This is a genomic window from Streptomyces sp. NPDC055103, from assembly GCF_053607625.1.
On the sequence record NZ_JBSGTX010000023.1, the window covers coordinates 56,781 to 107,786 of the forward strand.

General features: G+C 71.0%; 43 protein-coding genes (1 of these 43 cut by a window edge). 24 read left to right on the forward strand and 19 right to left on the reverse strand.

Annotated features, from left to right (window positions below; all coding sequences use genetic code 11):
- The 4 genes from ACWFR1_RS16925 to speB form a co-directional block, all read right to left on the reverse strand.
- Nucleotides 1-3,358: the 5' portion of an ABC transporter ATP-binding protein gene (locus tag ACWFR1_RS16925; protein WP_453551769.1), read on the reverse strand. 347 nt of this gene lie to the left of the window's left edge; only the first 3,358 of its 3,705 coding nucleotides appear in the window; it begins with the start codon at nt 3,356-3,358; its stop codon lies beyond the left edge, outside the window.
- A 152-nt stretch (nt 3,359-3,510) separates the two neighbouring features.
- Nucleotides 3,511-3,816, reverse strand: coding sequence for a lysine transporter LysE (locus tag ACWFR1_RS16930; RefSeq protein WP_453551658.1), 306 nt, complete (start codon nt 3,814-3,816; stop codon nt 3,511-3,513).
- Between the two features lie 105 nt (nt 3,817-3,921).
- On the reverse strand, nt 3,922-5,604 hold the full coding sequence (locus tag ACWFR1_RS16935; protein WP_453551660.1) for a thiamine pyrophosphate-binding protein: 1,683 nt from the start codon (nt 5,602-5,604) through the stop codon (nt 3,922-3,924).
- A gap of 99 nt (nt 5,605-5,703) precedes the next feature.
- The gene (gene speB / locus ACWFR1_RS16940) at nt 5,704-6,681 is read right to left on the reverse strand and encodes an agmatinase (RefSeq protein ID WP_453551663.1); all 978 of its coding nucleotides are present in this window, start codon (nt 6,679-6,681) and stop codon (nt 5,704-5,706) included.
- 118 nt (nt 6,682-6,799) lie between these two features.
- On the opposite strand from speB, the gene ACWFR1_RS16945 reads away from it, so the two are divergent.
- On the forward strand, nt 6,800-8,263 hold the full coding sequence (locus ACWFR1_RS16945; protein WP_453551665.1) for a PucR family transcriptional regulator: 1,464 nt from the start codon (nt 6,800-6,802) through the stop codon (nt 8,261-8,263).
- A gap of 18 nt (nt 8,264-8,281) precedes the next feature.
- On the opposite strand, the gene ACWFR1_RS16950 is transcribed toward ACWFR1_RS16945, so the two are convergent.
- The 4 genes from ACWFR1_RS16950 to ACWFR1_RS16965 all read right to left on the reverse strand — a co-directional run bounded on the left by ACWFR1_RS16950 (nt 8,282) and on the right by ACWFR1_RS16965 (nt 13,433).
- Nucleotides 8,282-9,064, reverse strand: coding sequence for a M48 family metallopeptidase (locus ACWFR1_RS16950; RefSeq protein WP_453551668.1), 783 nt, complete (start codon nt 9,062-9,064; stop codon nt 8,282-8,284).
- Nucleotides 9,065-9,069: 5 nt separating this feature from the next.
- Nucleotides 9,070-12,621, reverse strand: a complete 3,552-nt coding sequence (locus tag ACWFR1_RS16955; protein ID WP_453551671.1) for a type I restriction endonuclease subunit R — start codon at nt 12,619-12,621, stop codon at nt 9,070-9,072.
- Nucleotides 12,622-12,774: 153 nt separating this feature from the next.
- Complete coding sequence (locus tag ACWFR1_RS16960; protein WP_453551674.1) at nt 12,775-13,131, reverse strand: hypothetical protein; 357 nt, start codon at nt 13,129-13,131, stop codon at nt 12,775-12,777.
- A complete protein-coding gene (locus ACWFR1_RS16965) occupies nt 13,128-13,433 on the reverse strand; it encodes a hypothetical protein (RefSeq protein ID WP_453551676.1) in 306 nt (101 codons plus the stop codon). The genes ACWFR1_RS16960 and ACWFR1_RS16965 overlap by 4 nt, the downstream gene beginning before the upstream one ends.
- 184 nt (nt 13,434-13,617) lie before the next feature.
- On the opposite strand from ACWFR1_RS16965, the gene ACWFR1_RS16970 reads away from it, so the two are divergent.
- Nucleotides 13,618-14,412 (forward strand): helix-turn-helix domain-containing protein, encoded by a 795-nt coding sequence (locus tag ACWFR1_RS16970; protein ID WP_453551679.1) that lies wholly within the window; start codon nt 13,618-13,620, stop codon nt 14,410-14,412.
- Complete coding sequence (locus tag ACWFR1_RS16975; protein WP_453551682.1) at nt 14,405-14,626, forward strand: DUF397 domain-containing protein; 222 nt, start codon at nt 14,405-14,407, stop codon at nt 14,624-14,626. Before ACWFR1_RS16970 ends, ACWFR1_RS16975 begins: the two co-directional genes overlap by 8 nt.
- A 59-nt stretch (nt 14,627-14,685) precedes the next feature.
- On the opposite strand, the gene ACWFR1_RS16980 is transcribed toward ACWFR1_RS16975, so the two are convergent.
- The 5 genes from ACWFR1_RS16980 to ACWFR1_RS17000 all read right to left on the reverse strand — a co-directional run bounded on the left by ACWFR1_RS16980 (nt 14,686) and on the right by ACWFR1_RS17000 (nt 21,295).
- The gene (locus ACWFR1_RS16980) at nt 14,686-15,915 is read right to left on the reverse strand and encodes a restriction endonuclease subunit S (protein WP_453551685.1); all 1,230 of its coding nucleotides are present in this window, start codon (nt 15,913-15,915) and stop codon (nt 14,686-14,688) included.
- Entirely contained in the window at nt 15,905-18,499 is a 2,595-nt protein-coding gene (locus ACWFR1_RS16985) for an N-6 DNA methylase (RefSeq protein ID WP_453551687.1), read from the reverse strand. The genes ACWFR1_RS16980 and ACWFR1_RS16985 overlap by 11 nt, the downstream gene beginning before the upstream one ends.
- A gap of 93 nt (nt 18,500-18,592) precedes the next feature.
- Nucleotides 18,593-19,267, reverse strand: a complete 675-nt coding sequence (locus ACWFR1_RS16990; RefSeq protein ID WP_453551690.1) for an RloB family protein — start codon at nt 19,265-19,267, stop codon at nt 18,593-18,595.
- Nucleotides 19,267-20,538, reverse strand: coding sequence for an AAA family ATPase (locus ACWFR1_RS16995; protein ID WP_453551693.1), 1,272 nt, complete (start codon nt 20,536-20,538; stop codon nt 19,267-19,269). Before ACWFR1_RS16995 ends, ACWFR1_RS16990 begins: the two co-directional genes overlap by 1 nt.
- A 148-nt stretch (nt 20,539-20,686) precedes the next feature.
- Nucleotides 20,687-21,295, reverse strand: coding sequence for a hypothetical protein (locus tag ACWFR1_RS17000; RefSeq protein WP_453551696.1), 609 nt, complete (start codon nt 21,293-21,295; stop codon nt 20,687-20,689).
- 164 nt (nt 21,296-21,459) lie between these two features.
- Here ACWFR1_RS17000 and ACWFR1_RS17005 point away from each other — a divergent pair, with 164 nt between their 5' ends.
- The 4 genes from ACWFR1_RS17005 (at nt 21,460) to ACWFR1_RS17020 (ending at nt 25,806) form a co-directional block, all read left to right on the forward strand.
- A complete protein-coding gene (locus ACWFR1_RS17005) occupies nt 21,460-22,644 on the forward strand; it encodes a helix-turn-helix domain-containing protein (protein ID WP_453551698.1) in 1,185 nt (394 codons plus the stop codon).
- A gap of 80 nt (nt 22,645-22,724) precedes the next feature.
- Nucleotides 22,725-23,882 carry an acyl-CoA dehydrogenase family protein gene (locus ACWFR1_RS17010; protein ID WP_453551700.1) on the forward strand — a complete coding sequence of 386 codons (1,158 nt, stop codon included), beginning with the start codon at nt 22,725-22,727 and terminating at the stop codon, nt 23,880-23,882.
- Nucleotides 23,883-23,887: 5 nt separating this feature from the next.
- Entirely contained in the window at nt 23,888-24,787 is a 900-nt protein-coding gene (gene tesB, locus ACWFR1_RS17015; protein ID WP_453551703.1) for an acyl-CoA thioesterase II, read from the forward strand.
- Nucleotides 24,788-24,810: 23 nt separating this feature from the next.
- Nucleotides 24,811-25,806 carry a cation diffusion facilitator family transporter gene (locus ACWFR1_RS17020; protein WP_453551706.1) on the forward strand — a complete coding sequence of 332 codons (996 nt, stop codon included), beginning with the start codon at nt 24,811-24,813 and terminating at the stop codon, nt 25,804-25,806.
- On the opposite strand, the gene ACWFR1_RS17025 is transcribed toward ACWFR1_RS17020, so the two are convergent.
- A complete protein-coding gene (locus ACWFR1_RS17025; protein WP_453551709.1) occupies nt 25,792-26,565 on the reverse strand; it encodes a phosphatase in 774 nt (257 codons plus the stop codon). The two genes, ACWFR1_RS17020 and ACWFR1_RS17025, sit on opposite strands and share 15 nt — an antisense overlap.
- Before the next feature lie 162 nt (nt 26,566-26,727).
- Nucleotides 26,728-27,315 carry an SACE_7040 family transcriptional regulator gene (locus tag ACWFR1_RS17030; RefSeq protein WP_453551712.1) on the reverse strand — a complete coding sequence of 196 codons (588 nt, stop codon included), beginning with the start codon at nt 27,313-27,315 and terminating at the stop codon, nt 26,728-26,730.
- Nucleotides 27,316-27,402: 87 nt separating this feature from the next.
- On the opposite strand from ACWFR1_RS17030, the gene ACWFR1_RS17035 reads away from it, so the two are divergent.
- From ACWFR1_RS17035 to ACWFR1_RS17095, 13 genes are all read left to right on the forward strand, one after another.
- Entirely contained in the window at nt 27,403-29,010 is a 1,608-nt protein-coding gene (locus ACWFR1_RS17035) for a carboxyl transferase domain-containing protein (protein WP_453551714.1), read from the forward strand.
- 14 nt (nt 29,011-29,024) lie between these two features.
- Nucleotides 29,025-30,959 carry an acetyl/propionyl/methylcrotonyl-CoA carboxylase subunit alpha gene (locus ACWFR1_RS17040; protein WP_453551717.1) on the forward strand — a complete coding sequence of 645 codons (1,935 nt, stop codon included), beginning with the start codon at nt 29,025-29,027 and terminating at the stop codon, nt 30,957-30,959.
- Nucleotides 30,956-31,885, forward strand: coding sequence for a hydroxymethylglutaryl-CoA lyase (locus ACWFR1_RS17045; protein ID WP_453551720.1), 930 nt, complete (start codon nt 30,956-30,958; stop codon nt 31,883-31,885). Before ACWFR1_RS17040 ends, ACWFR1_RS17045 begins: the two co-directional genes overlap by 4 nt.
- An 8-nt stretch (nt 31,886-31,893) precedes the next feature.
- Nucleotides 31,894-33,054, forward strand: a complete 1,161-nt coding sequence (locus tag ACWFR1_RS17050) for an acyl-CoA dehydrogenase family protein (protein WP_453551722.1) — start codon at nt 31,894-31,896, stop codon at nt 33,052-33,054.
- 213 nt (nt 33,055-33,267) lie between these two features.
- Nucleotides 33,268-34,326 (forward strand): ABC transporter substrate-binding protein, encoded by a 1,059-nt coding sequence (locus ACWFR1_RS17055; RefSeq protein WP_453551725.1) that lies wholly within the window; start codon nt 33,268-33,270, stop codon nt 34,324-34,326.
- A 3-nt stretch (nt 34,327-34,329) separates the two neighbouring features.
- The gene (locus ACWFR1_RS17060) at nt 34,330-35,181 is read left to right on the forward strand and encodes a siderophore-interacting protein (protein ID WP_453551728.1); all 852 of its coding nucleotides are present in this window, start codon (nt 34,330-34,332) and stop codon (nt 35,179-35,181) included.
- A 134-nt stretch (nt 35,182-35,315) separates the two neighbouring features.
- A complete protein-coding gene (locus tag ACWFR1_RS17065) occupies nt 35,316-36,794 on the forward strand; it encodes a pyridoxal phosphate-dependent decarboxylase family protein (protein WP_453551730.1) in 1,479 nt (492 codons plus the stop codon).
- The gene (locus ACWFR1_RS17070; RefSeq protein ID WP_453551732.1) at nt 36,781-38,055 is read left to right on the forward strand and encodes a lysine N(6)-hydroxylase/L-ornithine N(5)-oxygenase family protein; all 1,275 of its coding nucleotides are present in this window, start codon (nt 36,781-36,783) and stop codon (nt 38,053-38,055) included. The genes ACWFR1_RS17065 and ACWFR1_RS17070 overlap by 14 nt, the downstream gene beginning before the upstream one ends.
- Nucleotides 38,052-38,582, forward strand: coding sequence for a GNAT family N-acetyltransferase (locus tag ACWFR1_RS17075; protein ID WP_453551735.1), 531 nt, complete (start codon nt 38,052-38,054; stop codon nt 38,580-38,582). The genes ACWFR1_RS17070 and ACWFR1_RS17075 overlap by 4 nt, the downstream gene beginning before the upstream one ends.
- Nucleotides 38,579-40,369: an IucA/IucC family protein gene (locus tag ACWFR1_RS17080; protein WP_453551737.1), complete on the forward strand. Its 1,791-nt coding sequence runs from the start codon at nt 38,579-38,581 to the stop codon at nt 40,367-40,369. Before ACWFR1_RS17075 ends, ACWFR1_RS17080 begins: the two co-directional genes overlap by 4 nt.
- 134 nt (nt 40,370-40,503) lie before the next feature.
- Complete coding sequence (locus tag ACWFR1_RS17085; RefSeq protein WP_453551739.1) at nt 40,504-41,067, forward strand: GNAT family N-acetyltransferase; 564 nt, start codon at nt 40,504-40,506, stop codon at nt 41,065-41,067.
- An 83-nt stretch (nt 41,068-41,150) separates the two neighbouring features.
- On the forward strand, nt 41,151-41,630 hold the full coding sequence (locus ACWFR1_RS17090) for a hypothetical protein (protein ID WP_453551741.1): 480 nt from the start codon (nt 41,151-41,153) through the stop codon (nt 41,628-41,630).
- A gap of 154 nt (nt 41,631-41,784) precedes the next feature.
- On the forward strand, nt 41,785-42,105 hold the full coding sequence (locus ACWFR1_RS17095; protein WP_453551744.1) for a hypothetical protein: 321 nt from the start codon (nt 41,785-41,787) through the stop codon (nt 42,103-42,105).
- 241 nt (nt 42,106-42,346) lie between these two features.
- Here the strand turns inward: ACWFR1_RS17095 and ACWFR1_RS17100 are convergent, their stop codons facing one another.
- Both ACWFR1_RS17100 and ACWFR1_RS17105 read right to left on the reverse strand, forming a co-directional pair.
- A complete protein-coding gene (locus ACWFR1_RS17100; protein WP_453551747.1) occupies nt 42,347-42,910 on the reverse strand; it encodes a Uma2 family endonuclease in 564 nt (187 codons plus the stop codon).
- 235 nt (nt 42,911-43,145) lie between these two features.
- Nucleotides 43,146-44,780, reverse strand: a complete 1,635-nt coding sequence (locus ACWFR1_RS17105) for a beta-N-acetylhexosaminidase (RefSeq protein ID WP_453551749.1) — start codon at nt 44,778-44,780, stop codon at nt 43,146-43,148.
- 192 nt (nt 44,781-44,972) lie between these two features.
- Between ACWFR1_RS17105 and ACWFR1_RS17110 the strand changes: the two genes are divergently transcribed.
- Nucleotides 44,973-45,248, forward strand: coding sequence for a hypothetical protein (locus ACWFR1_RS17110; RefSeq protein WP_318209943.1), 276 nt, complete (start codon nt 44,973-44,975; stop codon nt 45,246-45,248).
- A gap of 62 nt (nt 45,249-45,310) precedes the next feature.
- The gene (glmS, locus tag ACWFR1_RS17115) at nt 45,311-47,128 is read left to right on the forward strand and encodes a glutamine--fructose-6-phosphate transaminase (isomerizing) (RefSeq protein WP_453551752.1); all 1,818 of its coding nucleotides are present in this window, start codon (nt 45,311-45,313) and stop codon (nt 47,126-47,128) included.
- Between the two features lie 129 nt (nt 47,129-47,257).
- On the opposite strand, the gene ACWFR1_RS17120 is transcribed toward glmS, so the two are convergent.
- Both ACWFR1_RS17120 and ACWFR1_RS17125 read right to left on the reverse strand, forming a co-directional pair.
- The gene (locus ACWFR1_RS17120) at nt 47,258-47,824 is read right to left on the reverse strand and encodes a GPR1/FUN34/YaaH family transporter (RefSeq protein WP_453551754.1); all 567 of its coding nucleotides are present in this window, start codon (nt 47,822-47,824) and stop codon (nt 47,258-47,260) included.
- 164 nt (nt 47,825-47,988) lie between these two features.
- A complete protein-coding gene (locus ACWFR1_RS17125) occupies nt 47,989-48,510 on the reverse strand; it encodes a universal stress protein (RefSeq protein WP_352017441.1) in 522 nt (173 codons plus the stop codon).
- A gap of 343 nt (nt 48,511-48,853) precedes the next feature.
- Here ACWFR1_RS17125 and ACWFR1_RS17130 point away from each other — a divergent pair, with 343 nt between their 5' ends.
- Nucleotides 48,854-49,255: a hypothetical protein gene (locus tag ACWFR1_RS17130; RefSeq protein ID WP_453551758.1), complete on the forward strand. Its 402-nt coding sequence runs from the start codon at nt 48,854-48,856 to the stop codon at nt 49,253-49,255.
- A 409-nt stretch (nt 49,256-49,664) separates the two neighbouring features.
- A complete protein-coding gene (locus tag ACWFR1_RS17135) occupies nt 49,665-50,834 on the forward strand; it encodes a helix-turn-helix domain-containing protein (protein ID WP_453551761.1) in 1,170 nt (389 codons plus the stop codon).
- The last annotated feature ends 172 nt before the right edge of the window (nt 50,835-51,006 follow it).

Genomic DNA, 51,006 nt, shown 5'->3' on the forward strand with positions numbered 1-51,006 from the left:
CGGCGACCTCGTGGAGGTAGCCGCCGTCGAGCGTGGCGATCATGTCGTGCGCGCCGACCGCGCGGGCCGCCGCCTCGACCTCCGCGTCGGTCGCCTCGGGGCGGCCGTAGGCGATGGCGTCGCGGACGGTCCCGGCGAAGAGGTACGCCTCCTGGGGGACGACCCCGAGGCGGTGGCGGTACGCGGTGAGGTCCAGGTCCCGCAGGTCGGTGCCGTCGGCGGTGACCCGGCCGCCCGTCGGGTCGTAGAACCGCGCGACCAGCTTGACGAGGGTCGACTTGCCCGCGCCGGTCTCGCCGACGAAGGCCACGGTTTGCCCGGCGGGAATCCGCAGGTCGATGCCGGTGAGAGCGGCCTCCTTCGTGTCGTACGCGAACGACACGTCCTCGAAGGCGATCTCGCCGCGCAGCGAGGTCACGTCCTGGGGCGCCTCGGCGGCGGTCGTCGACGTCGGCTCCTGGAGCAGCTCCTGCATCCGCTTCAGCGAGACCGCGGCCTGCTGGTAGCCGTCGAAGACCTGCGAGAGCTGCTGCACGGGGGCGAAGAACAGGTCGATGTAGAGGAGGTAGGCGACGAGCGCGCCGGTGGTGAGGGTGCCGGCCTCGATGCGGTTCGCGCCGACGATCATGACGGCTGCGGCGGCCACCGAGGACAGCAGGGTGACGAAGGGGAAGTAGATCGAGATCAGCCACTGGCCGCGGACGCGTGCCTCGCGGTACTCGGTGCTGCGGGTGGCGAAGCGGTCCGCGCCGGAACGCTCGCGGCGGAAGGCCTGCACGATCCGCAGCCCGGAGACCGACTCCTGGAGGTCGGCGTTGACGACGCTGATCCGCTCGCGCGCCAGCTCGTACGCCTTCACGCTCGACCGGCGGAAGAAGTACGTGGCGACGGCGAGGACGGGCAGTGTCGCGAAGACGACCAGGGCGAGCTGGAGGTCGAGCACGAGCAGCGCGACCATGATCCCGAAGAAGGTGACGACGGAGACGAAGGCGGTGACCAGACCCGTCTGCAGGAAGGTGGACAGGGCATCCACGTCCGTCGTCATCCGGGTCATGATCCGGCCGGTGAGCTCGCGCTCGTAGTAGTCCAGGCCGAGCCGCTGGAGCTGGGCGAAGATCTTCAGGCGCAGGGCGTAGAGGACCCGCTCGCCGGTGCGGCCCGTCATGCGGATCTCGGCGGTCTGGGCGATCCACTGCACGAGGACGGTGACCAGGGCGAGCGCGGAGGCCGCCCAGACGGCGCCGATCGCGAGCCGGTTCACGCCGTCGTCGATGCCGTGCCGGATCAGGACCGGGAGCAGCAGGCCGGCGCCCGCGTCGAGCGCGACCAGGCCGAGGCTGATGAGCAGCGGGACGCCGAAGCCGCGGAGCAGGCGGCGCAGCCCGTACGTGTCCTCGGGCGAGACCGCGCGGGCCTCGTCGATCCCGGGGGTGTCGGTGGCGGGCGGCAGGGCCTCGACGGCGGCGAGCAGTTCGGGGGTGGCGCCGGGCGCGGGGCTCTCCTCGGCGGCGCTGTCGTCCCGTACCCAGAGGGCGGGGGTGATGCCCCGCTCGGCGTCGAACTCGGCGTCGAGCTCGGCCCGCAGCGTGGCGTCCTCGGGGATCTCGACCGGGGTCACGTGGCCGGGTGAGACGGCGCCCAGCTCGTCGGGGTCGGTGAGGAGGCGGCGGTAGAGCGCGGAGCGCTCCTCCAGCTCCTCGTGGGTGCCGATGTCGGAGAGCCGTCCGTCGTCGAGGACGGCGATGCGGTCGGCGAGGCCGAGGGTGGAGCGGCGGTGGGCGATGAGGAGGGTCGTACGGCCCTCCATGACCGACTTCAGGGCCTCGTGGATCTCGTGCTCGACCTTGGCGTCGACGGCGGAGGTGGCGTCGTCGAGGAGGAGGAGCCGGGGGTCGGTGAGGATCGCGCGGGCGAGCGCGACGCGCTGGCGCTGGCCGCCGGAGAGGGTGAGGCCGTGCTCGCCGACCTTGGTGTCGTACCCCTCGGGCAGTTCGGCGATGAACCGGTCGGCCTGGGCGGCGCGGGCGGCGGTCTCGATCTGCTCCTGGGTGGCGTCGGGGACGCCGTACGCGATGTTGGCGCGGACCGTGTCGGAGAAGAGGAACGAGTCCTCGGGGACGAGCCCGATCGCGGCGCGCAGGGAGTCGAGGGTGAGCTCGCGGACGTCGTGGCCGCCGACGAGGACGGCGCCGTGGCTGACGTCGTAGAAGCGCGGGAGGAGGAGCGAGACGGTGGACTTGCCGGAGCCGGAGGCGCCGACGACGGCGACGGTCTCGCCGGAGCGGATGTCCAGGGAGAAGCCGTCGAGGACGGGCCGCCCGTCCTGGTAGGAGAAGCTCACGTCGTCGAACTCGACCGTCGCGGGCGCGTCGGCCGGGAGTTCCTTCGTCCCGTCCTGGATCACCGGGTCGGTGTCGACGAGGTCGAGGACCCGCTCGACGCCCGCGCGGGCCTGCTGGCCGACGGTGAGGACCATGGCGAGCATCCGGACCGGGCCGACGAGGGAGGCCAGGTAGGCGGAGAAGGCGACGAAGGTGCCGAGGGTGATCTGGCCCTTGTAGGCGAGCCAGCCGCCGAGCGCGAGGACGGCGACCTGCCCGAGGGCGGGCACGGCCTGGAGGGCGGGGGTGTACTTCGAGTTCAGCCGGATCGTCCGCAGCCGGCCGGCGAAGAGCTTGCGCCCGGCCTCGCGGATCTTGCCGGTCTCCTGGCCCTCCTGGCCGAAGCCCTTGACGACCCGGACGCCGGTCACGGCCCCGTCGACGACCCCGGCGACCTCCGCGGCCTGCTGCTGCGCGTGCCAGGTGGCGGGGTGGAGGCGGGTGCGGCTGCGCTTGGCGATGAACCAGAGGGCGGGGGCGACGGCGAGCGCGACGAGGGTGAGGGGGAGGGAGAGCCAGGCCATGACGGCCAGCGAGATGACGAAGAGCAGGATGTTCCCGATCGTCATCGGGAGCATGAAGAGAAGGCCCTGGATGAGCTGGAGGTCGCTCGTCGCCCGCCCCACGACCTGCCCGGTGGACAGCTCGTCCTGCCGTCGCCCGTCGAGCCGGGTGATGGTGCCGAACATGTCGGTACGGAGGTCGTGCTGCACGTCGAGGGCGAGGCGGCCGCCGTAGTAGCGGCGGACGTAGGTGAGGACGTAGACGAGGACGGCGGCGCCGATGAGGAGCCCGGTCCAGACGCCGAGGTCACGGGTCTTCGTCCCGATGACGTCGTCGATGATCACCTTGGTGACGAGCGGTACGAGGGCGAGGACGGCCATGCCCAGGAGCGAGGACCCGAGCGCGAGGACCACGTTGGCCTTGTAGTGCCACGCGTATCCGGTCAGCCTGCGCGCCCAGCCCTGCCGGCGGATCTCGGCCTGCCGCCGCGCCTCCGTCCGCTGCCGCTCGCCCGTCTGTTTCTGCCCGACCGCCGCCACGAGTGGCCTCCCGTCCGTCCTGCTCTACCGGAAGGCCCAACACGTCTGGGCTGCGATTTCATCCCGCCTCAGCAATTCCGGGTCCGTCAGCAGGAGCAGCCGCTCGCGAAGTACGCGAACAGCGCGACGCAGCCGAAGGCACCGACGGCGAACGCCGCCAGCCGCCCTCTACGGCGCCGTGCCGGCCCGCGGAACGTCTCCCAGGCGCCGTACCCGGCGAGCAGGGCGAGGGTCCCGGCGGCCCCGCCGGTCAGGGGCGGGCTGACGCTCCAGCCCCAGACGGCGAGCGCCACGAGACCGATGAGGAGCAGGCAGGCCGTGATCTCCAGGACCGCCTCGCCCACGAACTCGCCGACCGTCTCCTTCAGGAACTCCTTGACGCGCCCTGCCACCGTTCCCCCTCGTGGATCCCTCGTGGAACGCCATCGGCCCCGCACCGGCCCCCGGTCAGGAGGACTCGTCCGGGGCCGGAAGAGTTGCGCCGGGCCGGGGGCGGCTCACAGGTGCGTCGGCTCGAACATCCTCAGGAGCGCCGGGAGGACCACCACCGACGGGCCGGGGGTGGCGAGGGCCTTCGCGAGGTCGGCGGCGAGGGTCTCCGGGCTCGTCGTCGTCGCCGGGACGCCGAAGGACTCGGCGAGGGCGACGAAGTCCGGGCGGGTGAGTTCGGTGCCGGTGGTCTCGCCGAAGGCGTCCGTCATGTACTCGCGGAGGATGCCGTAACCGCCGTCGTCGACGATCAGCCAGGTCACGTCGAGGCCGTACTGCTTCGCCGTCGCCAGCTCCGCGATCGAGTACATCGCGCCGCCGTCGCCGGAGACCGCCAGCACCGGCTGCGAGGGGTCCGCGACGGCCGCGCCGAGGGCGGCGGGGAAGGCGTAGCCGAGGCCGCCGGCACCCTGCGCGGAGTGCATGGTGTTCGGGTGCCGGGCGTCGAAGGCCGACCACGCCCAGTACGCGAGGATCGTCATGTCCCAGAAGCTCGGGGACCGGGCCGGCAGCGCCTCCCGTACGGCCGCGACGGTCCGCTGCTCCAGGCCCAGGTCCTGCGCGGCGATCCGCTCCCGCACCTTGGCCAGGACGGCCGCGACCCGCTCGGGGGCGGTCGGGTCCGTGCGCTCACCGGCCGTCTCCAGGAGCGCCTGGAGGGCGAGCCGGGCGTCCGCGTGGATGCCGAGCGCCGGGTGGTTGGACTCCAGCTTGCCCGCGTCGGCCTCGATCTGGATCACCCGGCCGCGCGGGGCGAAGGTGTGGTAGTTCGAGGACAGTTCGCCGAGGCCCGAGCCGACGACGAGGAGGACGTCGGCGTCCTCCAGGAAGTCGGTGGTGTGCCGGTCCTCCAGCCAGGACTGGAGCGAGAGCGGGTGGGTCCAGGGGAAGGCGCCCTTGCCGCCGAAGGTGGTGACGACGGGCGCGTCGATCCGCTCGGCGAGCGCGAGGAGCTTGCCGGAGGCGTCGGAGCGTACGACTCCGCCGCCGGCGATGATCACGGGCCGGGCGGCCTTCGTCAGCAGGTCGGCCGCGACCGCCGTCAGCTCGGGACGCGGGGCGATGTCCTCGGGCGTCGCGTCCATCGCGGTGACCACGGGCAGCATCGTCTCCGCGAGGAGCACGTCCTGCGGGATCTCGATCCAGACGGGCCCGTGCGGGGCGGTGAGCGCCGACTCCCAGGCCGCCGCGATCGCGGACGGGATCTGGGACTGCGTACGGACCGTGTGGACGGACTTCACGACGTCACGGAAGGAGGCCTGCTGGTCGCGCAGCTCGTGGAGGTAGCCGTGCCGGCCGCCGCCGAGCCCGGCGACGGGGATCTGGCTGCCGATCGCGAGGACCGGCGCGGAGGCCGCCGCCGCCTCCTGGAGCGCGGCGAGCGACATGAGCGCGCCGGGTCCGGTGGAGAGCAGCAGCGGGGCCGCCTCGCCGGTGATCCGGCCGTACGCGTCGGCGGCGAAGCCCGCGTTGTTCTCGACGCGGAGGCCGACGTACCGGAGGGAGGAGCGGCGCAGCGCGTCGAACATGCCGAGCGCGTGCTGGCCGGGGAGGCCGAAGACCGTGGTCGCGCCGAGGCCGGCGAGGGTCTCGACGACGAGGTCGCCGCCGTTGCGCCCGGCGGGCGGGTTCAGGGCGGCCTCGGTCTGCGCGGCGGTGGGGCGCAGGACCACGTCGTGGTCGTGGGTCATGGACGGTTCCCTCGGGGCGTGGCGTGGTCGGTGCGGTGCGGCCCGGCGGCCGGGTGCGGCGCGCCGCTCGCGACGAGCGTGCCACACCCGGCGGAACGCCTACTGCGCGGTGCGGCTCGCCGCGATCTGGCGGGACATGATCGTCGTGAGCTCGTACGCCGTGTGGGAGGCGGCAACCGCGGTGATCTCGGCGTGGTCGTAGGCCGGGGCGACCTCGACGACGTCGGCGGAGACCAGGTTGCAGGAGGAGAGGCCGCGGAGGATCTCCAGGAGCTCGCGGGAGGTCATGCCGCCGGCCTCGGGGGTGCCGGTGCCGGGCGCGTGGGCCGGGTCGAGGCAGTCGATGTCGATGGAGATGTACAGCGGGCGGTCGCCGATGCGCTGGCGGAGCTGGTCGGCGACCTCGTCGGCGCCGCGGCGGTAGATGTCGGCCGAGGTGACGATGCCGAAGCCCATCTTCTCGTCGTCGGTGAGGTCCTGCTTGCCGTAGAGCGGGCCGCGGGTACCGACGTGGGAGAGCGCCTCGGTGTCGAGGATGCCCTCCTCGACGGCCCGGCGGAACGGCGTGCCGTGGGTGTACTCGGCGCCGAAGTACGTGTCCCAGGTGTCGAGGTGCGCGTCGAAGTGGAGCAGGGCGACGGGGCCGTGCTTCTTGGCGACGGAGCGCAGCAGCGGCAGCGCGATGGTGTGGTCGCCGCCGAGGGTCATCATGCGGGCGCCGGAGCCGAGGAGGTCGTCCGCCGCGGCCTCGATGGTCTCGACGGCCTCGTTGATGTTGAACGGGTTGGCGGCGATGTCACCGGCGTCCGCGACCTGCGCGAGGGCGAACGGAGAGGCGTCCTGCGCCGGGTTGTAGGGGCGCAGGAGGCGCGAGGCCTCGCGGATGGCGTTGCCGCCGAAGCGGGCGCCGGGGCGGTAGGAGACGCCGCTGTCGAAGGGGACGCCGACCACGGCGATGTCGGTGGTGCCGACCTCGTCGAGCCGCGGCAGCCGGGCGAACGTCGCGGGACCGGCGTACCGCGGGGTGCGGGACGAGTCGATCGGGCCGCGCGGGGTGTTCTGGTCGCTGCTGCTCATGGTCGGGTCCTCCTGGGGGGCGAGGGGATGGTTCTCTGGCACGACGGTAGGCGGCGGGAAAGCGGTGCAGAAGTGTATGTTTCCTCCACTGTACGAGCCGATGCTGTACGAAGGATCCATGACGACGCTCCCGACGCACCCTTCGGACGCGGAGGGCCTCTCCACTCCCCCCGCGCCGCCCGTCGCCCTGGCCGCGCTGCTCGCCCGCCGGGACCTCGGGCTCCGGCTGCTCGCGGGGCCCGGGGACGTACCGCTGCACTGGGTGCACACCTCGGAGATGGCCGACCCGTATCCGTACCTCCTCGGCGGTGAGCTGCTGATGACGGCGGGCGTGCAGCTCTCCGATCCGGCGCGCTACGTCGAGCGGGTCGTGGAGGCGGGTGCGGCGGCGCTCGCCTTCGGGGTGACGCCGGTGTACGACACGGTTCCGGCGGAGCTCGTCGAGGCGTGCGCCCGGCACGGCCTGCCGCTGGTCGAGGTGCCGCCGAGAACACCGTTCACGGCGGTCGCGCGGGCGGTGTGGCGGCTCATGGCGGAGGCGCGGCTGCGCGAGCTGCGCCGGGTGACGGAGGCCCAGCAGTCCCTGGCCGCGGCGGCGGCCCGCCCGGCCCCGGTCCCGGCGGTGCTCGGCGCGCTGGCCTCGCGGCTCGCGGGGCGCGCGGTGCTCTTCGGCGCGGACGGTACGGAGTCGTTGGCGGCCGGCCGGGACGTACCGGCGGAGGCGGCCGGGGCGCTGCGCGAGCTCATGGGGGTGCTCGGGCCGCGACCGGGCGGCCCCTCGTCGGCGAGCGGGGACGGTGGGGGGCTGCGGCTCGCCGCGTACGCGCTGGGCGGCGGGGACGGTCTGACGCTCGGGGTGGCGACGGAGCGGCGCGGCCCGGGTGACCACACGATCGCCGGGGTCGCCGTCGTCCTGCTCTCGCTCCTGACGGCCCCGCACCGGGGCGCGGACGTGACGGTACGGGACGGGGCCCTGGTCCGGCTGCTGCTCGGCGGCACCCCGGCGGAGGCGGCGGACGCCCTGGGCCCGGGCCCGTGGACGGTGGTGCACGGAAGCGGCGGCGACGGGACGCCGTTCGCGGCGGCGTCGCTGGCGGCGGAGTTGGGGACGCCCCTGGTGGACGGGGGCGGTGGTGCGGGCGCGCCCGGAGTGGTACGCCTCCTGCTCCCCTCCGCCGCCCCGGTCACCCCCCAGGGAGGCTGGACGCTCGGGGTGAGCGCGCCCGCCGGGGCGGGCGAGCTCACCGCCGCCGACGCACAGGCGGCCCGGGCGCTGCGCCGGGCGGAGGCCACCCGGGCGCCCCTGGTCCGGCACCGGCCCGACGGTTTCGCGGGGCTCGTGGACCCGGCCGAGGCGGCGGCCCACGCCGGGGCCCTGCTGGCCCCCCTGACGGACCCCCTCAGGGAGACCCTGCGCAGCTGGCTGTCGCTCCACGGCAGCTGGGACCGGACGGCGGTGGCCCTGGACATCCACCGCAACACCGTCCGGCAGCGGATCGCCCGCTGCGCGACGCTCCTCGACCTGGACCTGGACGACCCGGACGTACGGATGGAACTGTGGTTCGCCCTGCGCTCGGCCTGAGGCCGGCCCGGTCGGCAGCTATGCGATCTCGCCCATCCACATACGCCGCCCCAGCTCGTCCAGCTCTGTCCGACGCTCCTCGTACTCGGGCAGCGCCGTCCCCAGCAACCGCCAGAAGTCCGCGCGGTGCCCCGGCACACGAACATGGGCGAGCTCATGGGCGACGACGTAGTCGACCAGATGCATCGGCAGCTGAAAGAGCGGCCATCCGAGGCTCATCAGACCGGGGCCTCGATCGTCGTCGCCGGGCCGGTATCTTCCCCAGCGTCGGCCGAGGTCACAGACGTCGAGTACCGGCTCCGCGACCGCCATCCGGGCGGCCCATGGCTGGAGCCGCCCAGCGGTCCAGTTCTGCCCGGCCCGGCAGTACCACTCGACGAGCGCTGCCCTCGCCAGGTCCGGGTGCTCAGCCTGCTCACGGCGCATCACCAGGCGTCCGGCGATGAGTCGCACCCTGCCGTCGGCAGGTCCGTCTGCCGTGATCGCGAGCCGGTACGTCCGCCCCAGGTAACGGAAGACCTCTCCGTCCACCAACCGCTTCGCGGGATTCAGGGGGCGAGTGCGCTCGCGCACCGCCAGCTTCGTCACCACCCAGGACCGGTGTGCGCGGACGAAGTCCTCCGCTTCCACCGCCGGACGTCCCTCGGGCGCGTGCAGGGTCAGCCCGGCATCGGGCTCCACCGTCAGCGCGAACCGCTTGCGGCGGCCACTGACCCGGACGCGCAGCGACAACCCGTCGACGGTGAGGAGACTCCCCTCGGCAAGAGCGGGGAGGAGTCGGTCGTCGGCAAGAGCGGTCACCCGGCCTATTCTCCCCGCTGCCTGGCCAGAAACTGCCGCTTGTTCTCCGCCGCGAACGAGGCGAGTCGCTGAGCGATGCCGTTCAGCGGAGCCCAGTCCGTGACGTCGGTCGGCAGCAGCCCCGGAACCAACTGACCGTGGATGATCTTCGCCAGCTCGTCCAGGTCCTGGCTCTGCCCCTGGAACGCCGCCTTGCCCATGGTCCGAGCGGCCGCGTCACAGACCGCGCCGACCAGCGGCCGGGTGTCCGGGACCCGTCGGACGACTCCCGGGCTCTCCTCCACGAGCTGATCCAGCAGGCGGTACACCTTCTGCTCCAGCGGACTGAGCCCCGCCAGCGCCGGGTCCTCCTCGTCCTCCCGCCGGGCCTGCTCGATCAGCGGGCCGAACTCCTGGATCTGCTCGTCGAAGCGTCCTGGCAGATCCCGCAGGATCTCCTCCAGCCGTTCCGAGAGCCGTGTGTACTTCTCCGGGTCCTCCCGCTTGACCCGCTCCTCCAGGTGGAAGCGCAGCGCGTGTCCCATCTCCGCTGCCGCCTCGCGCGGCGGCATGGTGCGCACCGCGTCGTCGAAGACGGGCGAGGCGAGCGAGACGGGCGCGATGACCTGCTCGATCTCCGGGCCCTCCAGGTGGTCGGCGATCATCGCCCGGACCTTGCGGCCGTAGCGGCGCAGCGTGAACGTACCGCCCGGCGCGTCCCGGTAGAGCCTGCGGACGCGCTTCTGGAGCATGCCCCACCGCCGGGCGTCCGCCACGAAGCGCAGGCCCTCCTCGTGCGGCAGCACCCGCTCCAGTACCCCGAGGAACTCGTGCAGCACGTCGTCGTACCCGAACCGCGCCGCCTCGGACTCGAAGCGCTGCGCGGCCGCACCCAGCTTGGCCGGGTCGGTCAGGTCCGCGTCGTCGACGCCGTGCGTGCTCAGGAAGTCGCGCACCGCCCTCGCCGCCGGCGCGAGGCCCTCGATCTCGTCCGACAGACTGAGCATGGTGTCGTCGACATCGGCCTGCTGGTACTCGGCCAGCGCTCCGGTCAGGTGCTCGAAGACGCCGTAGTAGTCGACGACGTACCCGATGTCTTTGCCCTCCATCGGCCGGTTGACCCGGGCGACGGCCTGGAGCAGCTCGGCGTCACGGATCGGCCGGTCCAGGTAGAGCGCCTGCTCGCGTGGTGCGTCGAAGCCCGTGAGCAGCATGGACTTCACGATGAGGAAGGCGACCGGGCTGTCAGGGTGCACCGGATCGGGCGCGGCACCCGGCCGGGTCTCCGGTTGTCCGGACTCCTCCTGCGACCAGGGGTGGTCACCGACCCCGGCGCCCGCCCCTGTCGTCTCCTGCGACGGCAGGTCGAAGGGCGTGGTGCTGACCCAGTCGGGCTCGGGCGGCAGCTGGGGGAACGCCTGGTGGAAGCGCTTGATGTACGCCTTCTGGCGCTCCTTGTCCGTCCAGTGCAGCCACTGACGGCGCTTCCGCTCCTCGCCCGGGGAGATCACCGGCACGAAGTCGAGACGGCGCAGCAGGGAACGGTACTGGTGGGCCTGGTAGAGGTAGCGCAGCCGACGGGGCAGCTCCTCCAGCGGAATCCCCGCCACCGACTCCGGGTCGAATGCGGCGAGTTCGATCATCAGGAGGTCGCGCGCCCGTCGCAGCGCGTGGTGATACTCGACGGCTGCCTTCCGGCTGACGGCCGCGACCTGAGCCTTGAAGCCACCGCCCGGCAGCACCCAGGTCACCCAGTGCTCCAGCATGTCCTCGGCCTTCGCCCGGATCATGGGCTGGGATTCGGCGACGTCCCGTTCGGTGGGCCAGCGCCGAAGCAAGGCCTTGCGCTCGTCGTCCGTGCGCCCCCGGATCAGGTCGGCGAAGTTCCGGTCGAGGCCGTCCTTGTCGAAGACCTTGCCCTCGCCGGTACGGCCTTCGTAGCGGATGCGTACGACGACGCCGTCGCGCTCGGCCTCCGCCATGCGGTACGTGTCGAGGAATCCGCCGAAGATCCGGCGGGTGTCCTCGACCCGGCCGGTCATGATCGGCGTGCCGGTAAAGCCGATCTTGGCGGCGTTGGGGATGGCCCTGCGCAGGGCGGCGTGCAACACGCTCGTGTGCGAGCGGTGGGCCTCGTCGACCAGGACCAGGATGTCGGAGGACGTGTTGCACTCCGGGAAATCGGGCTCGGGTGGCGGAACGTCGGCCCGGCGCTCCTTCCGGGCCCGCTCGGCGTCCTCGTACTCCCCTGCCAGGTCCCGGCCGTCCCCGTCCCCGTCTCCGCCGTCGCCTCCGGTCCCCGTGGCGAAGGCGCCCCCGGTCCCGTACTTCTGGATCATCGCGAAGACGACCCGGCGCCCGCCGTCGCGGAGCAGCCCCTCCATCTGGGTCCTGGTCTCGGCCGTCTCGACGTCCGACTCGCTGAGCTTCAGCGTCTTGGAGAGCTGGTCCTGCAACTGAGTGCGGTCGGTGACGACGACGATCGTGAACTCGCTGAGCCGGTGGTGCAGATGCATCCGGCGCACGAGGAACGTCATGGTCAGGCTCTTGCCGGAGCCCTGCGTGTGCCAGATGATCCCGCCGCGCTCGTCTTCGAGGACGAGCCCGCCACGGGTCCGGCCGTCGACCAGCTTGCGTACGGCCTTCTCGGCGGCCCGGTACTGCTGATGGCGCGCGGCGGCCTTGACCGTACGGGTGCCTCCCGATTCCGTCTCGACGGGGAGCGGGATGACGTAGTGGCGTACGAAGGTGAGCAGCGCGGCGGGACGCAGGACGACGCCGACGAGCTTGTGCCGCTCGTTGAGCTTGGTGACGTCGTCCGGCAGGTCCGCGAGGAGCGTGGCCGGGGCCTCCGGCTCGACGCTCCGCCAGGGATGGAAATGGTCGGGCGTGGAGGTGACCGTCCCGAGATACGCGGTCTCGGCGGTCGCGGCGACCAGCAGCTGCACGGTACGGAACAGCTCCGGCACTCCGGCGGGCAGCGGTAGATCGGAACCGTCACGCTCGTCGTCGGCGATGGGGTCACCGGCGTAGTGCCGCAGATCGAGCACGGCGCTGCGGACGGGGTCGGCGAGGTCGGGGCTCTTGCACTCGACGGCGACGAGCGGGATGCCGTTCACGAAGAGGACGACGTCGAGTATCGACACGTCCCCGGAACGGTTCTTCACGCGGAGCTGGTCGACGACCGTGAACTCGTTGAGCCCGACCCGCTCCTCGTGCCACTCGATGTACTGCACGGTGGCGGAGGCCCCGCCGTGAGCGGCGGAGGGGCCGGTGAGGAAGTGCCCGCTGAGCAGCAGATCGGTGGCGTCGAAGTTGGCCTGCGCGACGCCCTTCCCGAGGGAGACGGAGGCCAGCGCGGTGACGGACCGCGACACGTCGGTGCCGTCCATCCACGACTCGCCGTCGTCGGCCCGGACGTTGATCCGCCGCAGGGCGGCGCCGAGCCGATCGACGAGCAGCGGGGTACCGGCGTCCAGCGTGCCGACCGTCGTCCCCGGGACGTGCGTCCATCCCATCGCCTCAAGCTGCGCGACGATCGGCCGCTCCACCTCGTCCCGCTCGACCTGCACCACCATGCCCGCCCCCGCGCCTTCCGCCCGCCGTCACCCAGGTCCCGCTCAGTTGATCCATTCTGCGCCCTGAGCGGGCCGGGTGGGAGAGTTCAAGCCGCGCGGGCAGGTGACGTACCGGGGCATGTCGGGGTACGTCACCGGGGGTGGCGGGGTCGGTCAGACGTCGAGCGGGCCGGTGTCGCCCTCCTCCTCTTCGGACGCCTCGCCCTCCTGATCCTCAAGTACGGGTACGGGGAGCCGGGCGCCCCGGCTCCTCGCGATGCGGTGCACATCCCGCAGAGCCTCGGCCATGCGGGCCACGACGAACCGGAGCTGCTCGGGGGTGACCTGGCGGTCGTCGACCATGTCGGCCGCGTGGCCGAGGAGCTCGGCGGCCATGCCGAGCTGGACGCTCTCGATGTTGTCGGCGACCCGGGAGAGGTGGCCCGTGCCGTCGCCGATGAGGTAACAGGGCTTGCCCTCGGGGCTGGACCAGGGGAGCAGTCGCCCGTTGTGGATCGTCCGGTTGGTCACGCGACGACCTCCACACCGTGGATCAGGCGCGGCCCGATGTCGATGCCGTGCACGGCGAGCCAGAGGGCGCGCCGGCGCGCTCGCTGACGGCGGGCCCGCTCACGCTGCTCGTGGGCGAGGAGGTAGGGGCGGACGATAGGGCTGTCCTCGCCTCGGAGGACGGGCTCGGGCGGGCGGCCGGGGACGGGCGGTACGGCGATGGGCGGCGCGGCGGGCGGCGCCTCCGGGGGCCGGTGCCACTCCGGCGCGGGCCACAGGAGCCGCAACAACGACTCGAAGATGCGGGCGATACAGTGCGACACGTCGTCAACTCCGCTGGGTTGATGGCCACGCCCCCGGGCCGTTCACTGCGGCTGCGGGGGTCTTTCGTGCGTGGCCGGCGAATAGGCATCGCTGTGTAGCGATCCCCTCACAGAGTGAGACGGGTCGGGCTAGGCTCGCCAGGGGGTAGAGGGTGACGAAGCGTTTGTCACATGGGAGTTGACCATGAGCAACATCTATGGGGTCTGGTTGAAGGAACAACGGCTGGCGGCCGGACTCACGCAACAGGAACTGGCCGACATGGCGGTCATGACCCGTTCGCACATCGCGCACATCGAGGCGGGCCGCCGCATCCCGTCGAGGGAGGACGCGCGCCGCCTGGACAGGGCCCTGGGCACGGGAAACGTCCTGAGCAGCTTCCTGCCGGACGACGGCGCGGCGGTCGCCGACTACTTCGAAGCGGCCCGGCTCCTCGAACAGCAGGCGGTGATGATCCAGGAGTTCGCGCTCTCCCTCGTGCCAGGCGTCCTCCAGACAGAGGGGTACGCCCGTGCGGTTCTGCGGCCCGGGTTCCCTCCCAGGAGTGAACAGGAAGGTGACAGGCTCCTTGTCACACGGCTGGAACGAGGAAAGATCCTTACCGATCCGGCGATCCCGCTATTCTGCGCGCTCCTGGACGAGGCGGTGCTGCGCCGTCACGTGGGGAGCCCCGAGGTCATGGCCGAGCAACTGACCCACATCGTCCGCTTGGCAGAGCGGGACCGCATCCGCGTGCATGTCCTGCCCTTCGGAGTCGGCTACCACCCGCTGCTCCAGGGCATGTTGTCGCTCATGATGTTCGACGACCAGCCTCCGATCGCCTACGGTGAGGGCGTACTCATGGGCAGGCTGCACGACTCCCCTGCCCTCGTTGAGACACTGCAACGCACATACACTCTCGCCCTGGGCGACGCGCTTTCCCGCAAGGAATCGGTCGCTCTCTTGAGAGCGACGGCAAAGGACTACGGGAACCATGGCTGAGCGGATCATCCCGAACGCAGCAGCATTGACCGGCTGGCGCAAGTCGTCCTACAGCAGCGGCGACGGCGGCAGCTGCGTCGAGGTACTGGACGGCCACCCGTCAGGCGTGCCCGTTCGCGACTCCAAGGTCCCATGCGGCCCTGCGCTGGTCTTCCCGGCGGCCGACTGGTCGTCGTTCGTCACAGCCGTCAAGGACGGCGAGCTTCCCGCCTGAACTCGCAAGGACTCCCGCCCCTGTCGTGCAGCAGGGTCTCGGCGCTTCTCCATGACTGATCAGGTCTTGCCCGACAGCAGGTCGTCCACAAGCCCCTGCCTGAGGCCGCGCAGCTTGGCCAGCTCTGCTTGTTGGAAAATGACCTGCCTCGACGGAGCTGCAGCAAGCGCGACAATCCCCCCCTGCTCCTCACGCGATGGAACGGGGATCCGAAAGCCCTGCACATCCGACTTCGTGATGTTGGGGTCCTTCCGTGTACTGGCCGCGAACTGCCGCCACCTGTGGCGACCATGCTGCAACGCCAGCAAGAGGTACTCGGGATCCATATCGCCATTCACTACGAGGACGGAGATTGCTTGGTTCACAGCAGCCGGGACCTGAAGCATCGCTGTCCGGCCGATCTGCTCCCATCCGCCATACATGGCTACCAGCACTGATCCTGCGGGAAAAATTCGCATCCGAAGCTCATCCACGGCCGCTGCGGTCAGTGATTCGTCCGTAGCTGAGATTAGACCTTCGTTGAGGTCGAGGGTCTTCACCCAGGGGGTGCCGGTACTGGCGAAGTATCTGACGGCTGCCGCTCTCGGCGGAGTCGTACCTGAGCCAATGTGACAGAGTGCGCCAAGGGCCGCCGTGGGCCATTCCCCCCGAGACGCAGACGGCCCCTGACTGGCCGACATCCCATTCCTGCGGAACGCGTCGTACAGAAGGCCGTCTCTCAACTTCTGCAACTTGGCGATCGACGCCTCGATGACGCGCTCCTGCGCCTTCACGGCGTCGACCGTTTCCACAACCCGATACTGCTCGGCCAGCGGGTGAGTAGGAATCGGCATCGACTTCAATTGTGACGAACTAATCGACGCCAGGTTCGTCGTCTGCTTGGCAACGCGCAGGAAATACGACTTACCTTCGCCGGAAGCCATGTAGAGCGCCAGGAACTCCGGGAGAAGCTTCGAGCGGTCACACCGCACCTTAAAGATGTGGTTCTGGTGGAGGCAGGGGTCTACCCGGCCATCCCACACCGCGCCTCGGCCAAGCTTGTCCAGGTCGCCCCCCTCGGTGAGGAGGACATCTCCACGCGCCAGCCGGAATCGCTCAATGGCGCCTACTGCCACCCGGACGGTCTTCACGTCCTCCGTATCGATGTATCCGTCCTGGACATTGGCTACTCGCAGATAGGGCAGCTCGACAGAACCGCCCGGCGCTCCTCCACCAAGGGCTACGCCCCCTGACACTTCTGCAAGCCTCTCAAGGGGAAGAAATCCGGGACCGATTACGTCAGCCGACATAACCAAGCTCCTTCAGGAACCCGTCCAGCGTCGACGCCGCCCGCTCCCGCTCCGCCCGGATCTCCCGCAGCGACACCGCGTACTTGTCCGCCCACACCCCAACCGCGTCGATCAACTCCCGCCGCCGACGCACCACATGCCCGTCCAGCTTCCCCGCCAGATCGTCCCGCAGCAGCTCCAGCACCACCCGGCGCTCCCCCTCCGCGTCCAGCGCGGCCCGCGCCCGGAAGAGCCTCGGCGGTTCCTCGCCCAGCTTGGGCGGGTCGCTCGGCCACGGGGACCAGAACTCCGCCTCAAGCCGCTTGATCAGGGCGCCGGCCTTCGCCCGCTCCTTCTTCACGTGGGCGAGCTCCGCCAGCTGTTCCACGCTCAGCGCGACGGTCTCGCGTGTGACGGCGTCCTCGTCACCTTCCGGCTCGCCGTCCTCCGACGGCTCCGGCTCGGCGTTGAGTTCCTTCCAGCGCGCGTCCAGTTCCGCCTTGCGCGCGTCCGCCGCCGCGAGCTCCTCCAGGAAGTCCGGGGCGATCGCCGCGACCACCTTGTGGTCGTACGCCTGGCGCCGCTCGGCGGCCGTGCGCTTACGCAGCTTCCTCGTCTTCGGGTCCTGTTCGGGTGCGAGCAGGGTGTCGACGTTCTCCACCCAGCCGTCCAGGACGCCCGCGAACCCGTTCTCCGACAGGGCCAGCAGGTCGTACTTGGCCTCGTACCACCACCCCGCCACCGCGCCCGCGAGCGCGTACCGGTCGAGCAGTCCGACCCCGCCCAGCCGCTCCACGAACGACTCGATCAACGAGCCCCGCACCGCCATCAGCGCGGCCTTGCGCTCCGAGGACGTCAGGTCGGCCAGACGCTCGGGGGTCGCCGTCACCGCCTCCAGGTGCCGGGCCTCCTCGTCCCACCACTTGGCGAAGGCGGTCCGCAGCTCGTCCTCGCGCGGGCGGGCCAGTTCCGCGAGCCGGGCCGCGTCCGGGCGGTGCCCTTCCGGCAGGAAGTCCATGTACGCCGGGTCGACCGGGTCCCGCTCGGCGAAGAGGTCGGCCGGAACCACCTCGTACGCCTCCAGCAGGTCCTGCTTCGCCTCGATCTCCGCACGCGGCACCCCGCCCACCAGATGCGCCCGCACGTCCTGGGGCTCCGGCGGCGGCGTGTTGTCCACGTAGCGGCGGATGTTGAGGTTGTCGTCGTTGTCGCGCAGCTCCTCGCGGGTCACGACACGCGAGAAGCCGGGCACCTCCGCGTACGCGTGGAAGGTGGAGGTGATCTTCTCCGCGTGCTCGGGCAGGAGCACGTTCTGGGCCGACTCCTTGCGGTACTCGCGGTCCGCGTTGATGAACAGCACCTTGCCCGCCCGCGCCGGGTCCTTCTTCCCCGGCGGGCGCAGCAGCAGGATGCAGGCCGGGATGCCCGTGCCGTAGAAGAGGTTCGGGGCGAGTCCGATGACGGCCTCGATCGTGTCGTCGTCCAGCAGCTTCGTACGGATCTCCTGCTCGCCGCCCCCGCGGAACAGCACGCCATGCGGCATGACCGTGATGACCATGCCACCGCGCCCCTCCCGCTTCGTCTCCCACAGCATGTGCTGGAGGAACATCAGGTCGGCCTTGCCGCGCTCGCTGGTCGCCCCGTACGTCGTGCGCTGCGCGCCGTACAGGAGGTCGCTGAGGGTGTAGTCCATGGAGAACGGCGGGTTGCTGAGGACGCCGTCGAAGCGGTCCGCGTCGGTGCTCGGTACGTGTGCCGGCTCCGCCAGGGTGTCGCCAGTGCGCAGGTCGAAGCGGCGCACGCCGTGCAGCACCATGTTCATCGTGGACATGATCCAGGAGCCGCTGTTGGCGTCCTGGCCGGCGAAGAACATGTCCGTGGTGTCTCCGCCGTGCTCCTCCACGTACTCCTTGGCGTGGATCAGCATGCCGCCCGAGCCGACGCACGGGTCGTAGATCCGCATGCCCTGCCGGGGGCCGAGCAGCTCGACCATCATGCGGACGACCGCGCGCGGGGTGTAGAACTCGCCGCCCTTGCGGCCCGCCGAGTCGGCGAACTCCTTGATCAGGTACTCGTAGGCGGCGCCGATCAGGTCGGGGAACTCGAAGTCGTCCGTCCGCAGGCGGATGCGTCCGAAGTGCGCGATGAGCAGCTTCAGCCGCTGGTCGGCGAGCTTGGCCGCGCCCGCTGCCGCACCGGATCCGCCGATGCGGTTGAAGTCGAGGTGGTCGAAGAGTCCCTTGAGCTTGCTGTTCTGGCCTTCGAGCGCCTGGAGCGCGGGCCGCAGCCGGTCCTCGTTGATGTTGTGCGTGGCCGAGGAGATCTGTGCCCAGCGGGCGACCTTCGGGACGTACAGCACGTCACGGTCGCCGTAGGCGGACTCCTGCTCCAGGTAGCTCTCCAGCAGCTCGCCCGTGAGTCCCATGCTCTTCGCCGCGTGCTCCCGGATGTGCTCCCGGGCGGCCTCGAACTCGTCGTTGGCCCGCTTCAGGAAGAGCAGGCCGAAGATGTAGTCCTTGTACTCGGAGGCGTCCATCGTGCCGCGGAGGATGTCCGCGGCGGCGAAAAGATGCCGCTCCAACTGCGCGAGCGTGAGCTTGGCCACGAGTTCGACTCCCTACGTCCCCGGTGTGACGTAGGAACCCTACGGCGGCGGCGGGCTCCCCGCGAAAACGGACGCCCGGCCCACTCGCTCGCGTCAGTACGAGGTGATTCCGAGCCCGTCCTCGACGAAGGCGAAGACGTCGGTGTACGGATCGCGCTTGACCAGCGGTACGTGGTCACCGTGCGTCGCGTTCATCTTCAGCGCGCGCTTCTTGGCCTCCGCGAAGCTGCCCCGCGCGATCTGCTCCGGCAGCACGCTCTTGATGTTCGCCGCGTCCTTGGCGAACGGCAGCCGTGCCGTCGCCTGTCCGCAGACTCCGCCGAACGTGCCGCTCACCGCCTTGTGGTGCAGCAGCCGCCACACCTCGAAGCACGGGTGCGAGAAGGCGACGCGTACGTCCCCGTCACGGGCCTGCTTCAGCGCCGCGTCGATCGATTCGTGCTCGTCGCGGTCGAACAGGCACCAGACCTGCGGCCAGAACTCCTGCTTCAGACCGTTGCGCTTCGCGTCCCGTGCTTCGTCCCGCATCAGCTGCACAGCAGCCTCTACCAGCTTGATCGGCTTGCGCTGGGAACCCGGCGCGGAGGAGTTCGCGATCCGTACTTCCACCGCTACGGACGGATCGGCGTAGATGCCCCGCTCGCGGATGATCTGGATGTAGTCGGGCTCCGTGACCCGGCCCTCGGTGAAGACGTGGACGACCCGGCGGCGGCGCCCACGCTGCTGCTTCGCGGGACCCAGCGAGTCCTTCCCCCTCGTACGTGCCATCAGCTCAGCTCCGCCCCGTCCCCACGATCCTGCTCACGTTCTTTCCCTGTGGCAGCCAGCAGCCGCCTCGCGATCTGGCCCTCCAGGAGATCGGGGACCGCACCGAAGGCTCCGGCCAGATAGGACTTCATCAGGTCCTCGTCCTTGCCCGGGGAGGCGGCGGTGAGCGGGTAGAGGTCGGTGGCCCCGTCCTCGTCCTTCTCCGTCAGCCACACCTGGGCGGGCTCCAGCAGGCGTCCGCCGCTCGGTGTGCTGAGCACCGACGGGTCGTGCGAGGTGAAGACGAGCTGCGCGCCCCTCGGATTGGCGTCCGGGTCGTGGAAGAGCCGGACCACTTCGGCGGCGAAGCGGGGGTGCAGGCTGGAGTCCAGTTCGTCGACGAGCAGGACCGCGCCTTCGTCGAGGGCAAGAAGCAGGGGGCCGAGCAGGGCGAACCACGAGCGGGTACCGAACGACTCGTCGTGCCAGTCGAAGGACACCTCACCCGAGGCCGACCGGTGGGTGAGTTTCACCGTGGAGGGGCCCCGCCCCTCCTGGACGACTTCCGCGCCGGTGATGCCGAGGTCCGCGACCCGCAGCAGTTCGTTGATGCGCCGTGCGCGCTGCCCCGAGAGCTCCCGCGTGGTGAACGCCTCGCGCTGCGTCCGCTCGTCCTCCGGGTTGATGAGCCAGAGGTTGCGGCGGAACCAGTGGAAGAGCGGAGAGAGCTGCGGATGGTTGTCCGTGCCGGCCGTGGACAGGAGCAGGGCGTTGGGCCGGGTACGCCGTACGAGCTGGGCCCGGTCCTTGACCCGGGCGCCGGGCCATTCGTACACCTCGCTGCGTGAGGCGTCGCGGTCGAGCCAGACCTGGCGGTGGCCGCGGGGGTAGCTGTGCAGCCATTCCGCCTCGACGCGCTCCGGGCCGAGCTCGAACCCGTACGTCCAGCGCACACCGTCGATCACCAGGTCCGCTTCGAAGAAGCTCGGCTCACGCTCCTCCTTGCCGCCGCCCAGCTCGAAGGGGCGTCGCGGAATGCCGTCGTACGACGCCCAGCGCGCGTAGGAGTTGAGGACGGCGGTCCGCATGTCGGTCATGGCGGCCAGGACGTTCGACTTGCCCGACGCGTTGGCGCCGAAGACGCCGATGAGGGGCAGAACCCCGAGCGCTCCGCTGCCGGCGAGATGCAGCGACCGAGCGGCGGCACTCGGCTCCCCCTCGGACACGACGAAGGACAGTTCCTGCTCATCGCGCAGTGACCGGACGTTCGCGGTACGAAACCTCAGCAGCATGCTGCCCCCTCTCCGCGGCCAGCGTAATGGTCATCAATGACAGCGGCTCGCTCCAGGGCCCGCGATCTCCCTGCCGTCGCTCTCCTCCGGCGCGCCCAGCGGGGCCGGGCACGCAGGGGGAGGGACGATCAGGGCCGCTCGGAGTCGGTCACGGCCAGAGCTTGTTGACGGCGGTCTTCGTCGTCGCCTTGAAGGCCGTCAGCGGGGCGTCCTTGAAGTCGCCCATCTGACCCCACCGGACGAAGGTGACGGTCCTGCCGTCGCGGCCGACGGAGAAGAGGTGGATGTCGGTGTTGCCGATCTGCGGGTCGGCGGTGTCCAGGCTGTAGACCCAGGCACCCTCCTCGACGGCGAGCTTGCCGTGGGCGGCGCTGACGGCGTGCAGCCCCGGGTTCTGCTGCTCAAGCAGGGGCCCGCAGCCGGCGAGGGCCTTGCGGAGGGTGTCGACCAGCTTCACGGCGTCGGCCTCGGTGCGGGCGACGGTGGTGACCTGGACGCCGTTCGTGTCGAGCTCGGTGGTGAACTCGCGGTAGCGGGTGTTCTCCGCCGGGATCTTGTACGGGGCGCAGAGGACGCCGCCGTTCTCCGGGACGCCGGTGAAGACCTGGGTGGCGGTCCACGGCGTCGACGACGGCGGCATCTGGGAGGCGGCGAGGAAGGCCGGCTGGGCGGCGGCCTGCGCCGGGGCCGTGGCGAGGGCCGCGAGGCCCAGGGCGGCAGCGGCGGCCGTGGCGAGTGCGGTGCGGAGCTTGTTCATGGTGGTGGATCCCCCGTCGGGTCGTTCGGTCAGTGCTTCCACCAGCGTCGGGCCGCCGCCCGTCCCGGGCAACGGCGACGCGCCCTCCACCCGTCCCGGAACCATTCCACCCCTGCTGACGTGCAAGGACGTGAAGGGTGGGACGCACGGTCGAGGGGGATGGAATGCCGAAGGACGCCGCCGTCGAGGAGTTCGCGCGGCTCGTGCGCGCGCTGAAGGCGCGGGACGGGCGCAGTTACGAGGCGCTGGGCCGGCGCCTGAGCGTCAGCGCGTCCACCCTCCACCGCTACTGCTCCGGCGCGACCGTCCCGGAGGAGTTCGCCGTGGTCGACCGCCTCGCCCTGCTGTGCGGGGCGGACGAGGAGGAGCGGCGGGCCCTGGAGGTGGCCTGGCGCCACGCGGACCGCACCCGCCGCCGTCCGGTGCCGGAGCCGGACGCGAAGCCCGAGCCGGACGCGAAGCCCGGGCCCGGCCCGGAACCGGAGCCTGCGCCGGAGCCGTCCCCGGCCCCGACCCCGGAGCCTGCGTCCGAGCCCGAACCCGAGCTGGACCCCGTGCACGCGCGCGTGCCGGGCCTCCCGTCCGCGCGGCGGAGGCGCGGGTGGGGGTGGGTGGGCGTGGTCTGCGGGGCGCTGGCGGTCGTGGGGACGGTGACGCTCGGAGCCGTACTCCTGCCCGGGAAGACCCGGGAGCGGGCCGCCGAACCACCGCCGCCGCTGACGTGGACGGTCGCCTCGCACATCTGGAAGAACGGGTGCGGGCACACCTACCTCGTGGAGCGGACACCCCCTCCCCCGCCGGAGGCGGCCGACGCGCCGAGCTGGGCGGCGGCGCAGGGGGCCGTGGACGGCGGGGAGACGCTGGTGCGGGTGTCGGTGCAGGGGAAGAGCGCCGCGGCGGTGGTGCTCCAGGCGCTGCACGTGCGGGTGGTGGAGCGGGGCGCGCCGCTGCCCTGGGCGGCGTACCGGATGGACGACGGGTGCGGCGGGGCGGTGACGCCGCGCCGTTTCGAGGTGGACCTGGACCGGCCGCGGCCGGTGGCGCGGGCGCTGGACGGGTACGACGCCTCCGGGCAGGAGGGCCGGACGCTCCCGGCGGTCTCCTTCCCGTACGCGGTCAGCGCCGCCGAGCCGGAGGAACTGCTGGTCTCGGCGGGGGCGGCGGGGTGCGACTGCCGCTGGTACCTGGAGCTGGAGTGGAGCTCGGAGGGGCGCCGGGGCACGGTCCGGATCGGAAACGAGGACGGTGCACCCTTTCGGACGAGCGGGGCGAAGGGGCGGCCCGTATACGGGTACGACTCCGTGGGACGGGCCTGGATCACAGGCCGGGAGTCTGGACAGGGCGGGTGACCGGTGGGTAACTTCGTACTCGACAGACTGAGCAAGCGCTTAGACAACTGGGCCCGCCCGCACACCGGAGGAGTCGCACCGTGCGCCGTACCGTATTCACCGAGGACCACGAGGCGTTCCGGGAGACCATCCGCGCCTTCATCGAGGCCGAGGTCGTCCCCGTCTACGACGAGTGGTTCGCGGCGGGCCAGGCGCCCCGCGAGTTCTACGACAAGCTCGGTGAGCTGGGCATCTTCGGCATCAACGTGCCCGAGGAGTTCGGCGGCGCGGGCTTGGACACCCACAAGTTCGAGGCCGTCCTGTACGAGGAGACCTCGCGCGCCGGCGTGCAGTTCGGCGGCTCCGGCGTGCACGTCCTGCTCGCCCTGCCCTACATCAAGATGCTCTCCACCGACGAGCAGAAGAAGCGCTACCTGCCGAAGTTCGTCACCGGCGAGGAGATGTGGGCGCTGGCGATGACCGAGCCGGGCACCGGCTCCGACGTCGCGGGCATGAAGACCACCGCCAAGCTCTCCGAGGACGGCACGCACTACGTCCTCAACGGCTCGAAGACCTTCATCACCGGTGGCGTCCACGCCGACCGCGTGATCGTCTGCGCCCGGACGTCCGCCCCGTCGGCCGAGGACCGCCGCTTCGGCATCTCCCTCTTCGCCGTGGACACCAAGTCCGAGGGCTACTCCATCGGCCGCAAGCTGGACAAGCTGGGCCTGCGCACCTCCGACACGGCCGAGCTGGCCTTCGTCGACGTCAAGGTCCCGGTCGAGGACCTGATGGGCGAGGAGGGCAAGGGCTTCTCCTACCTCGGCCACAACCTCGCCTCCGAGCGCTGGGGCATCGCCTTCGGCGCCTACGCGCAGGCCAAGGCCGCCGTCCGCTTCGCGCAGCAGTACGTCACGGACCGCACGGTCTTCGGCAAGCCGGTCGCCTCCTTCCAGAACACCAAGTTCGAGCTGGCCGCCTGCCAGGCCGAGGTCGACGCGGCCGAGGCCGTCGCCGACCGCGCCCTGGAGGCCCTGGACGCGGGCGAGCTGTCCCCGGCCGAGGCCGCGAGCGCCAAGCTCTTCTGCACCGAGGTCGCGCACCGCGTCATCGACCGCTGCCTCCAGCTCCACGGCGGCTACGGCTACATGAACGAGTACCCGATCGCCCGCCTGTACGCCGACAACCGCGTCAACCGCATCTACGGCGGCACCAGCGAGATCATGAAGTCGATCATCGCGAAGTCGATGGGCCTGTAGTCCAGGTGCCCGACCCGCACGACGAGCACCACGCCGGGCGCCCCGCTCCGGATGCCCTTGATGCCCTGCTCGATCTGCTCGACCTGGAGCGGATCGAGCGGGACATCTTCCGGGGCGAGTCCCGCTCCGCTCTCGTCCCCCGCGTCTTCGGCGGCCAGGTGGCCGCCCAGGCGCTGGTGGCGGCGGGCAGGACCGTGCCCGAGGACCGTCTCGCGCACTCCCTGCACGCGTACTTCCTGCGCCCCGGCGACCCGGGCGCGCCGATCGTCTACACCGTCGACCGCATCCGCGACGGCCGCTCCTTCACCACCCGCCGGGTCGTCGCCGTCCAGCACGGGCAGCCGATCTTCCACCTCTCCGCCTCCTTCCAGGCGTACGAGGAGGGGCTCGACCACCAGGCGGACATGCCGGCCGCGCCGGACCCGGAGTCGCTGCCGACGGCCGCCGAGATGCTCCCCCGGCACCTGCCGGCGGAGGTCGCCGACCGGCTGGTCGAGGCGCGGGCGGCGGTGGACCTGCGGTACGCCGACACCCCGCCGTGGGGCTCGGTCGGGGAGCCGCGCGAACCGCGCTCGCAGGTGTGGTTCCGTACGAACGGCAAGCTGGCCGACGACCACCTGCTGCACGTCTGCCTGGCGACGTACGTCTCCGACATGACGCTGCTCGACTCCGTCCTGCTCGCGCACGGGCGGGGCGGCTGGGCCGTCGGGGACGTGGTCGGGGCCTCCCTCGACCACGCGATGTGGTTCCACCGGCCCTTCCGGGCCGACGAATGGCTCCTCTACGACCAGGAGTCCCCTTCCGCCTCCGGGGGGCGCGGTCTCGGCCAGGCCAGGATCTGGACGCGGGACGGGAAGCTGGCGATCTCCGTCATCCAGGAGGGTGTCGTTCGCGTTCCGCGCTGATGATCGGACATACCGTCCGCACCATGGCGGAGAACGACACGAGAACCGCGAACGGCGCGGGCGCGGACAACGGCGAGAGCACCTTCACGGTGATCGTGGCGGCGGTGGCGAACCTCGGGATCGCCGTCGCCAAGGCCGTCGCGGGTGTCATCAGCGGGTCCAGCGCGATGCTGTCGGAGGCCGCGCACTCGGTCGCCGACACCGTCACCGAGGTCATGCTGCTCACCGCGCTCAAGCGGAGCGAGAAGCCCGCCGACGAGGACCATCCCGTCGGATACGCGGGCGAGCGGTACGTGTGGGCCATGCTGGCGGCCGTCGCGACCTTCGCCGGCGGCGCGGTCTTCGCCGTCTACGACGGCATCCACACCCTCGTCCACGGTGAGGAGCTCGGCGACCCGCTCGTCTCGTACATCGTCCTCGGGGTCTCGTTCCTCCTGGAGGGCTTCTCCCTGCGGACCGGGATCAAGCAGGTCCGCGCCGAGGCGGACCGGATGAAGGCCCCCCTCGGCCGCTACCTCCGGCTCACCGCCGACACCACCGTCAAGGCGGTGGTCATGGAGGACTCCGCCGCCCTGGCCGGCCTGATGCTGGCGGCGGGCGGCCTGCTCGGCGGGCAGATCACCGGCTCCGGCGTCTGGGACGGCGTCGCCTCGATCCTCATCGGCTTCCTGCTCGTGTACGTGGCCTGGGTCCTCGGCCGCTCCAACGCCCAGCTCCTCATCGGCCGCCCGCTGCCCCGGCACCTGCGGGACGCGGTCCGCGAGGAGCTCCGCACCGTCCCCCACGTCGTGGACGTCATGGATCTGACGACCCTCATCCAGGGGCCCTCCGAGATCCTGGTCGCCGCGAAGATCGACTTCCGGGACGTCGCCTCGGCGGAGCAGATCGAATGGGCCTGCGAGGACGCCGAGGACCAGCTCCGCGAACGCTTCCCGGCGATCCGCCGGGTGTACCTGGACCCGACGCCGGGCCTGGACCAGCGCCGGGCCAGGCCCTCGGATCCCTCAGAGCAGGCCTGAGGCATCCAGCGTGTACGCCGTCATCGGCTCGTAGAAGCGCGGGTCGACGACATGGTCGTCGAGCGGGATCGTGACCTGCATCGTGCCCTCGGCCTCGCCGATGAAGAGGGCGGGGTCGTTGCAGTCCGCGTAACCGACGGAGTCGATGCCGCGCTGGCCCGCGCGCCCGGCCCAGCCGTGGTCGGCGATCACCAGGTCGGGTCGGCCCTCCTCGCCGAGCGCGTCGAGGATCGCGTTCATCGGCTCCGGGGAGTGGGTGTGCCAGAGGGTGGCGCCGCGCTCGAAGACGGCGACGTCGGCGAACTGCACGACGTACCCCTCGTCGGCGATCAGCCCGCCCGGGATGCGGACGATGTCGCAGCCCTGGGCGCGCAGCGCGGCGGCGATCCGGCTGTGGACGTCGATGAGGGCGCCCGGGTGGCCGGTCGCGAAGAGGACCCGCTCCTTGCCGGCGGCGGCCTTGCGGAGCCGGGCGGCCATCCGGTCGAGGCCGTCGACGGTCAGCTCGGGGTCGATGGTGTCCTGGCCGGTCCGGTGGGCCGGGTCGTCGACGACCCCGCACCGCTCGGCCATCACGGCGAGCACGTCCTGCTCGTCGGTCCAGCGGTCGCCGAGCTCAAGACCGAGCCAGTAGTGCCGGTCGCCGTTGGCGAGCTTTCTGTAGTGGGCGAGGTTGTTGTCGCGCGGCGTGGCGACGTCCCCGGCGATCCGGGTGCGGACGAGGTGCTCGACGAGGGCGGGGCGGCTGGGTATCGGCATGAGGGCCATTCTGTCCGAGTGCGCTGCGTGACGACCGGCGCGTCCCGGTTCGTGGACCGGCGCCGCTGCGCGACGAGCGGTCTGCCCGGCTACTGGACCGCGCCACCGCGTGACGAGCGGCCTGCCCCGGCTCCTGGACGCGCCCTCTCCCTCCCCCGCGCCCTACTCGGCCGCCAGTGCTCCGAACGCCCCGTGCGCCAGACGCCGCAACAGCGCCTCCATGGGTTCGCGTCCCAGCGCGGCCAGGTGGGGGGTCGAGTTCAGGAGGCCGAAGACGGCGTGGACGGTGGTCCGCACCTCGGCCTCGGCCACGGCCGGGTACAGCTCCCGCACGACCGGCACCCACAGCTCCACGTACTGCCGCTGGAGCTGCCGCACCCGCTTGCGGTCCTCGTCCTTGAGCCGGTCGAGCTCCCGGTCGTGGAGCGTGATCAGCGGCCGGTCGTCGAGGGCGAAGTCGATGTGCCCGTCGACGAGGGAGGCGAGGACGGCCTCGGGGTCGCCGGTGGTCTCGCCGACCCGGATGCGGCCACCGGTGAGGAGCCGCTCGCTGATCCCGACGAGCAGCTCGGCGAGCATCGCGTCCTTGCCGGGGAAGTGGCGGTAGAGCCCGGGGCCGCTGATGCCGACGGCCGCTCCTATCTCGTCCACGCCGACCCCGTGGAAGCCTCGCTCGGCGAAAAGGCGGGCGGCCTCTTTGAGGATCTGCTCGCGTCGCGTCGGTGCGGTGGTCCTGGCGGTCGTGGTCATGGAGGCAATTCTAGACAACCCGGTTAGCGGTCGTTAACCTGAGCGCCATACGTTAACGCTCATTAACCGAGCAAGGGAGCTCGAGGGATGCAGCAGGCACCTGTGCTGACGAGCGCGGCGGACCCCGCGTCCGCGGCCTGGCAGGCCAACGAGGCGGCGCACCACGAGCTGGCGGCGGAGCTGCGCGCCAAGCTCGGCGCCGCCGCGCTGGGGGGCGGTGAGAAGTCCCGCGCCCGGCACACGGCGCGCGGGAAGCTGCTGCCCCGGGACCGCGTGGACACCCTCCTGGACCCGGGCTCGCCCTTCCTGGAGCTGGCCCCGCTCGCGGCGAACGGCATGTACGGCGACCAGGCCCCCGCGGCCGGGGTCATCGCCGGCGTCGGCCGGGTCTCGGGCCGCGAGTGCGTGATCGTCGCCAACGACGCCACGGTCAAGGGCGGCACCTACTACCCGATGACGGTGAAGAAGCACCTGCGGGCCCAGGAGGTGGCGCTGGAGAATCGTCTCCCCTGCCTCTACCTGGTCGACTCCGGCGGCGCGTTCCTGCCGATGCAGGACGAGGTCTTCCCGGACCGGGAGCACTTCGGCCGGATCTTCTACAACCAGGCCCGGATGTCCGGCGCGGGCATCCCGCAGATCGCCGCCGTCCTCGGCTCGTGCACGGCGGGCGGCGCGTACGTCCCCGCGATGAGCGACGAGGCCGTGATCGTACGGAACCAGGGCACGATCTTCCTGGGCGGTCCGCCGCTGGTGAAGGCGGCGACCGGCGAGGTCGTCACGGCGGAGGAGCTCGGCGGCGGCGAGGTCCACTCCCGGATCTCCGGCGTCACCGACCATCTCGCCGAGGACGACGCCCACGCCCTGCGGATCGTCCGGAACATCGTCGCCACGCTCCCCGAGCGCGGCCCGCTCCCCTGGTCGGTCGAGCCGGCCGAGGAGCCGAAGGTCGACCCGGCCGGGCTCTACGGCGCGGTGCCGGTGGACTCCCGCACCCCGTACGACGTGCGCGAGGTCATCGCCCGCGTCGTGGACGGCTCCCGCTTCCAGGAGTTCAAGTCCGAGTACGGGCAGACGCTGATCACCGGCTTCGCCCGCATCCACGGCCACCCGGTCGGGATCGTCGCGAACAACGGCATCCTGTTCGCCGAGTCGGCCCAGAAGGGCGCGCACTTCATCGAGCTGTGCGACCAGCGCGGGATCCCGCTCGTCTTCCTGCAGAACATCACCGGCTTCATGGTCGGCAAGGCGTACGAGCACGGCGGCATCGCCAAGCACGGCGCCAAGATGGTGACGGCCGTGGCCACCACCCGGGTCCCGAAGCTGACGGTCGTCGTCGGCGGTTCGTACGGCGCGGGCAACTACTCGATGTGCGGCCGGGCGTACTCGCCGCGCTTCCTGTGGATGTGGCCCAACGCCAAGATCTCCGTCATGGGCGGCGAGCAGGCCGCGTCCGTCCTCGCGACGGTCAAGCGCGACCAGCTCGGCGACGAGTGGAGCGCGGACGACGAGGAGGCCTTCAAGGCCCCGATCCGCGAGCAGTACGACACCCAGGGCAACGCCTACTACGCGAGCGCCCGGCTGTGGGACGACGGGGTCATCGACCCGATGGACACCCGGCAGGTCCTCGGCCTCGCCCTGACCGCCTGTGCCAACGCGCCGCTGGGTGACCCCCAGTTCGGCGTCTTCCGGATGTGAAGGGCCCTCAAGAGATGCACAGCATGTTCGACACCGTGCTGGTGGCCAACCGAGGAGAGATCGCCGTCCGCGTCATCCGCACCCTGCGGGAGATGGGCGTGCGCTCGGTGGCCGTCTACAGCGACGCGGACGCCGACGCCCGGCACGTACGGGAGGCGGACACGGCGGTACGGATCGGTCCGCCGCCGGCCGCCGAGTCGTACCTCTCCGTCCCGGCGCTCCTCGACGCCGCCGCCAGGACCGGGGCGCAGGCCGTGCACCCGGGCTACGGCTTCCTCGCGGAGAACGCCGCCTTCGCGCGGGCGTGCGCCGACGCGGGTCTGGTCTTCATCGGCCCGACCGCCGAGGCGATCTCCCTGATGGGCGACAAGATCCGGGCCAAGGAGACCGTGAAGGCGGCGGGCGTGCCCGTCGTCCCCGGCGCGGCCGACCCCGACCTCGTCGAGGCGGCCCGCGAGCTGGGCGCGCCCGTCCTGCTCAAGCCGTCCGCCGGCGGCGGCGGCAAGGGCATGCGGCTCGTCCGGGACCTGACGGTCCTGGAGGAGGAGATCGCGGCGGCCCGCCGTGAGGCACGCTCGTCGTTCGGCGACGACACGCTGCTGGTGGAGCGGTGGATCGACCGGCCCCGGCACATCGAGATCCAGGTCCTGGCGGACACCCACGGGAACGTGATCCACCTGGGCGAGCGCGAGTGCTCGCTCCAGCGCCGCCACCAGAAGATCATCGAAGAGGCGCCCTCCGTGCTCCTCACCCCGGAGATCCGGGCGTCGATGGGCGCGGCGGCGGTCGAGGCGGCGCGCTCCTGCGGCTATGTGGGCGCGGGCACGGTGGAGTTCATCGTGCCGGGCGTCGACCCGTCGGCGTACTACTTCATGGAGATGAACACCCGCCTCCAGGTCGAGCACCCGGTGACGGAGCTGGTCACCGGCATCGACCTGGTGGAGTGGCAGCTGCGGGTGGCCTCCGGCGAGGCGCTCCCCTTCACCCAGGACGACATCCACCTGACGGGCTGGGCGATCGAGGCCCGCATCTGCGCGGAGGACCCGTCGCGTGGCTTCCTCCCGTCGGGCGGCACGGTCCTCGCGCTGAACGAGCCGCAGGGCCCGGGGGTCCGTACGGACTCGGGTCTGTCGCGGGGCACGGAGGTCTCGTCCCTCTACGACCCGATGCTGTCGAAGGTCATCGTCCACGCCCCGGACCGCCCCACGGCCCTGCGCCGCCTGCGCGCGGCCCTCGCGGACACGGTCACCCTGGGCGTCCCCACGAACGCGGGCTTCCTGCGCCGCCTCCTGGCCCACGAGGACGTGGTCGCGGGCGACCTGGACACGGGCCTGGTGGAACGGGACGCGGAGAGCCTGGTCCCGCAGGGCGTCCCCGCCGAGGTGTACGCGGCGGCGGCGGCCGTACGGCTCGCGGCACTGGCCCCGGCGCCCCGGGACGGCTGGACGGACCCGTTCTCGGTCCCGAGCGGCTGGCGTCTCGGCGGCCGCCCGGCTCCGCTCGCCTTCCCCGTACGCGTCCCGGGAGCCGAACCGGTGGCGGTCGAGGCACCGGTCGGCGCCCGGGTCACCGGCACCTCGGTGACGGTCACGGTGGACGGGCTCACCCATCACTTCCACCGCAGTGGCAACTGGCTGGGCCGGGACGGCGATTCCTGGCACGTGCTCGACCACGACCCCGTCGAGGCCGCGCTCAGCGGGGCGAAGCACGGCGGCGCGGACACGCTGGCCGCACCGATGCCCGGCACCGTCACCGTCGTCAAGGTGGCCGTCGGGGACGAGGTCGAGGCGGGGCAGAGCCTGCTCGTCGTCGAGGCGATGAAGATGGAGCACGTCATCTCCGCCCCGCACGCCGGCACCGTCACCGAGCTCGACGTCACGCCCGGTTCCACCGTCGCCATGGACCAGATCCTGGCCGTGGTGACACCCCGCGAGGAGGACACCGCATGAGCCTGCCCATGACCGTGCCCGACCCGGGCCTTCCCACCCGGGTCCGGATCCACGAGGTGGGGGCCCGGGACGGCCTGCAGAACGAGAAGACGCTCGTCCCGACCGCCGTGAAGGCGGAGTTCGTGCGGCGCCTCGCCGCGGCGGGCCTCTCCACCGTCGAGGCGACCAGCTTCGTGCACCCCAAGTGGGTGCCCCAACTGGCCGACGCGGAGGACCTCTTCCCGCTCGTCCGCGACCTGCCCGTCCGCCTCCCGGTCCTCGTGCCGAACGAACGCGGCCTCGACCGGGCCCTCGCGCTCGGCGCCCGGGAGATCGCGGTCTTCGCCTCCGCCACGGAGTCCTTCGCGAAGGCCAACCTCAACCGGACCGTCGACGAGGCGCTCGCGCTCTTCGCGCCGACGGTCACCCGCGCCATAGAGGCGGGGCTGAAGGTCCGCGGCTATCTGTCGATGTGCTTCGGCGACCCCTGGGAGGGCGCCGTCCCGATCGAGCAGGTCGTCCGGGTCACCAAGGCCCTCGCCGAGATGGGCTGCGACGAGCTGAGCCTCGGCGACACCATCGGCGTCGCCACCCCGGGCCACGTCCAGGCGCTCCTGACCGCGCTGAACGAGGCCGGGGTTCCCACCTCCCGTATCGCCGTGCACTTCCACGACACCTACGGGCAGGCCCTGTCCAACACCCTCGCCGCACTGCGGCACGGGGTGACGACGGTCGACGCCTCCGCGGGCGGCCTCGGCGGCTGCCCGTACGCGAAGAGCGCGACCGGCAACCTCGCCACCGAGGACCTCGTGTGGATGCTCGACGGTCTCGGCATCGAGACCGGCGTCGACCTGGCCGCCCTCACCGCCACAAGCGGCTGGATGGCCGAACACCTGGGCCGCCCCAGCCCTTCCCGCACCGTCCGCGCCCTCTCCCACAAGGAGTGACGAAACCCATGTCCCTCGACCACCGGCTCACCGAAGAGCACGAGGAACTCCGCCGTACCGTCGAGGCCTTCGCGCACGACGTGGTCGCGCCGAAGATCGGCGACTACTACGAGCGGCACGAGTTCCCGTACGAGATCGTCGCCGAGATGGGCCGCATGGGCCTGTTCGGGCTGCCGTTCCCCGAGGAGTACGGCGGCATGGGCGGTGACTACCTCGCGCTCGGCATCGCCCTGGAGGAGCTCGCCCGGGTCGACTCCTCCGTCGCCATCACGCTGGAGGCGGGCGTCTCCCTCGGCGCCATGCCGGTCTTCCGTTTCGGTACGGAGGAGCAGAAGCGGGAGTGGCTGCCGAAGCTGACCAGCGGCGAGATGCTCGGCGCCTTCGGCCTGACGGAGCCGGGCGCGGGCAGCGACGCCGGCGGTACGCGCACCACGGCCGTCCGCGACGGCGACGAGTGGGTCATCAACGGCTCGAAGTGCTTCATCACCAACTCCGGTACGGACATCACGGGTCTGGTGACGGTCACGGCGGTCACCGGCCGCAAGCCGGACGGGCGTCCGCTGATCTCCTCGATCATCGTCCCCTCGGGCACGCCGGGCTTCACGGTCGCCGCCCCGTACTCCAAGGTCGGCTGGAACGCCTCGGACACCCGCGAGCTCTCCTTCTCCGATGTCCGCGTCCCGGTGGAGAACCTGCTCGGCGAGGAGGGCCGCGGCTACGCGCAGTTCCTGCGGATCCTGGACGAGGGCCGGGTCGCGATCGCGGCGCTGGCGACGGGTCTCGCGCAGGGCTGTGTGGACGAGTCGGTGAAGTACGCGCACGAGCGCCACGCCTTCGGCCGGCCGATCGCCGACAACCAGGCCATCCAGTTCATGATCGCCGACATGGAGACGAAGGCCCACATGTCCCGGATCGGCTGGCGGGACGCGGCCTCGCGGCTCGTGCTCGGCGAGCCGTTCAAGAAGGAGGCGGCGATCGCGAAGCTGTACTCCTCCACGGTGGCGGTGGACAACGCCCGTGACGCGACCCAGATCCACGGCGGCTACGGCTTCATGAACGAGTACCCGGTGGCCCGCATGTGGCGAGACTCGAAGATCCTGGAGATCGGCGAGGGCACGAGCGAGGTCCAGCGGATGCTGATCGCACGGGAGTTGGGCCTCCCGGCCTGATCCCTCACAGCGCCACCGGCACGGCACCAGAGTTTCACCGGAGCCCGTCGTCCCCCTCGGGGCGGCGGGCTCCGCCACGTGATCCACACCTCACGACCCCACCCCTACTGATCGACCTTTGGTTAGGCTAACCTACCTTCGACTTACCCGGCCGACCTCGGCCATCCCTGGCCGACCCGGCCGACACCGGCTCGTACCGAAAGCGACTTCGCCATGCCCAGCACCGCCCGCGCCACCCGTCTCACCCGTCGCGGCCTCCTGGCCGCGGGCGGCGCACTCGGACTCGGTGCCGCGCTCGCCGCCTGCGGCAGCGACACCAAGAAGGACGGCGGCTCCACCACCGCCCCCTCCGCCTCGGCGAAGTCCGGCTCCTGGGAGTTCAAGGACGACCGCGGTCTGACCGTGAAGGCGAAGACCACCCCGAAGCGGATCGTCGCCTTCACCGGCACGGCCGCCGCCCTGCACGACTTCGGCGTCGAGGTCGTCGGCGTCTTCGGCCCGACCTACGTCGAGGACCCGAAGACCAAGGCGAAGAAGCCGGACGTCCAGGCGGGAGACCTCGACATCACCAAGGTCGCGGTCATCGGCAACGTCTGGGGCGAGTTCAAGATCGAGGAGTACCTCAAGCTCAACCCCGAGGTCCTCATCACGGACATGTGGGAGAAGAACGACCTCTGGTACGTGCCGGCGGAGCAGAAGGACAAGATCCTCAAGATCGCCCCGAGCGTCGCCCTGTGGGCCGCCGACCTGTCGATGCCGACCGTCCTCCAGCGCCACGCCGACCTGGCCGCCTCGCTCGGCGCCGACGTCCAGACGGCCCAGATCAAGGCCGACAAGACCCGCTTCGAGGCCGCCGCCGAGCGCGTCCGCAAGGCCGCCAAGGGCAAGAAGGACATCAAGGTCCTGATCGGCTCCGGCTCCCCCGACCTCTTCTACGTCTCCACGCCGGTCCGCCCGACCGACACGCTCTTCTTCAAGGAGCTCGGCGTCAACCTGGTCGTCCCGACCAAGCTGGACCAGGGCGGCTGGTTCGAGGGCCTCAGCTGGGAGAACGTCGACAAGTACCAGGCCGACGTCATCATGCTCGACAACCGCACCGGCACCCTCCAGCCGGAGCAGTTGAAGGCCAAGCCGACCTGGGCCGCGCTGCCCGCCGTCAAGGCCGGCCAGGTCATCCCGCGCGTCACCGAGCCGGTCTACTCCTACGCCAAGTGCGCCCCGCTCCTGGAGGACCTGGCGAAGGCCCTGGAGAACGCGAAGAAGGTGTCCTGACCCATGACGACCGCCGAGACCGCCCCGTTCCAGTTCTTCTCCCTCCAGGTCGACCGGACCCGGCGGCTCGGCCCGTCGCTGGTCCGCGTCACCTTCACCGGTGAGGACCTGAAGAGGTTCGCCTCCGGAGGCCGCGACCAGTCGCTCTCCCTCTTCCTGCCGCACCCCGGCCAGGAGGCGCCCGTCCTGCCGCCGCTGGACGACCCGGACATGTACGCGATCCTCGGCGCGTGGCGGGCGATGCCGGACGACGAGCGGGCCGTGATGCGCTCGTACACGGTCCGCGAGCAGCGCACGGAGCCGGCTCCCGAGGTCGACATCGACTTCGCGATCCACGAGGACGGCGGCCCGGCGTGCCGCTGGGCGGCGCGCGCCGAGCCGGGCGACCGGGTGGTCGTCCTCGGCCCGGCGGTCGCCGCGAACACGGGCGTCCGCTTCCAGCTCCCCGAGGACGCCGACTCCGTACTGATCTGGGCGGACGAGACGGCTCTGCCGGCCGCCTCGGCGATCCTGGAGTGGCTGCCGGCGGAGACCCGCGCGCAGGTGTTCCTCGAAGTGCCGTACTCCGGCGACCGCATGGACCTGGTGACCGAGGCGGACGCCACGGTGACCTGGCTCGTACGGGAGGAGGGGGCGCCCTCCGCCGTGGACGCGGTGCGCGGCACCGAGCTGCCCGGGGAGGCTCCGTACGTGTGGATCGCGGGCGAGTCCGGCGCGGTGAAGGCGCTGCGCCGGCACTTCGTGCGGGAGCGCGAACTGGACCGCCGCCGGGTGACGTTCGTCGGCTACTGGCGCAAGGGACTGTCCGAGGACGCGCTGCGCGAGGTCCCGGACGAGACCCAGGAAGACGCGTAACCACACCCGTCCCCATTCTCCGCAATGGCCCCCCAATCCTTCCGGGTTGGGGGGCCATTGCGCTGTAAAATTAGGTTAGGCTAACCTTACTTTCACATCGCATCCCGCAGCGTTTCTCCCGAAAGGGCCCCCACATGCGCTCCCACCTGCTCAACGACGCCACGGCGGAGAGCTACCGGCGCTCCGTCACCGAAGGAGTCGAGCGGGTGGCGGACAAACTCGCCACGACGCGCCGCCCGTTCAGCGGTGTCACCCCCGCCGAACTGGCCCCCGTCATCGACGCCGTGGACCTGGACCGCCCGCTCGGCGACTCCTCCGCCGCCCTCGACGAGCTGGAGAACGTCTACCTCCGCGACGCCGTCTACTTCCACCACCCCCGCTACCTGGGCCACCTCAACTGCCCGGTCGTCATCCCCGCCGTCCTCGGCGAGGCCGTCCTCTCGGCCGTCAACTCCTCGCTCGACACCTGGGACCAGAGCGCGGGCGGCACGCTCATCGAGCGGAAGCTGATCGACTGGACGACCGGCAGGATCGGCCTCGGCGCCGTCGCCGACGGCGTGTTCACCAGCGGTGGGACGCAGTCCAACCTCCAGGCGATGCTGCTCGCCCGCGAGGAGGCCAAGACGGACGACCTGTCCAGGCTCCGTATCTTCTCCTCCGAATGCAGCCACTTCAGCGTCCAGAAGTCGGCCACCCTCCTCGGCCTCGGCGCCGACGCCGTCATCTCCGTCCCGGTCGACCGCAACAAGCGCATGCAGTCCGTCGTCCTCGCCGCCGAGCTGGAGGCCTGCCGCGCCGAGGGCCTCGTCCCGATGGCGATCGTCGCCACCGCCGGCACCACCGACTTCGGCTCCATCGACCCGCTGCCCGAGATCGCCGCCCTCGCCGAAGAGTACGGCGCCTGGATGCACGTCGACGCGGCCTACGGCTGCGGTCTGCTCGCCTCCCGCACCCGCCGCCACCTCCTGGACGGCATCGAGCGGGCCGACTCGGTCACCGTCGACTACCACAAGTCCTTCTTCCAGCCGGTGAGTTCCTCCGCGCTCCTGGTCAGTGACGGCGCCACCCTGCGCCACGCGACGTACCACGCGGACTACCTCAACCCGCTCCCCCAAGCTCTCGGCTCCGCTCGAGCAGGGGGGACCCCCACCGCGGTCACCGAGCAGATTCCGAACCAGGTCGACAAGTCGCTCCAGACGACCCGCCGCTTCGACGCGCTCAAGCTGTGGATGACGCTGCGCGTGATGGGCGCCGACGGCGTCGGCGAACTCTTCGACGAGGTCTGCGACCTGGCCCGGGAGGGCTTCGCGCTGCTCGCCGCCGACCCGCGCTACGACGTCGTGGTCGAGCCGCAGCTCTCCACCCTCGTCTACCGCTACATCCCCGAGGCCGTCACCTCGCCCGCCGAGATCGACCGGGCGAACCTCTACGCCCGCAAGGCGCTCTTCGCCTCCGGCGAGGCCGTCGTCGCCGGCACCAAGGTCGACGGCCGCCAGTACCTGAAGTTCACCCTGCTCAACCCCGAGACGACCGCGGCCGACATCGCCGCCGTCCTCGACCTGATCGCCGGCCACGCCGAGCAGTACCTGGGAGAGACCCTTGTCCACGCCTGAGACGTACGACTTCATCGGCATCGGGCTCGGCCCGTTCAACCTCGGACTCGCCTGCCTCGCCGAGCCCATCGACCAACTGAACGGTCTCTTCCTGGAGTCCAAGCCGGACTTTGAGTGGCACTCGGGGATGTTCCTCGAAGGCGCCCATCTCCAGACGCCGTTCATGTCGGACCTGGTCACGATGGCCGACCCGACGTCCCCGTACTCCTTCCTGAACTACCTGAAGGAGAAGGGCCGGCTGTACTCGTTCTACATCCGCGAGAACTTCTACCCGCTGCGGACCGAGTACAACGACTACTGCCGCTGGGCCGCCGGAAAGCTGAGCTCGGTCCGCTGGAACACGACCGTGGCCTCGGTCTCGTACGACGACACGACCGAGCTCTACGCCGTCACCACCGAGACCGGGACGACCTTCCGCACCCGCAGGATCGTCCTCGGCACGGGCACCCCGCCGTACGTCCCCGAGACCTGCGCGGACCTCGGCGGCGACCTGATCCACAACTCCCGCTACCTCCCGAACAAGGAGGAGCTCCAGAAGAAGAAGTCGATCACCCTGGTCGGCAGCGGTCAGAGCGCGGCGGAGATCTACTACGACCTCCTGTCGGAGATCGACGTCCACGGCTACCAGCTCAACTGGGTGACCCGCTCCCCCCGCTTCTTCCCTCTGGAATACACCAAGCTCACCCTGGAGATGACCTCCCCGGAGTACGTGGACTACTTCCACGCGCTCCCCGAGCAGACCCGCTATCGTCTGGAGACCCAGCAGAAGGGCCTCTTCAAGGGCATCGACGGCGAGCTCATCGACGCCATCTTCGACCTGCTGTACCAGAAGAACCTGAACGGCCCCGTCCCCACCCGCCTCCTGACCAACTCCGCACTGCACACGGCCGCGTACGACTCCGGGACGGGCACGTACACCCTCGGCTTCCGCCAGGAGGAGCAGGAGAAGGACTTCACCCTCGACACCGAGGGACTGATCCTCGCCACCGGCTACAAGTACGCCGCCCCTGCCTTCCTGGAGCCGGTCCACGACCGCATCCGCTGGGACGGCCAGGGCCGCTTCGACGTGGCCCGCAACTACGCGATCGACACGACCGGCCGCGGGATCTTCCTGCAGAACGCCGCCGTGCACACCCACTCGATCACCGCGCCCGACCTGGGCATGGGGGCGTACCGCAACGCGTACATCATCGGGGAGATGCTGGGCTCCGAGTACTACCCCGTAGAGAAGACCATCGCTTTCCAGGAGTTCGCCGTATGACCATCCGCTTCCGCCCGCTCGATCCCCTCAAGGACGCGGAGCTGATCCACGCCTGGGTCACCCACCCCAAGGCCGCCTTCTGGATGATGCAGGACGCGAGCCCGGAGGACGTCGAACGCGAGTACGCCGGCTTCGCCGCCAACCCGCACCACCAGGCCTTCATCGGTCTGGTCGACGAGGTCCCCGCCATCCTCATGGAGCGCTACGACCCGTCCCGGCTGGAGCTGGTCGGCCTCTACGACCCGCTGCCCGGCGATGTCGGCATGCACTTCCTCGTGGCCCCGACCGACACCCCCGTCCACGGCTTCACCCGCAAGGTGATCACCGCCGTGATGGCGGAGCTGTTCGCCGACCCGGCGACGGCCCGCGTGGTCGTCGAGCCCGACGTCTCCAACAAGGCCGTCCACGCCCTCAACGAGGTCGTCGGCTTCGTGCCGGAGCGTGAGATCCAGAAGCCGGAGAAGAAGGCGCTGCTGAGCTTCTGCACCCGGGAGCAGTTCGAGGCGGCCGTGGCGGTGGCGATATGAGCACGGCAGACCGCTTCACCGACCCGGTGGCCCACCTCACCCCCGACCGCTGGGCGACCGCCAACCGCGCGCTGATCCGCAAGGGCCTGGCGGAGTTCGCCCACGAGCGGCTGCTCGACCCGCAGGAGCTGGGCGAGAGCCGCTACAAGGTCATCGCCGACGACGGCACGACCGAGTACCGCTTCACGGCGGACCGGTTCGCGCTCGACCACTGGCAGGTCTACGCGGACTCGATCAGCCGCCACCGAGGGGACGAGCAACTTCCTCTCGACGCGCTCCAGTTCATCACCGAGCTGCGCGGCTCCCTGGGCCTCAGCGACGAGATCCTCCCGGTGTACCTGGAGGAGATCTCCTCCACCCTGGCCGGTACGGCGTACAAGTCGACGAAGCCGCAGATCACCTCCGCCGAGCTGGCCCACGCCGGCTTCCAGGCGATCGAGACCGGGATGACCGAGGGCCACCCCTGCTTCGTCGCCAACAACGGCCGGCTGGGCTTCGGCGTGGACGAGTTCCGCGCGTACGCCCCCGAGGCCGCGAGCGACATCCACCTGATCTGGCTGGCCGCCCGCCGCGACCGCACGACCTTCACCGCCGGCGCGGACATCGCGTACGAGACGTTCATCCGCGCGGAGCTGGGCGACGCGACGGTGGACGCCTTCGCCGCGACCCTGGTGTCCCGGGGCCTGGACCCGGCGGAGTACCTCCTGATGCCCTGCCACCCCTGGCAGTGGTGGAACAAGCTGTCCGTCACCTTCGCGGCCGAGGTCGCGCAGCAGCGTCTCGTCTACCTGGGCGAGGGCGACGACACGTACCTGGCGCAGCAGTCGATCCGTACGTTCTTCAACACCTCGGACCCGACCAAGCACTACGTGAAGACGGCCCTCTCGGTCATCAACATGGGCTTCATGCGGGGCCTGTCGGCGGCGTACATGGAGGCGACGCCGGCGATCAACGACTGGCTGCACCAGCTGATCGAGTCGGACGCGACCTTCACGTCGGCCGACTTCTCGATCATCCGCGAGCGGGCGGCGATCGGCTACCGGCACATGGAGTACGAGGCCGCGACGGACCGCTACTCCCCGTACCGCAAGATGCTGGCCGCGCTGTGGCGCGAGTCCCCGGTGCCGACCCTCGCCGAGGGCGAGCGCCTGGCGACGATGGCCTCGCTGCTCCACGTGGACCACGCGGGCGCGTCGTTCGCGGGCGCGCTGATCAAGGAGTCGGGACAGGAGCCGACGGCCTGGCTCCGCCAGTACCTGGACGCCTACCTCCTCCCGGTCCTGCACAGCTTCTACGCCTACGACCTGGCGTTCATGCCGCACGGCGAGAACGTGATCCTGGTCCTGGACGAGCAGGGCAGGGTCGCCCGCGCGATCTTCAAGGACATCGCCGAGGAGATCGTCGTCATGGACCCGACGGCGGTCCTGCCGCCGGCGGTGGAGCGCGTCCGCGCCGAGATCCCCGAGGACATGAAGCTCCTCTCGGTCTTCACGGACGTCTTCGACTGCTTCTTCCGCTTCCTGTCGGCGACGCTGGCGGCGGAGGGCGTCCTCGCGGAGGACGACTTCTGGCGGACGGTGGCGGAGTGCGTACGCGCCTACGAGGCGGCCAAGCCCGAACTGGCGGACAGGTTCGCCCAGTACGACATGTTCGCGGACACCTTCGCCCTCTCGGCCCTCAACCGCCTCCAGCTCCGCAACAACAAGCAGATGGTCGACCTCGCGGACCCGTCGGCAGCCCTCCAGCTGGTCGGCGACCTGGTCAACCCGATAGCCCGCTTCGCGTAACCCTTCCCCATACCGATGCGAGCCCCGCCGGAGTACGGTCCTCCGCCGGGGCTCGCGTCTGTGCGCCGCCGGGGGTGGGCCAGGGCCGGGTAAAGCCGTTGAACCGCCCGCCCTGGTTGGCCATGATCGGCTCTGTGGACACCTACCTGGAGACCGAGCGCCTGACCCTGCGCCGCTTCACCGCCGACGACGCGGACCTGCTGATCGAGTTGGACAGCGACCCCGCGGTGATGCGCTATCTGACCGGGGGCGTGGCGACCGCCCCGGAGCTCGTCCGCGAGCGCGACCTGCCCAGCATCATCGCCGGCTACGAGAGGTGGGGCGGCGATCTCGGCCTGTTCGCCGCGCACGAGAAGGACGGCGGCGCGTTCATCGGCTGGTTCTGCCTGCGCCCCGAGCGGCAGGGCCCGCTGGACGAGGCCGAACTCGGCTACCGGCTGCGCCAGGCGGCTTGGGGCAGAGGTTATGCCACGGAAGTCTCGCGGGCGTTGTTGGCCAAGGCGTTCACAGGGCTCGGCGTGCGCATGGTCTGGGCTGCGACGATGACCGTGAACCACGGTTCGCGCAACGTCATGGAGAAGCTCGACATGACACTCGCGGACACCCTCCCCACTCCCCCCGACATGCAGTTGGTCGAGGGCTCCGAACACGGGGGCGTGCGGTACGAGATCACCAAGGAGCAGTGGGAGCGGCGGTAGCCGCTGCGCGAAGGCATGTCCGCGCGCGAGTTGCTCATCCTGTCGCGTGAGAACGCACGCAAAGGTTCGCGAGGGGATCCGAGATGCGACTTGTCCGCGCTGCCGCCACTTTGCTCGGCATAGGACTACTGGCATGGGCGTGTTCCGCATCACCGTCGAGGTATACGGAATCATGCTCGACCGGAGAGGTCTCGGCACAACTGAGAGCGAAGTATTCTCTGGGCGATCTCCCGGAGTTCAAATCCCTGAAGTTTTGCGAGAAGGAGGACAGAGACGGCTTCTCGGCGAACATGTCGTTCGTTGCGGACCCGACCGAGAGCATCGCATACCTCGCCTCGCTGGGGATGCGCCGGCAAGATTTCGTTCAAGCCTCGCCGGAAGAAGTCAGTCGACTTTCCCGCGCCGAGGGCGAGGGCTGGAAACTGCACGACGGCGAGCCATACCTGACGAATTCGCGCTCCCGCGACTGGAACGGGAAGTGCCTGGTGGACTATCTGGCTTTCGTCCCGGAAAGGAAAGAGTGGGACGGGCAGGTGTTCATGGGAATGTACTGTCAGGAGTGACGGCTGGGCCGGGTCAACTGCATCTCGCACGAGCCGCAGGGCCCTGCGGGTGACCCGTCGAACGCCTCCTCTTGACCGGCGAGGTGCACGCTGTGACCCGCAGCGAGATCACGGTCCGGGCCGGTCCGCGCCGACCATGGAGTTGAATCGACCGATGGACATGTCCTCCCGCGAGATCCGCATGCCTCTCAGCGAGGCCGTCGCCGTCCTGCGGGACTTGAACGAGTTCGTGGTCTCCCTCGATCGACTCGGGTCCCGCCAGGCGTCCGGAACCGCCGACGACCGCACGGTCGGCACATTCGTGCGCGACTGGAACGTGGCCCGGCGGCTGGCCGATGCCCGAGGCGTCATCGGTGCGGCGCTGGACGAGCAACTGAGCGAGGAAGAGATCGCCGAGCTCGACGCCCTGTGCGACCAGGGCCGCTTCTACGGCTCGGACGGAGCCGCCAGCGCCCCCACCGACCAGTCCAGCTGAGACGGCCGCGCGTCCGCTCAACCGATTGCGCTCCACGGCTGGAGCACTGGACAGCCTCCGGTCCGGCCGAGGTTCCCTACCGGGGCCGGCCGTCACCAGGGCGACGTACTCCACCGTGATCGCGAAGGTGTCGTGCCCGGCGGCGACGGCGCACACCAGGCAGTCGACGTCCACGCCGGGGGTTGCACGCCGAACGCCCGGCCAGGGTTCCCCCGCCGGGCGTTTCACGTCCACGGACCGGTTACTGCCGGGACAGTCCGGCCGGATCGATCTCGACCGGGAACGGGGTCTCCAGGTGGGTCGTCGCACCCGCGAGGGCCGTCATCCGCTCCACGTACCGGCTTCCTTCCAGCTCGTAGACGACGAGCATCGGGGCCGGGTCGAACTCGAGTCGCCAGAAGTGCGGGATGGCCGCCTCGGCGTAGAGCATGGGCTTGAACTTGCGGTCCACGGTGCTATTGCCGGGGGAGACCAGCTCGATCACGAGCTGTACGCCCTCGGCGTCGACACTGACGCCGTCCTCGGCGGTCGCGCCGGCGTCGGTCACCACCAGGTCGGGCACCACAAGGCCCGACGGCAGGATGACGTTGATGGCCTCCAGTACCTCGACAGGCGCCTTGGCGGCCTGGGCCGCCGCGTGCAGGATCATGGCCAGCCGGAGCGAGGCCCGCTGGTGGCGGATGCCGGGTGCGGGGGACATGACGAGGGACTCCCCCAGCAGCTCGTAGCGGGTGGTGCGGTCTTCGGGAAGGGCCAGGACGTCGGCGACGGTCCAGGGGCCGGTGTGGTCGATGGCAACGCTCATTCCCATTCACCTCCTCGTCCGACCGGCAGTCTCGATGCGACCTCGACAGTCGGTACGTGGCCAGCATACGGGCGCTTCCACCTAGGGACACCGGGGTTCGTTCGCTGCCACGAGCGCACCACCGTACGAATGTTCCGTGCGGTCGCCTGCAGAGGGTCGTCGGCATGTGCTCACGTGGGTCGACCTGGGCTTTTGGGTTCTGCGTGACCAAGGCCGGACCGCTGCCCCCATGCTGCTACTCCCCCGGCCATGGCACCTGCGGCGAGCGGTAGTACTCGATGCCCAGCGCGTCGAAGCGGAACGACTGTTCCGCGAGGCGCACCTTGTACGTCTCCCAGTCATGCGTCTCCGCCGGGGACCAGCCCAGTTCCGCGATGCCCGGCAGGCGCGGGAAGGCCATGACGTCGAGGTCGTCCGTCGTGGCGAGGGTCTCCGTCCAGAGCGGCGCCTCGACGCCGCGCACCGCGCTCTCCGGGGCTCCCGGCAGGTACGTCGCCGGGTTCCAGTCGTACGAGCGCTGGACCTCGACGGTGCCGGCCCAGGCGAGGCCCAGCTTCGTGTCCTTCGTGTACTTCATGTCGAGGTAGGAGCGGTCGGCGGGCGAGAGGATCAGGCCCGCGCCGTTCCGGGCGGCCGCGGCGACCCGTTCCTTCTCGGCGGCGGGAGTGCGGTCGAGGCCCCAGTACTGGACGAGGGCGCCCTCGGCGGGCTTCGTGCCGGTCAGCTGGTGCCAGCCGACGACCGTCTTGCCGTACTTGGCGACGACCGGCTGCACCTTGTCCATGAAGGTCACGTAGTCGGCGTGGCTGGTGGAGTGGGCCTCGTCGCCGCCGATGTGGAGGTAGCGGCCGGGGGTGAGGGCGGCGATCTCGCGGATCACGTCGTCGACGAAGTCGTACGTGACGGGCTTCGGCACGCAGAGGGAGCTGAGGCCGACCTTGATGCCGGTGTAGAGGGGCGGGGCGACGCCGTCGCAGTTGAGTTCGGCGTACGAGGAGAGGGCCGCGAAGGTGTGGCCCGGCATGTCGATCTCGGGGACGACCTCCTGGTAGCGGGAGGCCGCGTACCGCACGATCTCCTTGTACTCCTCCTTCGTGTAGAAGCCGCCGGGGCCGCCGCCGACCTCGGTGGAGCCGCCGTGGGTGGTGAGCCGGGGCCAGGAGTCGACGGCGATGCGCCAGCCCTGGTCGTCGGAGAGGTGCAGGTGGAGGGTGTTGATCTTGTAGAGGGCCAGCTGGTCGATGTACCGCTTCACCTCGTCGACGGTGAAGAAGTGCCGGGCGACGTCGAGCATGGCGCCCCGGTAGGCGTATCGCGGGGTGTCGGTGACGGTGCCGCCGGCGATCTTCCAGGGGCCGGGCTGGACCGTGTCGCGCTCTACGGCGGCGGGCAGCTGCTGGCGGAGGGTCTGGGCGCCGCGGAAGAGTCCCGCGGGTTCGCGGGCGGTGAGGGTGACGCCGTCGGGGCCGGAGCGCAGCCGGTAGCCCTCGTCGCCGAGGGCGGTGTCGTCGGGGCTGAGCCGGAGGCGGATGCCGCCGCGGGCGGCGTGTTCGTCGACGACGGGCAGCGGGAAGCCGGTGGCGGGGCGGAGCAGTCCGGCGAGGTAGCGGCCGAGCTCGCGGGTCTGGCGGTTCGTGCCGTCCACGCCGATGCGGGTGGCGCGGGTGAGGGTGTAGGGCTCACCCCCGGGGGCGACGGACGCGGGTACGGGCACGATGCGGCCGAGCGGGCGGACCTCGGGCTCGGCGGCGGCCCCTCCGTTCCTGCCGTCCGCCCTGCTGTCGGCGGTGGCCTCACCGCAGCCGACGCCGGCGGCGGCGACCAGGAGCAGGGATCCGATCAGGCGCGGAATCCTTCGGCGCTGTGTCACAGGCTGGTCCCCTTCGGGCGTTGGACGCGTCTGTCGAGTTCTATATCCGAACCGCCACCATGCGTACCGCCGGGGCTCCGAAGGGTCAAGGTCTGGACCAACCACCCCGGAAAGAGGGTGAATCACGACGCACCTGCCCGATATCGGGCAGGATTCTTGCGAAAGCCGCCCGGTACCCCTCAGTATTCACGGGTGCTCGAACGCCGCCCGTCGCATGACGACCTCATCGACCACCTGGTCCGCAGCACCGCGCTCCAGCGCGGTGAGGCCGCCCGGGTGGTACTCGACGTGCTGGCGTACTTCGACGAGACGACCGAGGAGTTCGTCCGCCGCCGCCACCGCGAACTGCAGTCCGGCGGGGCCGTGAACACCGAGATCTTCGAACGGATCTCGGCGGAACTGCCGCACCGGGCCGTGGCACCACCGGAGCTCTCGCTCCGGCAGCTGCGCCGCATCGTCTACGGCTGACCCGGCCGGCACGACCGAGTCACGAACGGGCACGCTCACCAACCTGGAGGGGTTTCACCTTTATGTGCGGAATTGTCGGTTACATCGGAAAGCGCGACGTCGCCCCCCTGCTCCTTGAGGGCCTGGCACGTCTGGAGTACCGGGGATACGACTCCGCCGGCATGGTCATCACCAGCCCGAAGGCCACCGGCCTGAAGATGGTGAAGGCCAAGGGCCGCGTCCGTGACCTCGAAGCCCGCGTCCCCAAGCGCTTCTCCGGCACCACCGGCATCGCCCACACCCGCTGGGCCACCCACGGCGCCCCCAGCGACGTGAACTCGCACCCGCACCTGGACCCCGAGAACAAGGTCGCGGTCGTCCACAACGGCATCGTCGACAACGCCCAGGAGCTCCGCGCGAAGCTGGAGGCCGACGGCGTCGTCTTCGCCTCCGAGACGGACACCGAGGTCATCACCCACCTCGTCGCCCGCTCCCAGGCCACCACCCTCGAGGAGAAGGTCCGCGAGGCGCTCAAGGTCATCGAGGGCACCTACGGCATCGCCGTGATGCACGCGGACTTCAACGACCGCATCGTCGTGGCCCGCAACGGCTCCCCGGTCATCCTCGGCATCGGCGAGAAGGAGATGCTCGTCGCCTCCGACGTCGCCGCCCTGATCGCCCACACCCGCCAGGTCGTCACCCTCGACGACGGCGAGATGGCCACCCTCAAGGCCGACGACTTCCGCACGTACACCACCTCCGGCGCCACCACCACGGCCACCCCGGAGACCGTCGAGTGGGAAGCCGCCTCCTACGACATGGGCGGCCACGACACCTTCATGCACAAGGAGATCTCCGAGCAGCCCGACGCGGTCGACCGCGTGCTGCGCGGCCGGATCGACGACCGATTCTCCACCGTGCACCTCGGCGGTCTGAACCTCGACGCCCGCGAGGCCCGCACCATCCGCCGCATCAAGATCCTCGGCTGCGGCACCTCGTACCACGCCGGCCTCATCGGCGCCGGGCTCATCGAGTCCCTGGCCCGCATCCCCGCCGACGCCGAGCCGGCCTCGGAGTTCCGCTACCGCAACCCGGTCGTGGACCCCGACACCCTCTACATCGCGGTCTCCCAGTCCGGTGAGACGTACGACGTTCTCGCGGCCGTCCAGGAGCTCAAGCGCAAGGGCGCCCGCGTCCTCGGCGTCGTGAACGTCGTCGGCTCCGCCATCGCCCGTGAGGCCGACGGCGGCGTGTACGTCCACGCCGGCCCCGAGGTCTGCGTCGTCTCCACCAAGTGCTTCACCAACACGGTCACCGCCTTCGCGCTGCTCGCCCTGCACCTGGGCCGCATCCGCGACCTGTCCGTCACCGACGGCAAGCGGATCATCGCGGGCCTGCGCAAGCTGCCCGAGCAGATCAGCGAGATCCTCGGGACCGAGGACGAGATCAAGAAGATCGCCGCGGAGTACGCGGGCGCCCAGTCGATGATGTTCATCGGCCGTGTGCGCGGTTACCCCGTCGCCCTGGAGGCCTCCCTCAAGCTGAAGGAGATCTCCTACATCCACGCCGAGGCGTACCCGGCCTCCGAGCTGAAGCACGGCCCGCTCGCCCTCATCGAGCCGGCGCTGCCGACGGTCGCGATCGTCCCCGACGACGACCTGCTCGAGAAGAACCGCGCCGCCCTGGAGGAGATCAAGGCCCGCAGCGGCCGCATCCTCGCGGTCGCGCACCAGCCGCAGGCGAAGGCCGACCACACCATCGTCGTGCCGAAGAACGAGGACGAGCTGGACCCGATCCTGATGGGCATCCCGCTCCAGCTCCTCGCCTACCACACGGCGCTCGCCATGGGCCGCGACATCGACAAGCCGCGCAACCTGGCCAAGTCCGTCACGGTCGAGTAGCAGCCGGTCGGGGCCTGTCCCCCCGACCCGCACCGCACCGCCGGGCCTGTCCCCCGGCGGTTCGACCGGACACGAGAACGGTCCCTGTCGCACACCCAGGTGCGACAGGGACCGTTCGCTTTTCCTGCCCTACCCCGCGGCCGGCGCGCTCGCGCCCGCCGAGCGCCGGAGGGCCATCGGCCAGCCCGCCACCGCCGCCGTGGCGCCGTACCAGGCGACGAGGCCCGCCAGGGCCGCGACCCAGCCGCCCGCCTTCGCGAGGCCGCCGGTGCCGGCGAGCGCGCCGATGCCGATCAGCAGCAGCGCGACGAACAGCAGCCCGTACACGCCCTGTCCGAAGAGACCGCTCCCCGAGGCGGCCATCGTCAGCGTGAGCGCCAGGAGCGCCCACAGGAGCATGAAGAGCCCCACGGCGTCCGCCGAGGCCCCGCCGCCGACGGCGGTGCCCCAGGTGAACCAGAAGGCGCCGAGCGCCGTGTACGCCGTGCCCTCGCCGGTGCTGCCGCCGCGCAGGGCGATCAGTCCGACGAGGAAGAGCGCCACGCCACCGACCCAGGTGGCGAGGCCCGCGGCATCCGCTGCCGCGACGTTGTCGATGACACCCGTCCCGCCCAGCCCGAAGGCCAGGAGGGTCAGTCCGAGTGCGAGGTTGCCGAGAGTGGAGGTGCTGTTCCCCGCGGCGACTTCGTTGTCCACGGCGGGCTCCCTTCAGGAGTGCAGTCGTGCTGCGTGAGCTGCTGTGATCCGGTGAGACTTATCTACCCTTCACAAGCGCACAATTCACCTGAGGAAGGCCGAATTTATGGCCGGGGAAAGCCAGTTGGGGAACGAGCGGCGGGAGCGGGGCGCTGCGGGAGGGCCTACGGGATGACGATCACGGGCCGCTGGGCGCGGCGCGCGAGGCGGCCGGCGACCGAGCCGAAGATCCGCCCGACGATCCCGTGCGTGGAGCCGACCACGATCGCGTCGGCCGAGTACTCGCGGCCGACCTCCTCCAGCTCGTGACAGATGTCCCCGCCGCGCTCGACGAGGATCCACGGCACCTCGGCGAGGTGCTCGGCGCAGGCCAGCTCCAGACCGAGGACCTCGGTCCTGTGGTCCGGTACGTCGACGAAGACCGGCGGCTCGCAGCCGGCCCACACCGTGGTGGGCAGCCGGTTGGCCACGTGCACGATGATCAGGCCGGAGCCGGAGCGGCGGGCCATGCCGATGGCGTACGCGAGGGCTCGCTCACTGGACGTTGAGCCGTCGAAGCCGACGACGACCCCGTGCCGGAAGGCCGGGTCGCAGGCATGACGTGGCTGTTCTACCGCGAGGGGGTCGACCGTGGAGTCGGCGACGCGCTTGCGGTCCGCGGGTTCGGGGAATTCGTGACCGGCCATCGGTGTCTCGGCGAAGAGAGTCCTCGTGGGAAGGGACGGGAAAGAAGGGGACGGAACAACGGGTGGCGGCGGAGCTGTGTCCGGGAATCATCTTCCCAAGCCCATACCCCCAAGGGTACGGCGACACTCCTCTCCTGCCCAGAGCCCGCCGTGCCACTCCCCGGCGTGCGCCCCGCTCGCGCGCGGCGTTCCAGGGAGCATGCACGAGGGGTTCGCGATCTGGCAATGCCGGTTGTGCCCTACAGGCGTCCGTACAGGGGCCAAACGGACGTCGCCCACAGTGACCGGAACGTTCCGCTCCTCGTTGCCACAGGTCCAGCCCACCGTCGCAGGGAGACCGCCCGTGCCCGCACCATCGACCTCCGCCGGCCAGACTTCCACCGGCTCCGCCCCCGCCGCCGCGCTCGGCTCACCCCGCGGCCGCCGCCGGGCGCCGGGCGCCTCCGCGGGCCCCTCCGCGGGCCCCTCCGCGAGCCCTTCCGTGACCGCCGCGGGGGGCCGGGCCCGGGAGCGGGACACGGGCGCCGGGGCGGGAACCGCGGACCCGGCCGGGGACGTCGTCCGCTGGGCGGTCTTCTGCTGCGTCCTCGTGCCCGTGGTCCTCGTCGCCTACGGCACCTCGCTCGGCGGGGCCGCCGGGACCGCGCTGGGGCTCGTCTCGGTGACGGCGGTGTGCCGGGTGCTGCTGCGCCGCTCGGAGCGCGGACTACGGGCCGAAACGGTACGAACCAGGCACCGAAGCTGAGCCGGGGACGCGCTCGGCCCCCTTCGAGTTGACAGGTTCGCACACCCGAACCCATATGTTTTCAGCCAACTTCCATTCATCGGCGAGTCCTTGGCGGAACGGTTGGCCAACCCCGCAGCCGAGGACCTCGAAAGCCCCGTGACACGGCCCCGCACCCCACACTCGCGGGGCGTTCGCGGCACAGCCCCTTCCCCCCGGGGCCGCCAGGTGGAACGCTTCGCGATCGATCGCTTCGCGCCAAGTGGCCTTGTCGACAATCCACCGGATGGAGAACTTGTCACGCCGGCGCCACGGGACACAGTAGATTCGATCATGGGTACCGAAGACTGGGGTCTCGTGCAAAACCGAGGGGAAACGTGCAGGAGCGACACGACCAGGGAGACGCGAACACCGAGGGGGGCTTAGCGTCATGAGCCAGGACTCCACCGCACCGGAGGTCGCACGGAAGCTGTCCGGGCGCCGCCGTCGCGAAGTCGTCGCGGTGCTGCTGTTCAGCGGCGGCCCCATCTTCGAGAGCTCCATCCCGCTCTCCGTTTTCGGCATCGACCGGCAGGACGCCGGCGTGCCCCGCTACCGGCTGCTCGTCTGCGCCGGCGAGGACGGGCCGCTGCGTACCACCGGCGGGCTCGAACTCACCGCGCCGTACGGCCTGGAGGCGATCAGCCGCGCCGGGACCGTCGTCGTGCCGGCCTGGCGGTCGATCACCTCGCCGCCGCCGCCGGAGGCGCTCGAAGCGCTGCGCCGCGCCCACGAGGAGGGCGCCAGGATCGTCGGTCTCTGCACCGGCGCCTTCGTCCTCGCCGCGGCCGGCCTGCTCGACGGACGCCCGGCGACCACGCACTGGATGTACGCGCCGACGCTCGCCAAGCGCTACCCGTCGGTCCACGTGGACCCGCGGGAGCTCTTCGTCGACGACGGCGACGTCCTCACCTCCGCCGGCACCGCGGCCGGAATCGATTTGTGTCTGCACATCGTGCGGACCGACCACGGCACCGAGGCCGCGGGCGCGCTGGCGCGCCGGCTGGTCGTCCCGCCGCGGCGCAGCGGCGGTCAGGAGCGCTACCTCGACAGGTCTTTACCAGAAGAGATCGGCGCCGACCCGCTGGCCGAGGTCGTCGCCTGGGCGCTGGAGCACCTCCACGAGCAGTTCGACGTGGAGACCCTGGCCGCGCGCGCGTACATGTCACGGCGGACCTTCGACCGCCGGTTCCGCTCGCTGACGGGCTCCGCCCCGCTCCAGTGGCTGATCACGCAGCGGGTGCTCCAGGCTCAGCGGCTGCTCGAGACCTCCGACTACTCGGTCGACGAGGTCGCGGGCAGGTGCGGCTTCCGGTCCCCGGTGGCGCTGCGCGGCCACTTCCGGCGCCAGCTCGGCTCCTCGCCGGCCGCCTACCGGGCCGCTTACCGGGCCAGGCGGCCGCAGGGCGAGAGCGCCACGGCGGTGCTCGACCCGGTCGTGCCCGCCCAGGTCGTCGCCGGCATCCGGCGCCCGGGCTCCTCGCTGGAGCCGGGTAAGCCGCACGCGGACGCCTACGCTCCCGGCCGCCCCTCCCTGCCGGGCCAGCGCAGCGCACCGTAGCGGGCGGTGTCCGGCCCCGATCCGGCCGGACACCGCCTGACAACCGACTCGCGCGGCCACAAGCGGCGCACCGCAGGACCGGCGGGGGGCCCCGGGGCCCCCCCCCCCGCCCCCCCCCGGCCGCCCCCCCCCCCCGGGCAGTTAAAAAAAAAAAACCCCCCCCCCAACACAA

Coding starts and splice junctions, on each gene's coding strand:
- ACWFR1_RS16970 (WP_453551679.1), top strand. CDS start 13,618: ATGAGCAACATCTATGGGGTCTGGTTGAAGGAACAACGGCTGGCGGCC.
- ACWFR1_RS17100 (WP_453551747.1), bottom strand. CDS start 42,910: ATGAGCGTTGCCATCGACCACACCGGCCCCTGGACCGTCGCCGACGTC.
- ACWFR1_RS16935 (WP_453551660.1), bottom strand. CDS start 5,604: ATGACCCACGACCACGACGTGGTCCTGCGCCCCACCGCCGCGCAGACC.
- ACWFR1_RS17000 (WP_453551696.1), bottom strand. CDS start 21,295: ATGAACAAGCTCCGCACCGCACTCGCCACGGCCGCCGCTGCCGCCCTG.
- ACWFR1_RS17055 (WP_453551725.1), top strand. CDS start 33,268: ATGCCCAGCACCGCCCGCGCCACCCGTCTCACCCGTCGCGGCCTCCTG.
- ACWFR1_RS17125 (WP_352017441.1), bottom strand. CDS start 48,510: ATGGCCGGTCACGAATTCCCCGAACCCGCGGACCGCAAGCGCGTCGCC.
- ACWFR1_RS17090 (WP_453551741.1), top strand. CDS start 41,151: ATGCGACTTGTCCGCGCTGCCGCCACTTTGCTCGGCATAGGACTACTG.
- ACWFR1_RS16995 (WP_453551693.1), bottom strand. CDS start 20,538: ATGCTGCTGAGGTTTCGTACCGCGAACGTCCGGTCACTGCGCGATGAG.
- ACWFR1_RS17095 (WP_453551744.1), top strand. CDS start 41,785: ATGGACATGTCCTCCCGCGAGATCCGCATGCCTCTCAGCGAGGCCGTC.
- ACWFR1_RS17025 (WP_453551709.1), bottom strand. CDS start 26,565: ATGCCGATACCCAGCCGCCCCGCCCTCGTCGAGCACCTCGTCCGCACC.
- ACWFR1_RS16955 (WP_453551671.1), bottom strand. CDS start 12,621: ATGGTGGTGCAGGTCGAGCGGGACGAGGTGGAGCGGCCGATCGTCGCG.
- ACWFR1_RS17080 (WP_453551737.1), top strand. CDS start 38,579: ATGAGCACGGCAGACCGCTTCACCGACCCGGTGGCCCACCTCACCCCC.
- ACWFR1_RS17065 (WP_453551730.1), top strand. CDS start 35,316: ATGCGCTCCCACCTGCTCAACGACGCCACGGCGGAGAGCTACCGGCGC.
- ACWFR1_RS16975 (WP_453551682.1), top strand. CDS start 14,405: ATGGCTGAGCGGATCATCCCGAACGCAGCAGCATTGACCGGCTGGCGC.
- ACWFR1_RS16945 (WP_453551665.1), top strand. CDS start 6,800: ATGACGACGCTCCCGACGCACCCTTCGGACGCGGAGGGCCTCTCCACT.
- ACWFR1_RS17030 (WP_453551712.1), bottom strand. CDS start 27,315: ATGACCACGACCGCCAGGACCACCGCACCGACGCGACGCGAGCAGATC.
- ACWFR1_RS17005 (WP_453551698.1), top strand. CDS start 21,460: ATGCCGAAGGACGCCGCCGTCGAGGAGTTCGCGCGGCTCGTGCGCGCG.
- ACWFR1_RS17020 (WP_453551706.1), top strand. CDS start 24,811: ATGGCGGAGAACGACACGAGAACCGCGAACGGCGCGGGCGCGGACAAC.
- glmS (WP_453551752.1), top strand. CDS start 45,311: ATGTGCGGAATTGTCGGTTACATCGGAAAGCGCGACGTCGCCCCCCTG.
- speB (WP_453551663.1), bottom strand. CDS start 6,681: ATGAGCAGCAGCGACCAGAACACCCCGCGCGGCCCGATCGACTCGTCC.
- ACWFR1_RS16980 (WP_453551685.1), bottom strand. CDS start 15,915: ATGTCGGCTGACGTAATCGGTCCCGGATTTCTTCCCCTTGAGAGGCTT.
- ACWFR1_RS17075 (WP_453551735.1), top strand. CDS start 38,052: ATGACCATCCGCTTCCGCCCGCTCGATCCCCTCAAGGACGCGGAGCTG.
- ACWFR1_RS17045 (WP_453551720.1), top strand. CDS start 30,956: ATGAGCCTGCCCATGACCGTGCCCGACCCGGGCCTTCCCACCCGGGTC.
- ACWFR1_RS17040 (WP_453551717.1), top strand. CDS start 29,025: ATGCACAGCATGTTCGACACCGTGCTGGTGGCCAACCGAGGAGAGATC.
- ACWFR1_RS17050 (WP_453551722.1), top strand. CDS start 31,894: ATGTCCCTCGACCACCGGCTCACCGAAGAGCACGAGGAACTCCGCCGT.
- ACWFR1_RS16990 (WP_453551690.1), bottom strand. CDS start 19,267: ATGGCACGTACGAGGGGGAAGGACTCGCTGGGTCCCGCGAAGCAGCAG.
- ACWFR1_RS17135 (WP_453551761.1), top strand. CDS start 49,665: ATGAGCCAGGACTCCACCGCACCGGAGGTCGCACGGAAGCTGTCCGGG.
- ACWFR1_RS17060 (WP_453551728.1), top strand. CDS start 34,330: ATGACGACCGCCGAGACCGCCCCGTTCCAGTTCTTCTCCCTCCAGGTC.
- ACWFR1_RS17035 (WP_453551714.1), top strand. CDS start 27,403: ATGCAGCAGGCACCTGTGCTGACGAGCGCGGCGGACCCCGCGTCCGCG.